The sequence below is a fragment of the Citrobacter sp. TBCS-15 genome (genome assembly GCF_005280815.1).
In the GTDB taxonomy this organism is placed as follows: Bacteria; Pseudomonadota; Gammaproteobacteria; order Enterobacterales; family Enterobacteriaceae; genus Citrobacter; species Citrobacter werkmanii.
The window spans coordinates 459,950-517,620 of sequence record NZ_SZWK01000101.1 but is presented as its reverse complement, the minus strand read 5'-3'; the positions used below and the strand labels follow the sequence as shown (position 1 = coordinate 517,620).

The 57,671-nt window shown below is 53.2% G+C and carries 47 protein-coding genes and 3 tRNA genes (2 of these 50 running past the window's edge); 16 read left to right on the top strand and 34 right to left on the bottom strand.

Annotation, left to right across the window (positions count from 1 at the left end; translation table 11 throughout):
* Positions 1-276: the start of a 23S rRNA (uracil(1939)-C(5))-methyltransferase RlmD gene (gene rlmD / locus FDW96_RS05570; protein ID WP_061382363.1), read on the bottom strand. Its footprint begins 1,023 nt before the window's first position; the window shows 276 of its 1,299 coding nt (coding positions 1-276); its start codon is at positions 274-276; its stop codon lies off the left edge, out of view.
* 57 nt (positions 277-333) lie between these two features.
* Here rlmD and barA point away from each other — a divergent pair, with 57 nt between their 5' ends.
* Positions 334-3,090: a two-component sensor histidine kinase BarA gene (gene barA / locus FDW96_RS05565; RefSeq protein ID WP_137349465.1), complete on the top strand. Its 2,757-nt coding sequence runs from the start codon at positions 334-336 to the stop codon at positions 3,088-3,090.
* Positions 3,091-3,133: 43 nt separating this feature from the next.
* On the opposite strand, the gene FDW96_RS05560 is transcribed toward barA, so the two are convergent.
* From FDW96_RS05560 to syd, 8 genes are all read right to left on the bottom strand, one after another.
* Complete coding sequence (locus tag FDW96_RS05560) at positions 3,134-4,276, bottom strand: glycerate kinase (protein ID WP_137365328.1); 1,143 nt, start codon at positions 4,274-4,276, stop codon at positions 3,134-3,136.
* Positions 4,277-4,358: 82 nt separating this feature from the next.
* Entirely contained in the window at positions 4,359-5,699 is a 1,341-nt protein-coding gene (gene gudD / locus FDW96_RS05555; RefSeq protein ID WP_042310713.1) for a glucarate dehydratase, read from the bottom strand.
* A gap of 20 nt (positions 5,700-5,719) precedes the next feature.
* Positions 5,720-7,060, bottom strand: a complete 1,341-nt coding sequence (locus FDW96_RS05550; RefSeq protein ID WP_137365327.1) for an enolase C-terminal domain-like protein — start codon at positions 7,058-7,060, stop codon at positions 5,720-5,722.
* A gap of 2 nt (positions 7,061-7,062) precedes the next feature.
* Entirely contained in the window at positions 7,063-8,415 is a 1,353-nt protein-coding gene (gene gudP, locus FDW96_RS05545; protein ID WP_061382367.1) for a galactarate/glucarate/glycerate transporter GudP, read from the bottom strand.
* 347 nt (positions 8,416-8,762) lie between these two features.
* Positions 8,763-9,212 carry a flavodoxin gene (locus FDW96_RS05535; protein ID WP_042310719.1) on the bottom strand — a complete coding sequence of 150 codons (450 nt, stop codon included), beginning with the start codon at positions 9,210-9,212 and terminating at the stop codon, positions 8,763-8,765.
* A 19-nt stretch (positions 9,213-9,231) separates the two neighbouring features.
* Positions 9,232-10,014: a tRNA pseudouridine(65) synthase TruC gene (truC, locus tag FDW96_RS05530; protein WP_042310721.1), complete on the bottom strand. Its 783-nt coding sequence runs from the start codon at positions 10,012-10,014 to the stop codon at positions 9,232-9,234.
* Positions 10,014-10,343 (bottom strand): YqcC family protein, encoded by a 330-nt coding sequence (locus FDW96_RS05525; RefSeq protein ID WP_137349461.1) that lies wholly within the window; start codon positions 10,341-10,343, stop codon positions 10,014-10,016. Before FDW96_RS05525 ends, truC begins: the two co-directional genes overlap by 1 nt.
* A 632-nt stretch (positions 10,344-10,975) precedes the next feature.
* Entirely contained in the window at positions 10,976-11,521 is a 546-nt protein-coding gene (gene syd, locus FDW96_RS05520; protein WP_137365326.1) for a SecY-interacting protein, read from the bottom strand.
* 68 nt (positions 11,522-11,589) lie between these two features.
* On the opposite strand from syd, the gene queF reads away from it, so the two are divergent.
* From queF to xni, 5 genes are all read left to right on the top strand, one after another.
* Positions 11,590-12,438, top strand: a complete 849-nt coding sequence (gene queF / locus FDW96_RS05515; protein ID WP_042310726.1) for an NADPH-dependent 7-cyano-7-deazaguanine reductase QueF — start codon at positions 11,590-11,592, stop codon at positions 12,436-12,438.
* Between the two features lie 113 nt (positions 12,439-12,551).
* Positions 12,552-13,916: a nucleotide 5'-monophosphate nucleosidase PpnN gene (gene ppnN, locus FDW96_RS05510; protein WP_042310728.1), complete on the top strand. Its 1,365-nt coding sequence runs from the start codon at positions 12,552-12,554 to the stop codon at positions 13,914-13,916.
* A 562-nt stretch (positions 13,917-14,478) separates the two neighbouring features.
* Positions 14,479-15,768 (top strand): HAAAP family serine/threonine permease, encoded by a 1,290-nt coding sequence (locus tag FDW96_RS05505; RefSeq protein WP_042310730.1) that lies wholly within the window; start codon positions 14,479-14,481, stop codon positions 15,766-15,768.
* Positions 15,769-15,821: 53 nt separating this feature from the next.
* Positions 15,822-17,189, top strand: a complete 1,368-nt coding sequence (locus FDW96_RS05500) for an L-serine ammonia-lyase (RefSeq protein ID WP_042310732.1) — start codon at positions 15,822-15,824, stop codon at positions 17,187-17,189.
* A 146-nt stretch (positions 17,190-17,335) separates the two neighbouring features.
* On the top strand, positions 17,336-18,091 hold the full coding sequence (gene xni, locus FDW96_RS05495; protein ID WP_061382370.1) for a flap endonuclease Xni: 756 nt from the start codon (positions 17,336-17,338) through the stop codon (positions 18,089-18,091).
* Between the two features lie 81 nt (positions 18,092-18,172).
* Here xni and fucO read toward each other — a convergent pair whose 3' ends face one another.
* The 7 genes from fucO to FDW96_RS05460 all read right to left on the bottom strand — a co-directional run bounded on the left by fucO (position 18,173) and on the right by FDW96_RS05460 (position 26,348).
* A complete protein-coding gene (gene fucO / locus FDW96_RS05490) occupies positions 18,173-19,321 on the bottom strand; it encodes a lactaldehyde reductase (protein WP_042310736.1) in 1,149 nt (382 codons plus the stop codon).
* Positions 19,322-19,348: 27 nt separating this feature from the next.
* Positions 19,349-19,996 carry an L-fuculose-phosphate aldolase gene (fucA, locus tag FDW96_RS05485; protein WP_137365325.1) on the bottom strand — a complete coding sequence of 216 codons (648 nt, stop codon included), beginning with the start codon at positions 19,994-19,996 and terminating at the stop codon, positions 19,349-19,351.
* Between the two features lie 142 nt (positions 19,997-20,138).
* Positions 20,139-21,137, bottom strand: a complete 999-nt coding sequence (locus FDW96_RS05480) for a LacI family DNA-binding transcriptional regulator (protein ID WP_042310738.1) — start codon at positions 21,135-21,137, stop codon at positions 20,139-20,141.
* Positions 21,138-21,203: 66 nt separating this feature from the next.
* Positions 21,204-22,784: an FGGY-family carbohydrate kinase gene (locus FDW96_RS05475; RefSeq protein ID WP_137365324.1), complete on the bottom strand. Its 1,581-nt coding sequence runs from the start codon at positions 22,782-22,784 to the stop codon at positions 21,204-21,206.
* A gap of 53 nt (positions 22,785-22,837) precedes the next feature.
* Positions 22,838-23,788 carry an ABC transporter substrate-binding protein gene (locus tag FDW96_RS05470; RefSeq protein ID WP_137365323.1) on the bottom strand — a complete coding sequence of 317 codons (951 nt, stop codon included), beginning with the start codon at positions 23,786-23,788 and terminating at the stop codon, positions 22,838-22,840.
* Positions 23,789-23,861: 73 nt separating this feature from the next.
* A complete protein-coding gene (locus FDW96_RS05465; RefSeq protein ID WP_042310741.1) occupies positions 23,862-24,845 on the bottom strand; it encodes an ABC transporter permease in 984 nt (327 codons plus the stop codon).
* A gap of 3 nt (positions 24,846-24,848) precedes the next feature.
* Positions 24,849-26,348, bottom strand: coding sequence for a sugar ABC transporter ATP-binding protein (locus FDW96_RS05460; protein ID WP_137365322.1), 1,500 nt, complete (start codon positions 26,346-26,348; stop codon positions 24,849-24,851).
* A gap of 465 nt (positions 26,349-26,813) precedes the next feature.
* Between FDW96_RS05460 and fucI the strand changes: the two genes are divergently transcribed.
* The 4 genes from fucI to fucR all read left to right on the top strand — a co-directional run bounded on the left by fucI (position 26,814) and on the right by fucR (position 31,312).
* On the top strand, positions 26,814-28,589 hold the full coding sequence (gene fucI, locus FDW96_RS05455; RefSeq protein ID WP_137365321.1) for an L-fucose isomerase: 1,776 nt from the start codon (positions 26,814-26,816) through the stop codon (positions 28,587-28,589).
* Positions 28,590-28,693: 104 nt separating this feature from the next.
* On the top strand, positions 28,694-30,112 hold the full coding sequence (fucK, locus tag FDW96_RS05450; RefSeq protein ID WP_137365320.1) for an L-fuculokinase: 1,419 nt from the start codon (positions 28,694-28,696) through the stop codon (positions 30,110-30,112).
* A gap of 1 nt (position 30,113) precedes the next feature.
* Positions 30,114-30,527 carry an L-fucose mutarotase gene (fucU, locus tag FDW96_RS05445; protein ID WP_137365319.1) on the top strand — a complete coding sequence of 138 codons (414 nt, stop codon included), beginning with the start codon at positions 30,114-30,116 and terminating at the stop codon, positions 30,525-30,527.
* A gap of 65 nt (positions 30,528-30,592) precedes the next feature.
* Complete coding sequence (gene fucR / locus FDW96_RS05440; RefSeq protein ID WP_042310748.1) at positions 30,593-31,312, top strand: L-fucose operon activator; 720 nt, start codon at positions 30,593-30,595, stop codon at positions 31,310-31,312.
* A gap of 43 nt (positions 31,313-31,355) precedes the next feature.
* On the opposite strand, the gene rlmM is transcribed toward fucR, so the two are convergent.
* The 4 genes from rlmM to FDW96_RS05420 form a co-directional block, all read right to left on the bottom strand.
* Positions 31,356-32,456, bottom strand: coding sequence for a 23S rRNA (cytidine(2498)-2'-O)-methyltransferase RlmM (rlmM, locus tag FDW96_RS05435; RefSeq protein WP_042310750.1), 1,101 nt, complete (start codon positions 32,454-32,456; stop codon positions 31,356-31,358).
* Positions 32,449-32,844, bottom strand: coding sequence for a DUF423 domain-containing protein (locus FDW96_RS05430; protein WP_003034037.1), 396 nt, complete (start codon positions 32,842-32,844; stop codon positions 32,449-32,451). The genes rlmM and FDW96_RS05430 overlap by 8 nt, the downstream gene beginning before the upstream one ends.
* An 18-nt stretch (positions 32,845-32,862) precedes the next feature.
* On the bottom strand, positions 32,863-33,780 hold the full coding sequence (gene gcvA / locus FDW96_RS05425) for a glycine cleavage system transcriptional regulator GcvA (protein ID WP_038633269.1): 918 nt from the start codon (positions 33,778-33,780) through the stop codon (positions 32,863-32,865).
* A gap of 362 nt (positions 33,781-34,142) precedes the next feature.
* Positions 34,143-34,370, bottom strand: coding sequence for a YgdI/YgdR family lipoprotein (locus FDW96_RS05420; RefSeq protein WP_016154261.1), 228 nt, complete (start codon positions 34,368-34,370; stop codon positions 34,143-34,145).
* A gap of 192 nt (positions 34,371-34,562) precedes the next feature.
* Between FDW96_RS05420 and csdA the strand changes: the two genes are divergently transcribed.
* Positions 34,563-35,768, top strand: a complete 1,206-nt coding sequence (gene csdA / locus FDW96_RS05415) for a cysteine desulfurase CsdA (RefSeq protein WP_061382376.1) — start codon at positions 34,563-34,565, stop codon at positions 35,766-35,768.
* Positions 35,768-36,214, top strand: a complete 447-nt coding sequence (gene csdE / locus FDW96_RS05410; RefSeq protein ID WP_137365318.1) for a cysteine desulfurase sulfur acceptor subunit CsdE — start codon at positions 35,768-35,770, stop codon at positions 36,212-36,214. The genes csdA and csdE overlap by 1 nt, the downstream gene beginning before the upstream one ends.
* Before the next feature lie 78 nt (positions 36,215-36,292).
* Here csdE and tcdA read toward each other — a convergent pair whose 3' ends face one another.
* The gene (gene tcdA / locus FDW96_RS05405) at positions 36,293-37,099 is read right to left on the bottom strand and encodes a tRNA cyclic N6-threonylcarbamoyladenosine(37) synthase TcdA (RefSeq protein ID WP_042310757.1); all 807 of its coding nucleotides are present in this window, start codon (positions 37,097-37,099) and stop codon (positions 36,293-36,295) included.
* A 64-nt stretch (positions 37,100-37,163) separates the two neighbouring features.
* A complete protein-coding gene (gene mltA, locus FDW96_RS05400; protein ID WP_042310759.1) occupies positions 37,164-38,261 on the bottom strand; it encodes a murein transglycosylase A in 1,098 nt (365 codons plus the stop codon).
* Between the two features lie 205 nt (positions 38,262-38,466).
* Between mltA and FDW96_RS05395 the strand changes: the two genes are divergently transcribed.
* The 3 genes from FDW96_RS05395 (at position 38,467) to FDW96_RS05385 (ending at position 38,896) form a co-directional block, all read left to right on the top strand.
* Positions 38,467-38,543, top strand: a tRNA-Met gene (locus FDW96_RS05395).
* Between the two features lie 48 nt (positions 38,544-38,591).
* Positions 38,592-38,668 (top strand) — tRNA-Met (locus FDW96_RS05390).
* A gap of 151 nt (positions 38,669-38,819) precedes the next feature.
* Positions 38,820-38,896: transfer RNA gene (locus tag FDW96_RS05385), tRNA-Met, on the top strand.
* Between the two features lie 75 nt (positions 38,897-38,971).
* Here the strand turns inward: FDW96_RS05385 and amiC are convergent.
* Complete coding sequence (gene amiC, locus FDW96_RS05380) at positions 38,972-40,225, bottom strand: N-acetylmuramoyl-L-alanine amidase AmiC (protein WP_042310761.1); 1,254 nt, start codon at positions 40,223-40,225, stop codon at positions 38,972-38,974.
* 234 nt (positions 40,226-40,459) lie between these two features.
* On the opposite strand from amiC, the gene argA reads away from it, so the two are divergent.
* Positions 40,460-41,791, top strand: coding sequence for an amino-acid N-acetyltransferase (argA, locus tag FDW96_RS05375; RefSeq protein ID WP_061382378.1), 1,332 nt, complete (start codon positions 40,460-40,462; stop codon positions 41,789-41,791).
* 44 nt (positions 41,792-41,835) lie between these two features.
* On the opposite strand, the gene recD is transcribed toward argA, so the two are convergent.
* The 11 genes from recD to ptsP form a co-directional block, all read right to left on the bottom strand.
* Positions 41,836-43,665: an exodeoxyribonuclease V subunit alpha gene (recD, locus tag FDW96_RS05370; protein ID WP_137365317.1), complete on the bottom strand. Its 1,830-nt coding sequence runs from the start codon at positions 43,663-43,665 to the stop codon at positions 41,836-41,838.
* Positions 43,662-47,207 (bottom strand): exodeoxyribonuclease V subunit beta, encoded by a 3,546-nt coding sequence (gene recB / locus FDW96_RS05365; protein WP_137365316.1) that lies wholly within the window; start codon positions 47,205-47,207, stop codon positions 43,662-43,664. The genes recD and recB overlap by 4 nt, the downstream gene beginning before the upstream one ends.
* Positions 47,200-50,088 (bottom strand): pitrilysin, encoded by a 2,889-nt coding sequence (gene ptrA / locus FDW96_RS05360; RefSeq protein ID WP_137365315.1) that lies wholly within the window; start codon positions 50,086-50,088, stop codon positions 47,200-47,202. The genes recB and ptrA overlap by 8 nt, the downstream gene beginning before the upstream one ends.
* 179 nt (positions 50,089-50,267) lie before the next feature.
* A complete protein-coding gene (gene recC / locus FDW96_RS05355; RefSeq protein ID WP_137365314.1) occupies positions 50,268-53,636 on the bottom strand; it encodes an exodeoxyribonuclease V subunit gamma in 3,369 nt (1,122 codons plus the stop codon).
* A 12-nt stretch (positions 53,637-53,648) separates the two neighbouring features.
* On the bottom strand, positions 53,649-53,972 hold the full coding sequence (locus FDW96_RS05350; RefSeq protein ID WP_042310774.1) for a prepilin-type N-terminal cleavage/methylation domain-containing protein: 324 nt from the start codon (positions 53,970-53,972) through the stop codon (positions 53,649-53,651).
* On the bottom strand, positions 53,957-54,364 hold the full coding sequence (locus FDW96_RS05345; protein ID WP_137365313.1) for a DUF2509 family protein: 408 nt from the start codon (positions 54,362-54,364) through the stop codon (positions 53,957-53,959). The genes FDW96_RS05350 and FDW96_RS05345 overlap by 16 nt, the downstream gene beginning before the upstream one ends.
* Entirely contained in the window at positions 54,361-54,924 is a 564-nt protein-coding gene (locus FDW96_RS05340) for a prepilin peptidase-dependent protein (RefSeq protein ID WP_061382383.1), read from the bottom strand. The genes FDW96_RS05345 and FDW96_RS05340 overlap by 4 nt, the downstream gene beginning before the upstream one ends.
* On the bottom strand, positions 54,915-55,385 hold the full coding sequence (locus FDW96_RS05335; RefSeq protein ID WP_137365312.1) for a prepilin peptidase-dependent protein: 471 nt from the start codon (positions 55,383-55,385) through the stop codon (positions 54,915-54,917). The genes FDW96_RS05340 and FDW96_RS05335 overlap by 10 nt, the downstream gene beginning before the upstream one ends.
* 183 nt (positions 55,386-55,568) lie before the next feature.
* A complete protein-coding gene (gene thyA, locus FDW96_RS05330; RefSeq protein ID WP_137365311.1) occupies positions 55,569-56,363 on the bottom strand; it encodes a thymidylate synthase in 795 nt (264 codons plus the stop codon).
* A 6-nt stretch (positions 56,364-56,369) separates the two neighbouring features.
* A complete protein-coding gene (lgt, locus tag FDW96_RS05325; protein WP_137365310.1) occupies positions 56,370-57,245 on the bottom strand; it encodes a prolipoprotein diacylglyceryl transferase in 876 nt (291 codons plus the stop codon).
* 189 nt (positions 57,246-57,434) lie between these two features.
* Positions 57,435-57,671, bottom strand: the 3' portion of a protein-coding gene (ptsP, locus tag FDW96_RS05320) for a phosphoenolpyruvate--protein phosphotransferase (protein ID WP_042310784.1). The gene runs 2,010 nt beyond the window's last position; only the last 237 of its 2,247 coding nucleotides appear in the window; its start codon lies off the right edge, out of view; it ends in the stop codon at positions 57,435-57,437.

Genomic DNA, 57,671 nt, shown 5'->3' with positions numbered 1-57,671 from the left:
CTGCTGGCAACCGCCACAGACGCCAAAATGCGGGCAACGTGGCACTTCACGCTGCGGGCTGTCGTTTAAACGTCGTTTTACTTGCGCGCGGGCGAACTGTTTTTTATCTTCGGTAATCACCACCTCTGCGCTTTCCTGGGGTAGCAATTCCGGTATAAACAACGCCTTTCCGTTATGGCGAGCGACGCCCTGACCAAAAGGATCGAGGTCATTGACGGTAACGGTTATGATCTGACGCGTCGTCACGCGTCGTTTTGCAGAGTAGAATTGCGCCATCGACGAGATATTTCTCTATTTAACAGTGTGACCCTAATTGTCCCATAACGGAACTCCATGACCAACTACAGCCTGCGCGCACGCATGATGATTCTGATCCTGGCCCCGACCGTCCTGATTGGTTTGCTGCTCAGTATCTTTTTTGTTGTGCATCGCTATAACGACTTGCAGCGTCAACTGGAAGATGCCGGCGCCAGCATCATAGAGCCACTGGCGGTCTCCAGCGAATATGGCATGAACCTGCAAAACAGGGAATCCATTGGCCAGCTTATCAGCGTACTGCATCGCCGCCATTCCGATATCGTGCGGGCAATTTCTGTCTATGACGAGAATAACCGGCTGTTTGTCACCTCCAATTTTCATCTCGATCCATCTGAAATGCAGCTGGCGACCGGTTCACCGTTTCCCCGTAAGCTGAGCGTCACCCGGCTCGGGGATATCATGATCCTACGAACGCCAATTATATCGGAAAGCTATTCGCCGGATGAATCTGCCATAAGCGACGCCAAAAATACGCAAAACATGCTGGGGTATGTAGCGCTTGAGCTGGACCTCAAGTCGGTTCGACTGCAGCAATATAAAGAGATCTTTATCTCCAGCGTAATGATGCTGTTTTGTATTGGTATTGCGTTAATTTTCGGCTGGCGTCTGATGCGCGACGTAACCGGCCCGATTCGCAACATGGTGAATACCGTTGACCGTATACGTAGAGGGCAGCTCGACAGCCGTGTGGAAGGTTTCATGCTGGGCGAGCTGGATATGCTCAAAAACGGTATCAACTCGATGGCGATGTCTCTTGCAGCCTACCATGAAGAGATGCAGCACAATATCGATCAGGCGACTTCCGACCTGCGTGAAACGCTGGAGCAGATGGAAATCCAGAACGTCGAACTGGATCTGGCGAAAAAACGCGCCCAGGAGGCGGCCCGAATTAAGTCTGAGTTTCTGGCTAACATGTCGCACGAGCTACGCACCCCGCTGAATGGCGTGATTGGCTTTACGCGCCTGACGCTGAAAACCGAGCTTAACACCACGCAGCGCGATCACCTGAATACGATTGAGCGATCGGCCAACAATCTGCTGGCCATCATCAATGATGTGCTCGACTTCTCCAAACTGGAAGCGGGCAAGCTCATTCTGGAAAGCATTCCGTTCCCGCTTCGCAGCACGCTGGATGACGTCGTCACGCTGTTAGCGCACTCATCCCATGATAAAGGGCTTGAGCTGACGCTGAATATTAAGAATGATGTGCCGGACAACGTCATCGGCGACCCGCTGCGCTTACAGCAGGTCATTACCAATCTGGTCGGCAATGCCATCAAATTTACCGAGGGCGGTAATATCGACATTCTGGTCGAGAAACGCGCCCTCAGTAACACGAAAGTGCAAATTGAAGTGCAAATCCGCGATACCGGAATCGGCATCCCTGAGCGCGATCAGTCACGCCTGTTCCAGGCCTTCCGTCAGGCGGACGCCAGTATTTCCCGCCGCCATGGCGGTACCGGACTGGGTCTGGTCATTACGCAAAAACTGGTCAACGAAATGGGCGGGGATATTTCCTTCCACAGCCAGCCGAACCGGGGCTCCACCTTCTGGTTCCATATCAGTCTCGATCTCAACCCTAACGTTCTCATCGATCGCTCGACAACCCGGTGCCTTGCGGGTAAACGACTGGCCTATGTCGAACCTAACGCCACTGCCGCGCAATGCACGTTAGATATATTAAGTGAAACGCCGCTGGAGGTGATTTACAGCCCTTCATTCTCCGGGCTGCCGAAGGATCACTACGATATTCTGCTGATTGGCATTCCGGTCACTTTACGCGAACCGCTCACCATGCAACATGAGCGGTTGGCAAGCGCAGCGGCGATGACCGATTTCCTGTTATTAGCCCTGCCCTGTCACGCACAGATTAACGCCGAGAAATTGAAACAAGGCGGCGCAGCGGCGTGTCTGTTGAAGCCTCTCACCTCAACCCGTCTGCTGCCTGCGCTGACAGAGTATTGCCAGTTGAACTACAGCGCGGATCAGCCGTTGCCAGATGAGAGCAAAATTGCCATGACCGTTATGGCGGTGGACGACAACCCGGCAAACCTCAAGCTGATTGGCGCACTGCTGGAAGATAAGGTACAGCACGTCGTGCTCTGCGACAGTGGACACCAGGCGGTGGATCGTGCCAAACAGATGCAGTTTGATCTGATCCTGATGGATATTCAGATGCCCGACATGGACGGTATTCGCGCCTGCGAGCTGATCCACCAGTTGCCTCATCAACAACAAACGCCGGTTATTGCGGTTACCGCGCATGCCATGGCGGGGCAAAAAGAGAAGCTACTCAGCGCCGGGATGAACGATTACCTGGCGAAGCCTATCGAAGAAGATAAGCTGCACAATCTCCTGTTACGCTACAAACCTGGCGCGACCACATCGCTTCGGGCGCTCGCGGTTGAACCTCTGGAGCCGGTCGTCAATCTGAATACCACGCTCGACTGGCAACTGGCATTAAGACAAGCCGCGGGGAAAAACGATCTGGCGCGGGATATGCTGCAAATGCTGCTCGATTTCCTACCCGAAGTGCGCAACAAAATTGAAGAACAGCTGGTAGGCGAAAACCCTGAAGGTCTGGTGGATATGATTCATAAGCTGCACGGTAGTTGCGGCTATAGCGGCGTCCCCCGCATGAAAAACCTGTGCCAGCTCATTGAGCAACAATTACGTAGCGGGACTAAAGAAGAAGAGCTGGAGCCTGAATTTTTAGAGCTGCTGGATGAAATGGACAACGTTGCGCGCGAAGCGAAGAAGTTGTTGGGCTGATATTCGCCGGATGGCGGCGTGACCGCCCTATCCGGCCTACAACTCAGCGTAACAGTTGGCCCGCTTTCAGCGTCGCAGCCACGTTGCGCGCCGTCATTCGTACGTTCTCACTCGCATTCTTCAGCGCCTCATCCAGCGAACAAATGGTATAGATGACGCTAAAAACCGCATCCAGCCCATGCTCATGTACGACACCGACATCCGCCGTCAGGCTACCGGCAATGCCGATCACCGGTTTGTTGTAACGCTTTGCGATCTTCGCCACGCCAACCGGAACCTTACCGTGAATAGTCTGGCTATCGATACGCCCTTCCCCCGTCACCACTAAGTCCGCATCCGCAACGCAGGCATCCAGGCGTAACGCATCCGTCACGATCTCAATACCGCGGCGTAGCTGTGCGCCGCAAAACGCATACAGCGCCGCCCCCATGCCGCCAGCAGCGCCACCGCCGGCCAGCTCCAGCACATTTACGTCCAGATCGCGCGCGATCAGTTGCGCATAGTGCGTAAGCGCCCGATCAAGACGCGGAATCATCTCCGCCGTCGCCCCCTTTTGTGGACCAAAGACCACTGAGGCTCCTTCTTTACCGGTCAACGGGTTAGTGACGTCGCAGGCCACCTCGATACGGCATCCGGCAAGACGCGGATCTAACTGCGAGATATCAATTCGGGCGAGCGATTCCAGGCCCATCGCGCCATGGGCAATATCTTCATCTTGCGCATCCAGCAACCTTGCGCCCAGCGCCTGCACCATACCAGCACCGCCATCATTGGTGGCGCTACCGCCAATCCCGATGATGATATGTTCCACGCCCGCATCCAGCGCATGACGAATTAGCTCCCCGGTTCCCCAGGAGGTGGTTTTCAGCGGATCGCGTAAATTCGCAGGAACCTGCTCCAGCCCGCTGGCGGCTGCCATTTCAATAAACGCCGAGCGCTCATCGCCGGATAAACCATAAAAAGCCTGAATTGTATTGCCCAAAGGGCCGGTAACATTAACATGCACAAGGTGACCTTGCATTGCGGCAACCATCGCTTCGACCGTTCCCTCGCCGCCATCCGCAACCGGGATCTTCACGTATTCCGCCTCAGGCCAAATCTCACGGAATCCCAGTTCAATAGCCGTTGCCACTTCAAGCGCACTCATACTTTCCTTATAGGAATCCGGTGCGATCACTATTTTCATAAAGCATCCTTACGCATGTTGACTGTGTTAAGCATACACCAGGAGGAAAACCGCTCCATTTATGGGAGCGGTCCCAGTTCGCTTAGCGTACCATGCACGGGCGCTTATTATCAAACGTCCAGTTCGGGATCAGATACTGCATTCCCATCGCATCATCACGTGCACCCAGTCCATGTTGCTGATACAGCTCATGCGCTTTCATCACCTGATCCATATCCAGCTCCACGCCCAGGCCCGGTTTCGCCGGAACCTGCACCATACCGCCCTTGATTGCAAAAGGTTCTTTGGTCAGCCGCTGGTTACCTTCCTGCCAGATCCAGTGGGTATCGATAGCGGTAATTTTCCCAGGCGCTGCCGCCGCGACATGAGTAAACATCGCCAACGAAATATCAAAGTGGTTGTTAGAGTGAGAGCCCCAGGTCAGCCCGAACTCATGACACATCTGCGCCACGCGAACAGAACCCTGCATCGTCCAGAAGTGCGGGTCCGCCAGCGGGATATCCACGGACTGCAACGACAGCGTATGCCCCATTTGTCGCCAGTCGGTGGCGATCATATTGGTGGCGGTCGGCAAGCCAGTAGCTCGACGGAACTCCGCCATCACTTCACGACCGGAGAAGCCCTGCTCGGCGCCGCACGGATCTTCCGCATAGGCCAGCGATCCTTTCAGGTACTTACCAATTTTAATCGCTTCATTCAGCGACCATGCGCCGTTGGGATCGAGCGTGACGCGCGCCTGTGGAAAGCGTTTCGCCAGCGCGACAATAGATTCCGCTTCTTCTTCCCCGGCCAGTACGCCGCCTTTCAGTTTGAAGTCGTTGAAACCATATTTCTCATACGCGGCTTCCGCCAGACGTACTACCGCATCCGGGGTCATCGCCTCTTCATGACGCAGGCGATACCAATCGCATTTCTCATCCGGCTGGCTTTGATACGGCAGCGGCGTCGCTTTACGGTTGCCAACGAAGAACAGATAACCCAGCATTTCGACTTCGCTACGCTGCTGACCATCGCCCAGCAGAGACGCGACGTTGACGCCCAGATGCTGACCTAACAGATCCAACATCGCCGCTTCGATCCCGGTAACCACATGAATAGTGGTACGTAAATCGAAGGTCTGCAAACCACGGCCACCGGCATCACGATCGGCAAACGTATTGCGTACCGCGTTCAGCACGTTTTTGTACTCACCCAGCGTTTTACCCACCACCAGCGGAATGGCATCTTCCAGGGTCTGACGAATTTTTTCGCCGCCAGGAATTTCCCCTACCCCGGTATGACCAGAGTTATCTTTAATAATCACAATATTACGTGTAAAGAACGGGGCATGGGCACCGCTCAGGTTCATCAGCATGCTGTCATGGCCCGCAACCGGGATCACCTGCATAGAGGTCACGACGGGGGTAGTAAATTGTGCGCTCATAATTAAATCCTTATTCAAAATTAGTGGCGGCCGAAAACGGGACGTTTACGGTCAAAAGTCCATCCGGGAATCAGATACTGCATTGGGCCTGCATCATTACGCGCGCCGCCGGGCAGCGCCTTATAGGCCTCATGGGCTATCTGTATCTGATCCCAGTCCAGCTCCACGCCCAAACCGGGCGCATCAGGTACCGCAATTTTTCCGTTTTTAATCTCCAGCGGATTTTTGGTCAGACGGCAATCGCCCTCCTGCCAGATCCAGTGGGTGTCGATAGCCGTCGGGTTGCCCGGTGCCGCTGCGCCAACGTGGGTAAACATCGCCAGCGAAATATCAAAATGGTTGTTGGAATGGCAGCCCCAGGTCAGGCCCCAGTCATCGCATAACTGTGCCACGCGCACCGCGCCGGAAAGGGTCCAGAAGTGCGGATCGGCCAGCGGAATATCCACAGCGTTCAGCATTACCGCATGGCCCATCTCACGCCAGTTGGTGGCGATCATGTTCGTTGCGACCGGCAGCCCGGTAGCACGGCGGAACTCCGCCATCACTTCGCGGCCAGAAAAACCCTGCTCAGCCCCGCACGGATCTTCGGCATAAGTCAGAACATCGTTCAGCCCTTTACACAGAGAGATGGCTTCATCCAGCAGCCAGGCGCCGTTGGGATCAACCGTAATACGCGCATCCGGGAAGCTTTTTTTCAGCGCGCGTACGGTGTCGATTTCCTGCTCGCCTGGCAGTACGCCGCCTTTGAGTTTGAAATCTTTAAAACCGTAGCGATCCTGCGAGGCTTCCGCCAGACGCACCACCGCATCCGGGGTCATCGCTTGCTGGTGACGCAGGCGGTACCATTCATGGTTGCCCGGCGTGCTTTCCAGATACGGCAGATCGGTCTTCGTGCGATCGCCTACGTAGAACAGATAGCCGAGCACAGTGACCGCATCGCGCTGCTTGCCCGGCCCTAACAGTTCACAAATCGGAACATTCAGCGCCTTGCCCAGCAGATCGAGCAATGCGGCCTCCAGCGCGGCCACCGCATTAACCCGCAGTTCAAAGGTCCAGGCGCCTTTACCGAAAGTGTCAAAATCAGCGGCCTGGTTGCCTTTATGCACCTGCTGAACCACTTTATTCAGACGCGCGACTTCCTGTCCCAACACCTGTGGGATTGCATCCACCAGCGTCTGATAAATCACTTCACCGCCCGGCGCTTCACCAACCCCGGTATTGCCAGCGTTATCGGTGAGCACCACGATATTGCGGGTAAAATATGCGTTATGCGCACCGCCAATATTGAGCAGCATGCTGTCATGCCCGGCCACTGGGATGACCTTCATATCGGTAATAACGGGACTCGATTGTGTTGTCATCGTCATTGTCCTGCGACAGGTTTCAGTTCGATACGTTTAATATCCCCCACCAGCACCAGATAACTGACGACAGCAATCAGCGCATGTACCCCTACGTAAATCAACGCGCCGTTAAACGAGCCGGTAGTGCCCACAATGTAGCCAATGGCAATTGGCGTGACGATGCCGGAAATGTTGCCAAACATATTGAACAGGCCGCCGCTCAGACCGCTGATCTCTTTTGGCGCGGTGTCGGCCATCACCGCCCATCCCAACGCGCCGATGCCTTTGCCGAAGAAGGCCAGCGCCATAAAGCCAATGATCATCCACTCGACGTTGACGTAGTTACAGAACACCATCACCATCGATAACAGCATCCCCATGACGATTGGCGTTTTACGCGCGATATTCAGTGAACCGGTACGGCGCATCAACCAGTCGGAAATAATGCCGCCGAGCACGCCGCCCGCAAATCCGCAAATGGCCGGGACCGAGGCAACAAAGCCGGCTTTCAGAATAGACATACCACGCGCCTGCACCAGATAAACCGGGAACCAGGTGATAAAGAAGTAGGTCAGCGCGTTAATGCAGTATTGGCCGATATAAATACCAATCATCATCCGTGAACCCAGCAGCTGTTTGATCTGCCCCCACTTCACGCTGAACGGTACTTTAGCTTTGGCGGCCGCCTGATCCATATTGATCAGCGCCCCACCTTCGGCAATGTACTCCAGCTCTTTTTGGTTTACGCCCGGATGCTGGTTTGGTTCATGAATCACCTTTAACCAGATAAAGCTGATAACAATCCCGAGACCGCCCATAAAGAAGAACACATGTGACCAACCCACTTCATGGGTCAGCCAACCCATGATTGGTGCGAAGATAACGGTGGCAAAGTATTGCGCCGAGTTAAAGATAGCGACCGCCGTGCCCCTTTCCTGCGCCGGGAACCACGCCGCCACAATACGACTGTTGCCGGGGAAGGAGGGGGCTTCGGCTAACCCCACGAGGAAACGCAGGGTAAACAGCGCGACGATAATTCCAAAGCCGCTAAAGATATCGACGAAGCCCTGCAGCAGGGTAAACATGGACCAGATAAAAATGGACCAAAAATAAACACGTTTGGAGCCGAAGCGATCGAGCAACCAGCCGCCGGGAATCTGGCCGATGACATACGCCCATGAGAAAGCGGAGAATACATACCCCATGCCTACCGCATCCAGGCCAATGTCTTTGGCCATCTCCGAACCGGCAATGGATAAGGTGGCGCGATCGCCGTAGTTGAAGGATGTGACGATAAACAGCATCACCACTATCCAGTAGCGAGCGTTAGTGCGTTTTTCCGCGCTGCTCGCCGCCTGACTTAATGAACTCATTGTTGCACTCCTGAATCCTGGCTTGCGCCAGTTCATTCTGTACAGCACCTGTAGGGTGATCAGAATGAGAGGTTAGTGTGTGGCAGTTTTGGTACAGCTCAGGGCCGTTTTATTCTGACTCGCTGCCATTCCGGGAACTGACGGGAAAAGTATATGAAGGAGTGCCACTTTCCCTCACCGTGCATGAACACAACATTAGGGAGGCAGTGAGAAGTTGTTTGGGGCATAAGCCCAAAGCAGTGGAAGTTAGTTCACGTAATTGGGGTTTTATTGCCGGGTGGCGGCTTCGCCTGACCCGGCCTACGGTTTTCTAATGAGTGGGGTTGCATGCCCGTGCGGGCGAGGGATTATTTAAGCAAGGTTCCCCAGTTTTCTACCCAGGGATTAGATTCGCTTTCCGGTTCAGGATGCTCGCTGGCATCAATCAGCAGCATTTCACCTACGCGCTGCGCGCTTTGTTCCTGTAACAGCGCATCGAACTGCTTGCCGCCATTGCAAAAATTAACGTAGCTGCTGTCGCCAAGCGCAATGACGCCATAACGCAGATTAGGCTGGAAACCGAGATTATCTTTGATTCCCTGAAACAGCGGCACAATGCTATCCGGCAGATCGCCCTGCCCGGTCGTTGAGGTCACCACCAATGCATATTTATCCTGATAAGCCTGCCAGTCGGTAAGCTCCGGGTCTTCAAATACCGTGGCTTTATGGCCCTGCGCAGTTAAAATCGCCTCGGCCTCTTCGGCAACCAACAGCGCGTTTCCATACATCGTGCCGACAAAAATTCCAATTTCCGCCATAACCTTTATCTCCAGGGACTTAAGAATCTATCTGTTCATCCTGACCTGACAGCCCGCTGAACTCAACCCTTTCATTCTCAGGGAGAAGTCCGCGCCAGCCAAACTGTGATAACGCCTGCATCCAGACCTCATCCAGCCCGGCGCGAATAACCAGCGGTTCGCCAGTAAAGGGATGAGTCAGCTCAAGCTGACTAGCATGCAGCATCAAGCGCTGACAGCCGAAATGCTCTGCGGCGCTGCGGTTTTGCCGTAAATCACCATGCTTGCTGTCGCCAATTATCGGATGGCGCAAGTGAGCCAAATGGCGTCTGAGCTGGTGCTTACGACCGGTCTGAGGCTCCAGCTCCACCAGCCCGTAACGGGTGGTGGGATAGCGCCCGGTCGCCACCGGCATTTCAACCGTCGCCAGACCGCGATAATGGGTGACCGCAGGCTGCGGCTCTTTATCCTCGCGGGCAAATTTATCGGCTATCTTATCCAGCTCTTCCACCAGCGGGTAATCCAGCACGGCGTCGTCCATCAGCCAGCCACGCACAATCGCATGATAGCGTTTCTGCATTTGATGATGTTCAAACTGCTGAGACAGCAAACGCCCGGCTTCGCTGGACAGCCCCATCAGCAGCACGCCGGAGGTCGGTCTGTCGAGCCGGTGGGCGGTAAACACGTGCTGACCAATCTGGTCGCGCACCGTTTGCATCACCACCACTTTCTCATCGCGGTCGAGCCAACTGCGGTGAACCAGCCAACCAGAAGGTTTATTGACCGCAACCAGCCATTCGTCCTGATAGAGGATCTCCAGCATCAGGCGTTATCACTTGTAAATAGCGCATCCAGTTCCTGCAATGCCGTCAGGAGAATGTCGCGTTGCGGGTGATCGGCCGTCAGCGCCATTTCGTAATACGGTGCGATGGCAAAAGCCTGCGGCAGCGGCTGCGCATTATCAAGCAGGCTATGCATGCGGGGAATCAACACCCACTGCAGCCATTCGACCGGCTCCATGGTATCCATACAAAAAGGCTGCGTGCTGGTAAACAAATGCTCCTCTGGCTCGTCCATCCGCCAGTGATGATGTTCACGCAGTAGCGCTTCAAGCGCGTGTAACTGCTGGCGCACACGGTCATGAGTCGTCATGAAATTAACCTCAATGATGAAAAATCTGGCGCGAAGAATAGCACTAGTGAAGAGGAAATAAAAAAAGGGAGCACTGTAAAAACAGTGCTCCCGGTTCGTTTCGCAGCATTCCAGCTACTTTTGGTGCTCCCTGCTCATCCGTGACAACTTTTCCTGTGGTCTTGCGACCTTGTTCATCCTGAACTTTTGCATCCTGCTCACATCACCCCGATGTGAAAACTTCATCCTGAAGTGTCCTGGCCATCCTGACCCGCCGAACATCCTGACCGGCTCTCATTCTCCATCCTGGAGGTGTCCTTTAACGCATCCCGCGCTTTCCGCTTTGCTTCATCCTGAAGCCTGTCCTTGTAACACCATCCTGGTGTGTCCTGCCGAAGAGCCATCATCCTGATGTTCACTTCGTTGTGCGACTCCTTGTCGACAGATATAGAATCGCCTGTTTCGCTTTGTCTTACAAGATACTTACAGACAAACACTTAAGGTAATTTTCATATGAAAGTTGACAATAAAATACTAACAAGTTGAATTGTAAGTAATTAATAGTTTTTCAATTCATTAAGTCTTCACTTATTACCTGGCAATGTCCTACAGGGTTTGTAAGAGATCTCTCACACGATTAAGGGCAAACAGGATTACAGAACTGGCTTAAGTTGAGTGAGGAATTCCGCAAGCGAGGCTGCCAGCACCGTTCGTTGACGGGTGCCCAGCGTTTCTTTGCAAACTTCACCGGACAGGTTGCACACCGAGATGACATCAAGTTCGTTGTCCTGAGTGGCAATGAAAAGCGTAGGCGAGAGCTTGAGTCGCTTTTGCGTAACCAGGTGACCAATCAGGTTTTCCTGAACGCGCCTGAAGTCATCCTCACTCCAGGTTTGCAGCAACGTCAGCTTTTCATTCGCAAACTGCGCGTGCATATCCCCAGCAAACTGGGTGGTGTAAAAAGCGTGAACGGCAGGTTGTATCACAATGTCAAAGGCACGTTCAACCGCATTGACGTTTTTTTCACCGACAAAAGGCTGCGGTTGCCAGTAAACCGAATCGTTAGTGGAAGAAATGATGCACGGTGACGGTACACCATACAGCTCTTCGCTGAGCGGCCAGCTGTTGTTTTTGTCATGCCACGCGTCGCAATAACGCGTCGTAAAGGCTGTCAACGCCTGCACTGTCAATTCGTCCACTGATTTCTCTCTTCACAAAAGCCAGGATACACTTGTCGCATAGTGTATCTGGTTTATGACGGTGAAACATGTCTTCTTATGAAAATCATCGGGCGCTTGACGGCCTGACTCTCGGTAAATCAACGGATTATCGGGACAATTACGATGCCAGTCTGTTGCAAGGCGTTCCGCGCAGCCTCAACCGCGACCCGCTGGATTTAAAGGCCGATAATTTGCCTTTCCACGGAGCCGACATCTGGACGCTGTATGAACTGTCATGGCTGAATGCTAACGGCTTACCGCAGGTTGCGGTCGGTCATGTGGAGCTGGATTACACCAGCGTAAATCTGATTGAATCGAAAAGCTTTAAGCTGTACCTGAACAGTTTTAACCAGACGCGTTTTGACTCCTGGGAGGCGGTACGCCAGACGCTGGAAAACGATCTGCGCGCCTGCGCTCAGGGCGATGTCAGCGTGGCGCTATACCGCCTTGACGAGCTGGAAGGACAACCGATTGCCCATTTTAACGGCACCTGTATCGATAATCAGGATATCGTCATTGATAACTACCAGTTCAGCACCGACTATCTGGAAAATGCCGTGAGCGGCGAAAAAGCGGTGGAAGAGACGCTGGTCAGCCACCTGCTGAAATCCAACTGTCTGATCACCCACCAGCCCGACTGGGGCTCCATACAAATTCAGTATCGTGGACGCAAAATCGACAGGGAGAAGCTGCTGCGTTATCTGGTCTCCTTCCGCCACCATAATGAATTTCACGAGCAGTGCGTGGAGCGCATTTTCAATGACATTCTGCGCTTCTGCCAGCCGGAGAAACTGAGCGTCTACGCGCGCTACACGCGGCGTGGTGGTCTGGACATTAACCCATGGCGCACCAATACCGATTTCACGCCAGCTACGGGCCGACTGGTACGTCAGTAATCTTTTTTCTCAATTTTGCGTGTCGGATTCCGCGCGCAAGGTTGTGAAAGGCCATCAGCCAGGGCTATTGTAACTACCAGGGAATGACGTTTTGCGTCCCATAAGGAGTCTACTTGATTACACATATTAGCCCACTTGGCTCAATGGACATGTTGTCGCAGCTGGAAGTCGAATTACTTAAACGCACGGCCAGCAGCGACCTGTATCAACTGTTTCGTAACTGTTCACTTGCCGTTCTGAACTCCGGCAGTCTGACCGACAACAGCAAAGAACTGCTGTCCCGCTTTGAAAGTTTCGACATTAACGTGCTGCGCCGCGAACGAGGCGTGAAGCTGGAACTGATTAATCCGCCTGAAGATGCGTTTGTTGATGGGCGCATCATTCGTGCGCTACAAGCCAACCTTTTTGCCGTGCTGCGCGACATTCTGTTCGTCAATGGTCAGATCCATAACGCGGGTCGTTTTCAGCATCTGGATCTCGAAAGTTCGGTGCATATTACCAACCTGGTGTTCTCGATCCTGCGTAACGCCCGGGCGCTACACGTCGGTGAAGCGCCGAACATGGTTGTCTGCTGGGGCGGTCACTCAATCAACGAAAATGAATACCTGTATGCGCGTCGCGTCGGCACCCAGTTGGGCCTGCGTGAGTTGAACATCTGTACCGGCTGCGGTCCGGGAGCGATGGAAGCGCCAATGAAAGGCGCTGCGGTCGGTCACGCCCAGCAGCGTTACAAAGACAGCCGCTTTATTGGTATGACCGAACCGTCAATCATCGCCGCTGAGCCGCCTAACCCGCTGGTTAACGAACTGATCATCATGCCGGACATTGAAAAACGTCTGGAAGCGTTCGTGCGTATCGCCCACGGTATTATCATCTTCCCGGGTGGTGTCGGGACTGCGGAAGAGCTGTTGTATCTGCTGGGGATCCTGATGAACCCGGCAAACAAAGATCAGGTGCTACCGCTGATTTTGACCGGACCAAAAGAGAGTGCCGATTACTTCCGCGTGCTGGACGAATTTATCGTGCACACGCTGGGGGAAGAAGCCCGCCGACACTATCGCATTATCATTGACGATGCGGCGGAAGTTGCGCGTTTAATGAAAAAAGCGATGCCGCTGGTAAAAGAGAACCGTCGCGACACCGGAGATGCCTACAGTTTTAACTGGTCGATTCGTATCGCACCTGATTTGCAGATGCCGTTCGAGCCGTCCCATGAAAACATGGCTAACCTGAAACTGTATCCGGATCAACCCGTTGAAGTTCTGGCGGCCGACCTGCGTCGTGCATTCTCGGGTATTGTGGCCGGTAACGTGAAGGAGGTCGGCATTCGCGCCATCGAAGAGTTTGGCCCGTACAAAATCCACGGTGACCGCGAAATGATGCGCCGCATGGACGATCTCCTGCAGGGCTTCGTTGCGCAGCATCGCATGAAGTTGCCAGGCTCCGCGTACATCCCTTGCTACGAGATCTGCGCCTGACCTTCAACACCCGATAGCAGACGCTACCGCGGTGACAATTTTGTCCATATCAAAGCCGGGTTTGGCGCATGCGCCTCCCGGCTTTTTTTAGTGATACCAGTCACATAGCTCAGACGATTATATAAATACCAATGATATGTCGTTAAATATAACGCGCCACGCAAACGATTACCTTTAAAAACCAACCGTCATTTATCTTAGGAAATTATTATTAGTCGCCAAAATCCTCTAAAAACAACAGTTTTTACAGCGCAACGCTCGTATCTTCGCGCCTTCGCTTTCATGAGATATGTCGTTAATGTTAGCCTCTGCGCCCGTAAATTCGCTTTGACTATTTTTTAACAGATTAATGGTCCAAATTTATCCACATAAAAGGTGGATTATTGCATTTGGGATCGCGATCACTGATACATTCATTACTAAAATGTATCTTTCCGCCCGCAAATTATTACGGCGAAAAATTATATAAAAAATCGCTCAACGAATTTCGATTTACAGTCGGGTTCTTTCTCATCGGATTGACCCCAAACCCGACTTTTTAAGCTTCCTCCAGGAGAAATAGATGGAAAACACTCAAACCAGCACTATCGTTACGGGTCAGACCCGCAGCGCATGGCGCAAGACAGATACCATGTGGATGCTGGGCCTTTACGGCACGGCGATTGGCGCGGGTGTATTGTTCCTGCCGATTAACGCAGGTGTAGGCGGTATGATCCCGCTGATCATCATGGCGATCCTTGCCTTCCCGATGACCTTCTTTGCACACCGTGGCCTGACCCGCTTCGTGTTGTCCGGTAAAAATCCGGGTGAAGACATTACTGAAGTTGTAGAAGAACACTTTGGCGTTGGCGCGGGTAAACTGATTACCCTGCTCTACTTCTTCGCTATCTACCCGATTCTGTTGGTTTACAGCGTAGCAATCACCAACACCGTTGAAAGCTTCCTGGCTCACCAGCTGGCGATTACTCCGCCGCCGCGTGCCATTCTGTCTCTGATCCTGATTGTCGGTATGATGACCATCGTGCGCTTCGGTGAGCAGATGATCGTTAAGGCGATGAGCATCCTGGTATTCCCGTTTGTTGCCGCCCTGATGCTGCTGGCGCTGTATCTGATCCCTCAGTGGAGCGGTGCGATTCTGGAAACCATGTCTTTTGACTCTGCGGCAACCACCGGCAACGGCCTGCTGTTGACCCTGTGGCTGGCGATTCCGGTAATGGTGTTCTCCTTTAACCACTCCCCGATCATCTCCTCCTTCGCCGTGGCGAAGCGTGAAGAGTACGGTGATGAAGCTGAGAAGAAATGCTCCAAGATTCTGGCATTCGCTCACATCATGATGGTACTGACCGTTATGTTCTTCGTCTTCAGCTGTGTATTCAGCCTGACTCCGGCAGATCTGGCCGCAGCGAAAGAGCAGAACATCTCTATCCTGTCTTACCTGGCGAACCACTTTAACGCGCCGATTATTGCCTGGATGGCACCGATCATCGCGATGATCGCTATCACCAAATCCTTCCTCGGCCACTACCTGGGCGCACGTGAAGGCTTCAACGGGATGGTGATTAAGTCTCTGCGCGGCAAAGGCAAAACCATCGAAATCAACAAACTGAACAAAATCACTGCGCTGTTCATGCTGGTAACCACCTGGATTGTGGCAACGCTGAACCCGAGCATCCTCGGTATGATTGAGACCCTGGGTGGCCCAATCATCGCGATGATTCTGTTCCTGATGCCGATGTATGCAATTCAGAAAGTACCGGCAATGCGTAAATACAGCGGCCATATCAGCAACGTCTTCGTTGTGATTATGGGCCTGATCGCTATCTCCGCTATTTTCTACTCTCTGTTCAGTTAATTCCCCTGCGCCGCTCCTCGGGGCGGCGCACCTCGATACACAATGGACGCCTCATGATTAGCGTATTCGATATTTTCAAAATCGGCATTGGCCCTTCCAGCTCCCATACTGTTGGCCCGATGAAAGCAGGCAAACAATTCACGGATGACCTGATTGCACGCGGAATTCTCACTGACGTAACCCGCGTAGTGGTTGATGTTTATGGCTCTTTGTCCCTGACGGGCAAAGGTCACCATACCGACATCGCGATTATTATGGGTCTGGCGGGTAATCTGCCGGATACCGTAGACATTGATGCCATCCCGGCCTTTATCCAGGATGTGAACACTCATGGGCGTTTGCTGCTGGCGGACGGTCAACATGAGGTCGAATTCCCGGTCGACAAGTGCATGAATTTCCATACGGACAATCTGTCCCTGCACGAAAACGGGATGCGTATTACCGCACTGGCGGGCGAAAAAGCCATTTACAGCCAGACTTACTATTCCATTGGCGGTGGGTTCATCGTTGATGAAGAACATTTTGGTTTACCGAACAACTCTCCGGTAAACGTGCCGTATCCGTATAAATCCGCGGCGGACTTGCAACGTCATTGCCAGGAAACCGGCCTGTCGCTTTCCGGTCTGATGATGCAAAACGAACTGGCGCTGCACAGCAAAGAAGAGCTGGAACAGCACTTTGCCAACGTCTGGGAAGTGATGCGTAGCGGGATTGAGCGCGGTATCACCACCGAAGGTGTATTGCCGGGTAAATTGCGCGTTCCGCGTCGTGCGGCGGCGCTACGTCGTATGTTGGTCAGCAGTGACAAAACCACCACTGACCCGATGGCGGTTGTTGACTGGATCAACATGTTCGCGCTGGCCGTCAACGAAGAAAACGCCGCCGGTGGACGCGTGGTGACTGCGCCAACCAACGGCGCATGCGGGATTGTTCCTGCCGTGCTGGCGTACTACGACAAGTTTATCCGTGAAGTGAACGCTAACTCGCTGGCACGCTACATGCTGGTCGCGAGCGCCATCGGCTCGCTGTACAAGATGAACGCCTCTATCTCTGGCGCCGAAGTCGGCTGTCAGGGTGAAGTCGGCGTAGCCTGCTCCATGGCAGCTGCCGGTCTGGCCGAGCTGCTGGGCGGTAGCCCAACGCAGGTATGCATCGCGGCGGAAATCGGTATGGAACACAACCTGGGTCTGACCTGCGATCCGGTTGCCGGCCAGGTTCAGGTACCGTGCATTGAGCGTAATGCCATTGCTTCGGTTAAAGCGGTAAACGCCGCGCGTATGGCGCTGCGCCGTACCAGTGAACCGCGTGTGTGCCTCGATAAAGTCATCGAGACCATGTACGAAACCGGGAAAGACATGAATGCCAAATACCGCGAAACCTCTCGCGGCGGTCTGGCGATGAAGATTGTCACCTGCGATTAAAGCCCAACTTATCCGGCCTACAGTTCCATTGTCATTTGTAGGCCGGATAAGGCGTCAGCCGCCATCTGGCAAAATGTTGATTTCAGATATTCGCCTCCCCCCGCCGTGAATGTTACCCTACGGACTGATCTGTTAGGGAGAACACCGTGGCCGTCCACCTGCTCATTGTCGATGCACTGAATCTTATCCGCCGTATTCACGCCGTACAGGGCTCCCCCTGCGTGGAGACGTGCCAGCACGCGCTCGATCAATTAATTGTGCACAGTCAGCCCACGCACGCCGTGGCGGTCTTTGATGACGAAGCGCGCAACAGCGGCTGGCGTCACCAAAGACTGCCTGACTACAAAGCCGGTCGGCCGCCAATGCCAGAGGACTTGCATCAGGAAATGCCCGCCTTACGCGCCGCTTTTGAACAGCGCGGCGTCTGCTGCTGGGTCTCCAGCGGTAATGAAGCCGACGATTTAGCCGCTACTCTGGCGATTAAGGTCTGCCAGGCAGGACATCAAGCCACCATCGTCTCCACCGATAAAGGCTACTGTCAGTTGCTCTCCCCGACGCTGCGTATTCGCGACTATTTTCAGAAGCGCTGGCTGGACGCGCCGTTCATTGAGAAAGAGTTCGGCGTGCTGCCGCAACAACTGCCCGATTACTGGGGGCTGGCTGGGATCAGCAGTTCTAAAGTACCGGGGGTCGCAGGTATTGGTCCGAAAAGCGCCACGCAATTGCTGACGCAGTTCCCCACGCTGGAAGCGCTGTATGAACATTTGGATAAGGTCCCGGAAAAGTGGCGCAAGAAACTTGAGATGCATAAAGAAATGGCGTTTCTGTGTCGGGATATCGCGCGACTGCAAACGGACTTACATATCGACGGGAATTTACAGCAGCTACGGCTGGCGCGGTAGTCTTATTGCTGGATGGTGGGTAAAACCCCTTATCCGGCCTACTTACCGTACAACCCTGTAGGCCGGATAAACCCCGGGTGGTTACCAGGCGGTATGATACAGCTCAACGATATCGCCCAGGCTCGCTTCACGCGGATTTCCCCCGGTACAGACATCATCAAATGCAGCCTGCGCCAGTGCAGGAATATCCTCTTTGCGTACGCCTACATCGCGCAGGTGCAGCGGGATCCCAACATCACGGTTAAGGGCAAATACCGCATCCACTGCCGCTTTCCGTGCTTCTGCCAGCGTCAGTCCTTCAACCTTCACGCCCATCACCCGGGCGATATCGCGGAATTTCTCCCCGGTATATTCGGCGTTATAGTGCATCACATGCGGCAGCAAAATGGCATTCGCGACGCCGTGCGGGGTGTTATAAAACGCGCCCAGCGGGTGCGCCATGCCATGCACTAATCCCAGGCCAACGTTGGAAAAACCCATTCCGGCAACGTACTGGCCCAGCGCCATCGCTTCGCCCGCCTGGCTGTCGCCCGCGACCGATCCGCGTAAAGCCCCGGCAATAATTTCAATCGCTTTAATGTGCAGCGCATCGGTAAGCGCCCACGCTGCTCGCGTGATGTATCCTTCAATGGCATGGGTCAGGGCGTCAACACCCGTGGCCGCTTTTAAGGCCGCAGGCATGCCGTCCATCATGTCAGCATCGATAAACGCCACCTGCGGAATATCGTGTGGATCGACACAAACAAACTTACGCCGGTTTTCTTCATCCGTGATCACGTAGTTAATGGTCACTTCCGCCGCCGTCCCTGCTGTGGTTGGGATAGCCATAACCGGCACGCTCGGGCAGCGCGTCGGGGATAACCCTTCGAGGCTGCGTACATCCGCAAACTCAGGGTTATTGTTGATAATACCAATCGCTTTACAGGTATCCTGCGGGGAGCCTCCGCCAATAGCTATCAAATAGTCTGCGCCACTTTGCTGAAAGACCTCCAATCCTTCCTGTACCACCGCAATGGTTGGGTTAGGAATAACACCTGAATAGATTTCCCACGCCAGACCTGCAGCGTCCATCCGGGACGTCACCTTCTCGACAACACCGCACCGCACCAGATTCTCATCGGTCACAATCAGCGCCTTGCGATAACCACGACGGATGACTTCATCGGTTAATGCACCAACAGCTCCCCGGCCAAACCATGCCGTTTCGTTCAGAATCATTCTGTTCGCCATCGTATTTCTCCTTTTCGCTATGCGAAATTACTCTTCAATTCGTAATCCGTAAGATTTGAATTTCTCCAGCACAATCGCGATCTCCTCATCGTCTAACACCGGAACCGGATCAACAATGGCCAGGGTGCTCAGATAAAGGCGCGCCAGAACTTCTACTTCATGCGCCAACCACAGTGCTTTTTCCAGATTCGCTTCACAAGCAATCAGCCCATGGTGCTGTAAAAGCGTTGCCTTACGGTTTTTCAGGGCGACGCTCACATACTCTGACAGCTCTCGTGTACCAAACGTCGCATAAGGCGCACACGGAATAGAGTTTCCCCCCGCCGCCGCAATCATGTAATGGATTGCCGGAATTGGACGGTTGAGAATAGAAACGGCCGTACAGTGCACAGCATGGTTATGGACAACCGCATTGGCGTCCGGACGCGTCTGGTAAGCCGCCAGGTGAAAACGCCATTCGCTGGAGGGTAACTGACCTTTATCATATTTTCCGTCGTTATCTACATACACGATCATGTTTTCAGTAAGTCTTTCATAAGGAATACCGCTGGGCGTGATCAACATCCCATTCTCATATCGCGCACTCACATTTCCCGCCGTCCCCTGATTTAATCCAAGGCTGGTCATTTCAAGACAGGTTTCAATGATTTCTCGTGACAAACGCATTCTTTCCATAATGATTCTCCGGGTACAGTTTCTCCTCGTCTTTAATTGCGAAAAATGTAGCCGCAGAATAAGACGGGTCAGGTTTCAGATATGGGCAGCCACTGAATGTGTTTATTCAGATCCAGTTGGCCGATTTATTTATAGCAACGTATTATTGTTGTCTTACGCGCTTAATAAGTTTCATCGGTACTTTTACAGTTTCTTTAATAGGTTGGTCGTCAATGGCACTCATCATCATATCGAATGCTTTTTCCGCCCAAACATTTTCATCCTGCTGCATTGACCAGACATTATTGGCGAGAAATCCCAGCATCGGATGTTCATCGAATGTGCCAATATTAATATCAGGTGAAATTGTGCCGAAACGATGGCGAATAGCGTTAATAGCACCTTCCAGCACGGGTAATGATGAGGCAATAAACGCCTGCGGCTGCCCCTGTTCACCAATCAATCTATCCATCAGTTGAAAACCACCTTCAGGGGTGTTGTCAGGACCTTCACGCACCCAATCACGGTGATGAATACCATTATTCTTCAAAGAATTAAGGTAACCTTGCAAACGATCGCCAATACTGGGTAATCCGGTATCTCCGACTAAAAACCAGATCGGAGCCTTTCCGGCATCAAACAAACTTTGCGTCAACTTTTCGCCGCCTAAAATATTATGACTTTCAACCAGTGCGTTATCGGTATACTTAAAATCACGGTCCAGTAACACCATCGGTTTTCTGACCTGGCGTAAATGGTGTTGCTGATTCTCCAATGTTGAGGGAACAATAAAAAGGCCATCAACATTGCGAGCGATTAACGCTTTGGTCAATTTATTTTCGTAATCAACATCATCATAGGTACAGCTAATCATTAACTGATAACCGGAGCGACGACAGCGTTGCTCAAGTTTCTCGGCGAGAGTGGCAAAAAAAACGTTGGAAATATTTGGAACAATCAGTCCCAATGTATCCGTTTTATTCAATTTCAGGCTGCGGGCCGAATGGTTTATGACGTAACCATAACGCTCAACATATTCATTAATACGCGTTTGGGTTTTGACACTGATTCGATATTGCTCTGCTTTCCCGTTCAGCACCAGTCGTACGGTCGTAACCGATAAATTCAGATCGCTGGCTATCTGTTCTACTGTTTTAGCCATTTATATGCCCCAGTCCACATCCAAAAACGTCAATCTCCAATCATAAAAGTATTTTAAACTTTTGTCTTACTGCATAAGCTGTTTAATCGCCTGCTGCTGATCCCACATCATCAGATAGACCTGGTATTTGCGCTCATAGAAGTCCCGCCGTGCCGGATTAGCCTTAATAACCTCGCCGAAGCGAACCATCGCCTGGCATGCAGATGGAATATTTGCCCACGCGCCGCTTGCTACCGCGCCGGTGATAGCTGCCCCTAGCGTCACTGCATCTTCCTCCTGCATAAGATGAATATCGCATCCGGTAGCATCGGCATACTCCCGCATCCACAGCGGGTTATGCGTTGCGCCGCCGCACAGCGCCATTCGGGAAATGGTATGGCCGTTTTCACGCATCACTTCCATAATATGCCGCGTACCGCAGGCAATCGCCTGTAATGTCGCCAGGTACAGGCGAGCCACCTGCATCTCGCCTCGCTCAAGAGTCAAGCCGCAAACGCTGCCCCGGGCATCGGGTCGCGCGCGGGGGGAGCGATTGCCATGGTGATCGGCCAGCACATGCAAATAACGACCAGGTTCAGACTCCTTCCTCTCAAGTTCCGCAACCCATTCGTTGACTAAAACGATCGGATGGCAACCCCGCGCCTCGGCCTTATGAAACAGCTCGGCACTCGCACCTGATTCCTGGAGCGTCCAGTCGACCAATGCCCCAGCGGCGCTTTGCCCTCCCTCCGTCAACCAGTAGCCTGGCAGCATGGCAGACCAATACGGTCCCCATACGCCCGGCGTATAAATTTCCTGTTCGCTGCACAGCATATGGCAGTTTGACGTTCCACTAATCAACGCTAACGTTCCCGCAGGCTCAACGCCAGCAAGCGCCAAACCGCCTGCATGGGCATCAATCATCCCACTGGCGACGACAACTGCAGTCGTCAGCCCCAACGCCTCGGCCGCATCGGCGCTAAGCGTTCCAACGCCAGCGCCTGGTGGCAGAATATGCGACGGAATTTTGCCCGTTAAATCCGTTAACTCTACGGCGTCGAGCAGAGAGTGGCTAAAGCGTTGTTCATGAGCCAGATAGTTCCATTTACAGGTCAGCGTACACAGACCGGCCACGTCACTCCCGGTGGCTTTACAGACAAGGTAGTCAGCCAAATCGTAAAAACGATGCGCACTGTTCCAGGTTGCAGGAAAGTGTTTTTTTAGCCACAGCACCTTGGGAAGCTCCATTTCGACGCTGACTTCACCGCCAACGTAACGCAGAGCCGGATCCTGCGTAGCATTAATATGCTGAGCTTCCTGCACCGCGCGATGGTCCATCCACATGATGATGTTATGGTCTGATGGTTCGCCTGGTGAAACCGCCAGGCCCTGCCCTTGCTCGTCGAGAGCCACCAATGAACAAGTGGCATCGAATCCCAGTGAACGGATATCCTCAATGCAGATCCCGGATGACGATACCGCCCCCTTAACCGCATCGCAAACCTGCTGCCAGATTTCTGCAGATGACTGCTCAACCCGAGCGGGGCCGGGTCGAAACTGCGAGATAGGGCGTGTCGCAAAGGCCAAGCGTTTGCCGCTGGCATCGAACACACCCGCCCTGACACTGGCAGAGCCGACATCCACACCGAGGAAATATCCACTGCTCATAGTAACTCCCTGACGTTAGCTAATAGTGGGGCGAGTACCTCGCCCCAACGCTCTTATTTTTTACCGAATGGGTGTAACAGCTTGTCAATTTCTGGGGTATCAATGTTCTTCGCACTAACGAATTTCACCGGAATATCAATCTCTTTTGGTACAGACTGACCGGATACCGCCGCATTCAGCGTCTTGATACCCTGATAGCCAATCTGGTAGGCGTCCTGCACAACAAAGCCCTGAATCACCCCGGACTTCAGGAAGGCAATAATGGCCTCGGTGCTATCAAAACCAATCACCTTCACTTTGCCTTTCAGGTTTTGACTATCAATTGCGTTTGCTACGCCGAGTGTTGAGCCTTCATTCGTGCCATAAATCCCTGCAATATCCGGGTTGGCCTGGATCATATCGATGGTTTTATCCATCGCTTTTTGCGGATCGCCATCGCTGTACTGGACTGGTAGCACCTGGATATCCGGATATTTTTCCTTCATGCGGGCAATAAACCCTTCCGAACGCTCAATCGCTGAGGAGGTCCCTGCTACGTGCGCAATAATGCCCACTTTTCCTTTGTTGCCCACTTCTGCTGCCAGCGCGTCTGCCGCTTCAGCCCCGGCTTTACGGTTATTCGTGGCGACAAAACTGACCGGAATATCAGAATTCACACCGGAGTCAAAGGTCACAACTTTAATGCCGCGTGAATTTGCGGTCTCAACTAATGGCGCCAGTGCATTGGCATCTAACGCGGCCAGCAATAGTCCATTGGGTTTTTGCGCCATCGCGTTTTCAACTAACTGAATCTGCTCGGCAATCTGAGTTTCATCCGCCGGGCCCACATAGCTGGTTTTGTCACCCAACTCTTTTGCTGCCGCTTCCGTCCCCATTTTTACGGTTTGCCAGAATTCATGCTGGAAACCTTTACTGACCACGGGAAGATTCATATCTTTAGCCAAAACGCTGGATGTGATACAGGCCAGCAGGGATAACGCATAGACAAAATTCCTGGTTCTCATTGTTTTACTCCGTTCTGAGTGAGTCACCCTAAACGTCAGGGTTATGATGTCCCGTGACTTCCGGGAGCGTAAATCAACGAATTTTTTTGCGTAATGTGTCGAGATAAACCGCTGCAATGACCACTACACCCATGGCCACCATTTGCCAGAACTGGGAAACTCCCATCAGGTTCAGACCATTTTTCAACACGCTCATAATGAATGCGCCAATGATGGTGCCGCCGATGGTGCCAATCCCGCCCATCAGACTGGTACCGCCAATAACGACCGCCGCGATAGCTTCCAACTCATATCCCACGCCGACCGTCGGCTGACCAGAGTTCAAACGAGAAGCCAGAATCACGCCGGCAATCCCGGTCAGCAGACCACAAAAGGCGTAGACAAAAATTTTGACGCGTTGCACTTTAATCCCGGAAAGATGTGCCGCCACCTCATTACTGCCCACTGCGTAAACATAGCGGCCTATCACCGTTTTCTTCAGGATGTAGGCGGCGATGAGCGCCACCACCACCAGGTAAAAGACAGGATATGGCAGCACATCAAACAACCGTCCCTGGGCCAGCATTTTGAAGGTGGGGTAATCAGCGAAGTAAATCGCGCGGCCATCGGTCATCACCATATTGATACCTCTGACGGACATCATCAGACCCAGCGTGGCGATAAAAGGCGGGATAGTCATTTTGGTGACCAGTAGACCATTGATATAGCCGCATAATCCTCCAGCCAGTACACCCGCAAAAATACAGACGGGCAGAGGCAGACCTAGCGTGGCGCAGATACCTACCGCGACACCAGAAAATGCCACGACTGAACCGAGAGAAAGGTCGATCCCTGAAGTGATAATGACGAAGGTAACGCCAATCGCCATAATGCCAATCACCGAGGTTTGCAGGGCAATTGTCATAATGTTTTCAGTGTTAAAGAAAAATGGCGAACCAAAACTAAAAAATATCACCAAAATAATCAGACTTAAAAGTGGCGCAAGGCGCATTAAAAGTTCTTTGTTAATTTTTATTTTCTTATTATTGCTGTCTGAAGAGGTTACAGAGATAGTCATAAGTTAGTCCTCTAACGTCGCATATTGCATGATTTTTTCTTGTGTGGCGTCATCAGAAGCTAGCTCTCCGGTAATATGCCCATTACGCATCACTAAAATGCGATCGCACATACCCAGCACTTCCGGTAATTCAGAGGAGATCATGATAATTGATTTCCCTTTTGCCACCAGCCGATTCATTAATTCATAAATTTCAAGTTTGGCCCCCACATCAATCCCGCGAGTGGGTTCATCAAAGATGAGAATATCGGTGTCTTTACACACCCATCGGGCAATAATAATTTTCTGCTGATTACCACCACTTAAATTCAAGGCAGCTTGCTCTAAATGTGGTGTTTTAATGCGTAGGGCTTTAACCTGTTCCTCACTGGTTTTCTGGCAACGTGTGCTGTCCACATTGCCAAAACGATCGGAATACTCAGGGTAATTGCCCAACATAATATTGCGCTCAACGGACAGTCCTAATGCCAGCCCCTCTTTTTTCCTGTCCTCGGTTAAATAGCTGATACCCTGTTGGATAGCATCAGGAATATCTTTAATCACCGTAACTTTACCGTTCAGCTTGAGGGTCCCACCATCAATGGGATCCGCGCCAAAAATCGCCCGTGCCAGCTCAGTACGCCCTGCGCCCATCAGGCCGGCGAAGCCCAGGATTTCTCCTTGGTAAAGCGTGAAATCGATATTGTTCAATACACCATTGCGCGTTAGCCCACTCACTTCCAACACGGGCTTACGTTGAGCCAAAGGTTTACGGCGAGGATAAATATTACCGAGGTCGCGCCCGACCATCATGGCAATCAGGTCGCTAATTTTGACCGCATCATAATCCACGGTGGCAATAAACTGCCCATCGCGCATTACCGTAGCGCGATCGGCTATCAGCGCCAGCTCCTCCAGTCGGTGCGAGATGTAAACAATGCCAGTCCCCTGTTCTTTCAATAAACGGGTTACCTGAAATAAGCTGTCGATTTCCGTTTCCGTAAGTGCTGCCGTAGGTTCGTCCATAATAAGAATCTTGGCATTGACCGATATCGCTTTAGCTATCTCAACCATTTGTTGTTGAGCAACGGTCAAATCGGCAACCAGCGTATCTGGCGCGATATTCAGGTTTAACTTTTGCAAAATATCGATAGCAGCCTGTCGCTGTTGTTTTTCATCCAGACGCCAGCGATTATTTTTGCAAAACTCCCTGCCAATAAATATATTTTCTTCAACGGTGAGTTCAGGGAAGAGGTTAAATTCCTGATGAATAATCGTGATACCTGCACTTTGTGCACTTAACGGGTTAGCGAAAGTAACCGACTGCCCCTCAAAAATAATATCCCCTTCATCAGGCTGATAAACACCGGATAAGATCTTCATCAACGTAGACTTTCCTGCGCCATTCTCACCCAGCAGCGCATGAACCTCACCTTTGCGTAAAGCAAAATCCACATTACTCAACGCTAATACGCCGGGAAAACGTTTCGTAATATGACTCATCTGTAAAAATGTTTCAGACATTGCTGCTTTCCTCAATATACAGAAACTGCAGTCAGTGAATCAGGCGAAAACAAGATTGCCAGAGAGCCATCGTCACCGTTAATGCGAATACTACTTACAAGTTCATATGCGTTTTATCAATCATGCTAACTCGAGTTAGCGAAGTGCCTTTTAAAGCTATTTTAGCTACTCAAATTAGCCAAATCATTTGGTTTAAAACTGTGATGCTGAACAGACAATTTATTATATATTCATGATTTAAAAGGTTTTTATTAAAAATCTGCATATTTGTTTATTTGACGCAGATCGAATTTTAACCACTTCTCGTGAAGCCTCTCACAGTTCCATAACAAAAAAGTTGTGTAAAAAACTCTCCAATACCTAAGCTAACTCGAGTTAGCAAAAATGGGTAATTCAGCCAACTGCGACAGTGGTGTCCAACATCCGCTTTTGCAGCACGGCACAAAGTGAGATGAGGAACCTCGAATGAGAAAAAATAGCTTACCGAAGATTGGTATCCGCCCGGTTATTGATGGTCGTCGTATGGGGGTACGTGAGTCGCTTGAAGAGCAAACCATGAATATGGCGAAAGCCACCGCCGCGCTTATTACGGAAAAACTTCGCCATGCCTGTGGCGCACAAATTGAATGTGTAATTGCCGACACCTGTATTGCCGGTCTGGCGGAATCCGCAGCCTGTGAAGAAAAGTTCAGCAGCCAAAATGTTGACGTAACGATTACCGTTACCCCTTGCTGGTGCTACGGCAGCGAAACCATCGACATGGATCCGATGCGTCCGAAAGCAATCTGGGGCTTTAACGGCACAGAACGCCCTGGCGCCGTTTATCTTGCTGCCGCGCTGGCTGCGCATAATCAAAAAGGTCTGCCCGCGTTCTCCATTTACGGTCACGACGTACAGGATGCCGGCGACACCACCATCCCCGCCGACGTCGAAGAAAAACTGCTGCGTTTCACCCGGGCGGGCTTAGCCGTTGCCAGTATGAAAGGTAAAAGCTATTTATCCGTAGGCGGCGTTTCTATGGGCATCGCCGGTTCTATTGTCGATCATAACTTCTTTGAATCCTGGCTGGGAATGAAGGTTCAACCTGTTGATATGACTGAACTTCGCCGTCGAATTGACCAGAAAATTTATGACGAAGCTGAACTGGATATCGCACTGGCGTGGGCAGACAAACATTTCCGCTACGGCGAAGATCAGAACGCCCAACAGTATAAGCGTAACGAAGAACAGAGCCGCGCGGTACTGAAAGAAAGCCTGCTGATGGCGATGTGCATCCGCGACATGATGCAAGGCAATCAGAAACTAGCAGACAAAGGTCGTGTTGAAGAATCGCTGGGTTACAACGCGATTGCCGCGGGATTCCAGGGCCAGCGTCACTGGACGGATCAATATCCAAACGGCGACACTGCCGAAGCACTGCTGAATAGCTCCTTCGACTGGAATGGCGTGCGTGAGCCGTTCGTTGTCGCGACTGAAAACGACAGTCTCAACGGCGTAGCGATGCTGTTTGGTCACCAGCTCACCGGTACAGCACAGGTTTTTGCTGATGTGCGCACCTTCTGGTCGCCAGAGGCGGTGGAGCGTGTCACGGGTAAACCGCTGACCGGGCTGGCTGAGCACGGCATTATTCACCTGATTAACTCCGGCTCGGCTGCACTGGATGGTTCCTGCAAGCAGCGCGATGGCGAAGGGAAACCAACCATGAAGCCGCACTGGGAAATCTCACAGAAAGAGGCTGATGATTGTCTGGCGGCGACCGAATGGTGTCCGGCTATTCACGAATACTTCCGCGGCGGCGGTTATTCCTCTCGCTTCCTGACCGAGGGCGGTGTGCCATTCACCATGACTCGAATCAATATTATCAAAGGGTTAGGACCGGTACTGCAAATCGCCGAAGGCTGGAGCGTGGAGTTACCAAAAGAGGTGCATGCTCAGCTTGATGCGCGTACCAACTCGACCTGGCCGACCACCTGGTTTGCCCCGCGCTTAACCGGTAAAGGTCCATTCAGCGATGTCTATTCCGTCATGGCTAACTGGGGTGCAAACCACGGTGTGCTGACGATTGGTCACGTCGGCGCAGACTTTATTACGCTTGCCGCCATGCTGCGTATTCCGGTTTGCATGCACAACGTGGAAGACGAAAAAATCTATCGTCCTTCAGCCTGGGCGGCCCACGGTATGGATAGCGAAGGCCAGGATTATCGTGCCTGCCAAAACTACGGCCCGCTGTATAAGCGTTAATGCGACTCCGCCCGGTGGCGCAAGCTTACCGGGCCTACAGGAGCACAACGTGTAGGCCGGATAAGGCGTTTACGCCGCCATCCGGCAACGTCTCGGGAGCGATTATGAAACAAGACGTTATTCTGGTCCTCGATTGTGGCGCAACCAACGTGCGGGCCATTGCCGTTGACCAACAGGGAAAAATTATCGCCCGCGCCTCAACGCCCAACGCCAGTGATATTGCCGTGGAGAACGGCGCCTGGCATCAGTGGTCGCTGGAAGCCATTTTGCAACGCTTCGCCGACTGCTGTCAGCGGCTCTCCACGCAACTGGTCAATTGCCGTATCTGCGGGATCGCCGTCACCACCTTCGGCGTAGACGGTGCGCTGGTCGATCAACACGGCAGGCAGTTATATCCGGTAATCAGTTGGAAGTGCCCGCGCACCGCAGCAGTGATGGAAAACATCCATCGCTACATGTCGCCCCAGCAACTGCAGGAAATCTCCGGCGTCGGCGCGTTCAGCTTCAACACGCTGTATAAACTGGTGTGGCTGAAAGAAAACCATCCACAACTGCTCGAACAGGCACACGCCTGGCTGTTTATTTCGTCGCTTATCAACCACCGTTTAACCGGCGAGTTCACCACAGATATCACTATGGCGGGCACCAGCCAGATGCTGAACATCCAGCAACGCGATTTCAGTGATGACATTTTGCAGGCAACCGGCATACCGCGCCGACTGTTTCCACGTCTGGTGGAAGCGGGCGAACAGATTGGGGTACTGCAACACGAGGCCGCCAGCCTGCTCGGGCTGCCAGTGGGTATTCCGGTGATATCTGCCGGGCACGACACGCAGTTTGCGCTGTTTGGTGCGGGAGCTCAGCCAGACGAACCGGTGCTTTCTTCCGGTACATGGGAAATTCTGATGGTGCGCAGTGCGCAGGTGGACACCTCTCTGCTCAGCCGTTATGCGGGTTCCACTTGTGAATTAGATAGCCAGGCCGGACTGTACAATCCCGGCATGCAGTGGCTGGCCTCCGGTGTACTCGAATGGGTGCGTAAGCTGTTTTGGACTGCCGAAACGCCCTGGCAGACGCTGATTGACGAAGCCCGGTCCATTCCTGCTGGCGCAGAAGGCGTCAAGATGCACTGCAACCTGCTGGCCTCTCAGAATGCGGGCTGGCAAGGGGTTACGCTCAATACCACCCGCGGGCATTTTTATCGCGCCGCGCTGGAAGGACTGACAGAACAGTTGCAGCGGAATTTGCACACGCTGGAAAAAATCGGTCATTTCCAGGCCTCTGAATTGTTATTGGTTGGCGGGGGCAGCCGTAACGCATTGTGGAACCAGATTAAAGCGAACGTTCTCGGGATCCCTGTCAAAGTGCTGGATGACGCCGAAACCACTGTGGCAGGCGCCGCGATGTTTGCCTGGTCAGGTATGGGCGAATTTACCTCCCCGGAACAGGCTCGTGCCCAGGTGCGCTACCAGTACCGTTACTTCTATCCGCAAACCGAATCTGAACTGACAGGAGTCGAGTAACATGCTCAAAACGATATCACCCTTAATTTCTCCCGACCTGCTGAAGGTGCTGGCTGAGATGGGTCACGGCGATGAGATTATCTTTTCCGATGCCCATTTTCCGGCTCACAGCATGGGACCGCAGGTGATTCGCGCCGACGGTCTGCTGGTCAGCGACCTGCTGCAGGCGATTATTCCGCTTTTTGAACTGGACAGCTACGCCCCGCCGCTGGTGATGATGGCCGCAGTAGAAGGCGACGCTCTCGATCCTGACGTCGAGACTCGCTATCGTCAGGCGCTTTCCTTGCAGGCCCCCTGCCCAGACATCACGCGTATTGACCGCTATGCCTTTTACGAACGCGCGCAAAAGGCGTTTGCGATCGTTATCACAGGAGAGCGGGCAAAGTACGGGAATATTCTTTTAAAAAAAGGGTAACGCCATAATCTCTGGTCAGAATGCCCGTCTGATACGGGCATTCTGCATAAGATGAGGATCAGAACATGAAAGCGGCGCGCCAGCAGGCAATTGTAGATCTGCTTACCCACCACAAAAGCCTGACAACCGAAGCCCTGTCTTTGCAGCTAAACGTCAGCAAAGAGACCATCCGCCGCGATCTCAGTGAATTACAAACCCGGGGCAAAGTGCTACGCAATCACGGGCGGGCCAAGGCCATTCACCGGAAAAATCAGGACAGTGGCGACCCGTTTCATATTCGACTCAAAAGTCACTATGCGCACAAAGCGGATATTGCGCGGGAAGCGCTGGCATGGATTGAAGAAGGAATGGTGATCGCCTTAGACGCCAGCTCAACCTGCTGGTATCTGGCGCGTCAGCTACCGGACATCGACATTCTCGTTTTCACCAACAGCCACCCCATTTGTCAGGAATTGGCTAAACGCGAACACATTCAGCTCATCAGCTCTGGCGGCCGCCTTGAACGTAAATACGGCTGTTATGTTAATTCCGCGCTCATCTCGCAGCTAAAATCCCTCGATATCGATCTGTTTATTTTTTCCTGCGAAGGGATCGACAGCGATGGCGCGCTCTGGGACTCCAATGCCACCAACGCAGAATTCAAATCCATTATGCTTAAGCGCGCATCGCAATCTTTATTGCTGATCGATAAAAGTAAGTTAAATCGTTCCGGGGAGGCCCGGATTGGGCATCTGGATGATGTGACGCATATCGTGTCAGATACACAGCTGATTGAAACAACATAGACCGGATAAGACGTTTACGCCGCCATCCGGTCTATGTTTAGCGTTATCGCTCGTCCCGACGACCGCCGACGGCCGCCCACAGACGACGCACGTGTACGGTCACTTCTTCCCGATCATGATACAGCTGACGCGCCTGAATCTGGGCATTGACGCCATGCTCATCAAGCTGTGCCTGGATATAGGCCAGATTCTGCGATACCTCTTCGTAACGTTTTTTCATCGGCAGTTTGAGGTTGAAGATCGTCTCGCGACACCAGCCGTTGACCAGCCACTGCGCCATCAGCGCGGCAACCTTCGCCGGCTTCTCCACCATGTCGCACACCATCCATGAGATGTTGTTACGATTCGGGCGATACTTAAATCCGTCTTCGCGCAGCCAGGTGACCTGCCCTGTATCCATCAGGCTTTGCGCCATCGGACCGTTATCCACGGAATAAACCCACATGTTGCGTTTAACCAGTTGATAGGTCCAACCACCCGGACATGCGCCTAAATCCACGGCATACATGCCGTTGGCCAGACGCTCGTCCCACTCATCTTCTGGAATGAACACATGCAGCGCCTCTTCCAGCTTCAGCGTTGAGCGGCTCGGGGCATCGGCCGGGAACTTCAGGCGCGGAATCCCCATGTAGAACGGGGAGTTATTGTCAGGCCAGGAATAACCCGTATAACAACAGCCAGGGGCGATAAAGAAAACATGAACCACCGGACGTTTCGGCGTTTCATATTTTGCCAGTACGCCCGCTTCGCGCAGCGCCGCGCGCAGCGGTACGGTAAATTTACGGCAGAACTTAACCAGCTCTTTGCTTTCATTGGTGTCGGCGACTTCGACCCGCAGATCGCCGCCTTTTTCCACCACGCCCTGCAACATGCCGACAATTGGCGTAATACGATCTTCCGGCGGTAAATATTGCAGCAGTTCGCCCACAACAAACATCTGACGGGCAAAAATCAGCGAGCTAAACGGCAGTTCTTTCACTAACTTTTCGGCATCGTCCTGCTGATAGCATTCGAAGATCACATAGCCCGCATTGTCTTTAACGCGGGCGAAACCGAAGATTTCCCGACGTCCTGCTTTATCCGTAATTTCTGCGGCGCACTCTTTTTCAAAACCCGGGCGACACAACAATACAACCTTATTCATGGCTAACGCCCTTACGTTTCAATCGAATAGCGCCCACTAACATCAGCGCCCAGCCTACAAGGAAGCTGAAACCGCCGACGGGGGTAACAAACGCCCACAGGCGTAAATGAGAGAGCGCGAGGCAATACAGGCTGCCGCTAAACAGCACCGTCCCTAATGCCAGGAACACGCTACTCCAGTAAAACCAAATGCTAATGCGTCGCTGCATGGCGACGGCCAGCCCGAAGATAGCCAGCGTATGAAACGCCTGATACTCAAGGCCAGTCTGGATCCAACCCATTTCTACGACACCAAGGGTTTTACTCAGAACATGTGCCCCAAAGGCGCCCAACGCCACAAAGATAAAACCACTTACGGCGGCAAAAATCAGCATAAAACGGCTGGTCATGTTAATACCCTACGTAATTTATTGTTCATAACGAAAGCGGAATTTTTCTTGTTCCGAGGCCGCTTTCGCCAGTATCCACTGACGGAAGGCGGCTATTTTACCCAGTTCTGCCTGACTGTCATGACAAACCAGATAAAACGCGTTTTTGCTGACCAGAACATCGTTAAACGGACAGACCAGACGTCCGGCTTCAATTTCGGACTGCGCCATGACGTTATTCGCCAGCGCAATCCCCTGTCCATGGATAGCAGCCTGTAGCACCATGGCGCTATGGCTGAAGATAGGTCCCTGCTGTACGTTGATATGATTCAGGCCAAGCTGGCGCGTATAGGCTTGCCAGTCACGCCGCGATGCATCGTGCAATAATGTGTGTTTTGCCAGGTCATCCGGCGTCTTCAGTGGTTTATCACCGGTGAGTAACAGCGGCGAGCAGACCGGCAATAAATATTCTGCGTACAATTTTTCAACGCGCAGACCCGGCCAGTTGCCGCGTCCGTAGAAAATCGCCACATCAACATCATCAGCCAGTTTGTCTTCCTGACGGTCCACCGCCTGGATCCTGACATCGATTCCCGGATAAGCTGAGTTAAAGCTAGAGAGTCTGGGCACCAGCCATTGGATCGCGAAACTGGGCAATAAACTAACGGTAAGCGCACCTTTTGCACTGCGTGCCTGAAGTTTACGCGTCGCGTCAGTTAATTGCGAAAAAATCTCTTTGATGTCGAGGAAATAGCTTTGACCTTCTTCTGTTAACAACAGAGATCGATTGCGTCGACGAAACAGCTTCAGCCCCAGGAAATCCTCGAGTGACTTGATTTGGTGACTTACTGCGGCCTGCGTCACAAAAAGCTCTTCCGCTGCGCGGGTAAAGCTCAAATGACGCGCTGCAGCATCAAAAACACGCAATGCATTTAGGGGTGGTAATCGTTTTGACATGACTTTTAGGCTTTGATGTTAAATGAATTTAACAATTATCTAACAGGCTGTAACCTATTAGTTTTTTTTATCTGAGCCATTATAAATTGTCCGTTGAGGTTCTACCAGCAAATACCTATAGTGGCGGCACTTCCTGAAGCCGGAACGAAAAGTTTTATCGGAATGCGTGTTCTGGTGGGCTTTTGGCTTACGGTTGTGATGTTGTGTTGTTGTGTTTGCAATTGGTCTGCGATTCAGACCATGGTAGCAAAGCTACCCTTTTTCACTTCCTGTACATTTACCCTGTCTGTCCATAGTGATTAATGTAGCACCGCCAAATTGCGGTGCTTTTTTTTGTCCGACTTTATGTCGATGGCGACCGGTTAGTTATCCAGTTCTACCATCTCTTTCACATCGGTACGGTTGATCTGCTGTTTGTTGCCGTTAGCGTCTTTATACGAAATCATTCCCGTTTCATTGTCAGTCTGTGGCTTGCCATCAGATACGATTGATCGACCATCGTTGGTGTGCATCACGTAATTCGATCCAGAACAGGCGCTCAGGGCAAAAGTCAGCATACAGGCAGAGATAATTGCGGCAGTCTTTTTCATCTTCTTCTCCTTAAAGCGATTTATGCTATTAAAAACACACTCCGTAACAGGCAAAATTGCTCGCCTAACGCTATTTAGCATAAGACACTGTGAGGACTTTGCCAGGATATCCAGAGTATTCCGATGGTTAGCACAACTCTTGTGTCAGCGCCTGTTTTGCGCGACGATCGGTTTATTGAACTGAGGATGATCATGAACGCATTTAATCCCGCGCAGTTTCGTGCGCAATTTCCCGCACTCAACGATGCCGGCGTCTATCTCGACAGCGCTGCTACTGCACTGAAGCCGCAAGCCGTGATTGAGGCAACCCAGCAATTCTATAGCCTGAGCGCCGGAAACGTGCATCGCAGTCAGTTTGCCGAAGCGCAACGCCTGACCGCGCGCTATGAGGCCGCACGGGGAAAGGCCGCACGCCTGATCAACACCCCGGATGACAAAACGATAGTCTGGACCCGTGGCACGACGGAAGCTATCAATATGGTTGCCCAAAGCTATGCGCGTCCGCGCTTACGGCCGGGCGATGAGATTATCGTCAGCGTGGCGGAACATCATGCCAATCTCGTTCCGTGGCTGATGGTGGCTGAGCAAACGGGAGCCAGAGTAGTCAAACTCCCGCTCAACGCCCATTTGCTACCGGACGTCGAGCGTCTGGTTGAACTCATCACTCCGCGCAGTCGCATTCTGGCGCTGGGGCAGATGTCGAACGTTACCGGTGGTTGTCCGGATTTAGCCCGCGCCATTACGCTCGCCCATGCGGCTGGCATGGTGGTAATGGTAGATGGCGCGCAGGGAATTGTGCATTTCCCCGCCGACGTGCAGCAGTTAGATATTGATTTCTATGCCTTCTCGGGCCACAAGTTGTATGGCCCTACCGGTATTGGCGTACTGTATGGTAAGCCAGAATTACTGGAAGCCATGTCACCGTGGCTCGGCGGCGGCAAGATGATTAGCGAAGTCAGCTTTGACGGTTTCACTACCCAGGCGGCCCCCTGGAAGCTGGAGGCCGGTACGCCTAACGTAGCTGGCGTCATCGGGTTAAGCGCGGCGCTCGAATGGCTGGCGGATGTCGATGTTGCGCAGGCCGAAAACTGGAGCCGGGGTCTGGCGACGCTGGCAGAAGACGCCCTGGCGAAGCGTCCCGGTTTTCGTTCCTTCCGTTGTCAGGACTCTAGCCTGTTAGCCTTTGATTTCGCTGGCGTTCATCACAGTGATATGGTGACGCTGCTGGCCGAATATGGCATTGCGCTGCGCGCAGGGCAACACTGCGCACAACCACTGCTGGCGGAGCTGGGCGTATCCGGGACCCTACGCGCCTCTTTTGCGCCCTATAATACGCAAAGTGATGTGGATGCGTTGGTCGCAGCCGTTGACCGCGCGCTGGAAATATTGGTGGATTAATGACAAGCCTTTTATTCGCCGGACACCCGTTTGGCACAACCGTAACGGAAGATACGTTGCGTAATACGTTTGCCCCGCTCACCCAGTGGGAGGATAAATATCGTCAGCTAATTCTGCTGGGCAAGCAGCTTCCGGCGCTGCCGGATGCGCTAAGGGCGCAGGCAAAAGAGATTGCGGGATGCGAAAACCGCGTCTGGCTGGGATATAGCCTGCACCAGAATGGCACTCTGCATTTCTTCGGCGACAGCGAAGGCCGCATTGTGCGCGGGCTGTTGGCGGTATTGCTCACCGCCGTTGAAGGTAAAACCGAAGCCGAGTTACGGACGCATTCACCCATGGCGTTATTTGACGAGTTAGGGTTAAGCGGGCAGCTCAGCGCCTCACGAAGCCAGGGCCTGCATGCGTTGAACGAGGCGATTCTTGATGCTGCCCGGCAAGCCGGATAACGACGGCTGATGCGTCTTATCCGGCCTACAACACCGTACGAACCGTAGGTCGGATAAGCATAGCGCCATCCGACACAATCAACTCTGGCGCGCCGCTTTCGCCATCATCTTCTTCAGCGCATGGGAAACAGCAACAAAGCCAAAGGTAGCCGTCACCATGGTGGCGGCGCCAAACCCTGAGGCGCAATCCATACGTTTCGGCCCTTCCGCCGTCGCCTTCATGGCACACACCGAGCCATCTGCCTGCGGGTAAACCAGCGCCTCGGTCGAGAACACGCAGTCCACGCCCAGCTTGCCTTTACTGTTTTTCACCACGCCAAAATCACTTTTCAGCCGCTCACGCAACTTGGCCGCCAGCGGATCCTGAATGGTTTTTGCCAGATCAACCACCTGAATCTGCGTCGGATCGATCTGCCCGCCCGCACCGCCGGTGGTTACCAGCGGAATCTTATTGCGCCGACAGTACGCAATGAGCGCCGCTTTCGGGCGCACGCTATCAATGGCATCGATGACATACGAAAATCCCGCATTCATATATTCAGCAACGTTATCTGGCGTAACAAAATCATCGACCACGTTCACCCGGCACTCCGGGTTAATCTGGCGGATACGTTCCGCCATCACCTCAGCTTTCGCTAAACCAACGTTATCGCGCAGCGCATGGATCTGACGGTTAGTATTGGTAACGCAAACATCATCCATATCGATGAGCGTAATCGCGCCAATGCCGGTACGCGCCAGCGCTTCCGCCGCCCACGATCCCACACCGCCAATCCCGACCACGCAAACATGCGCTCCGGCAAATAACTGCAGCGCGTTTTCGCCATACAGCCGCGCCGTGCCGCCAAAACGCTGACGCCAGGCGTCACTGATAACCACAGACATAGAACCTCAAATTCATTAATACCGAGCAGTATGACTGCCGGATGGCGCTGCCGCCATCAGGCAATTAACCGCTGAACACGTTACCCGCGTTGGCCGCTGTTTTCAGCACCCACACGCGGCCGTAGTGATTATACCACCCGGCACGATGTCCGGCGTCAGCGCCAATGCCCTGATAGATATCAAAGTGCTGGCCTTTAATCGCACCGCCCACGTCCAGCGCCACCATCAGGCGCAGTTCGTACTGACCGGTGAACTTACCGTTATTATCCAGCAAGGGAACTTCCGCCAGTAACGTGGTACCCGCAGGAATGATACTGCGATCAGAAGCCACGGATGCACGGCCAATCAGCGGTACCGCGCTGGCCCCTTTCACCGGCGCAAAAGATTGCGGCTTAAAGAAGACAAACGATGGGTTCTGCTCCAGCAGCTCACGCACTTCGGCCTCGCTGTGCGTTTCTCCCCAGTGGCGAATGGCCTGCATCGACATATCTTCTTTTTTCACTTCGCCACGGTCGATCAACACCTTCCCGATACTGCGATAGGCATGGCCGTTCTTCCCGGCATAGCTAAAGAAGTTAAGCGGGCTGCCGTCGCCAAAATCGATATAGCCACTGCCCTGAACATCCATAATAAAGTTGTCCATCAGGGAGTTGCTGTACGCCAGAATGTAATTATCGCTTAGCGCGCCTGCGTAGATCTCGGCACGAGAGGGTAAACGCCCGCGTTTTGGCGGCATGCGGTAGATAGGATACTGGAACTCACCCTGACGCGTGTGGCGCGCCTGAATAACCGGCGTGTAATAACCCGTAAACTGGACGTTACCGTAGTTGTCCGCCCCTTCCATTTGCCACGCGTCAATACCAAACTGACGCATGCTGCGCGTATCACCGCCCGCACGTAACCATTGCTGGATAGCGTTGTAGACGTTGCTCTGGTTACCGTACAAACGCGGCGAAGCGCTGCGAATTTGATTAACCTGCTCGGCGAAATCACCGGCATTGATTGGCGCGCCAACCGCATCAGGTTGGTTCACCAAAGAGAAAGGCTGGGTAAATTTCCCGTCTTTATACTGCTGCCCACGATCGGTGGGTTTTGAGGAACACGCGGCGAGCATCGCAACGACAGCTCCCGCCAGAAGATATTTTGCCCAACGTCCTTTCATTATTCTCGTCTTATGTTGCCTGAATGCGAGACGAAGATAACAAACCCCCGTACCTAATGAAATGCGTATGCATACCCGAACGCAAATTTTGCGCAAAAAATAATCCAGAATACGTTGTTTTTGTTCATTTTCACCCTTAAAACGTGATCAAGGTGAAAAAAGGGTTGCATGAAAATGCGAGCAGAGTATAGTGCGCATCCACGGACGCGGGGTGGAGCAGCCTGGTAGCTCGTCGGGCTCATAACCCGAAGGTCGTCAGTTCAAATCTGGCCCCCGCAACCAATTAAAATCAGAAGCAGTAACGTTACTCGATGGAAGAGTAATGACGGACGCGGGGTGGAGCAGCCTGGTAGCTCGTCGGGCTCATAACCCGAAGGTCGTCGGTTCAAATCCGGCCCCCGCAACCAATCATATTTGCTGCAATATTTTTGCAAAGTAGTTCGAATCACAGCAAGGCGGCGACGCAGTGAATCCTTAGGAGCTTACTCCAGTAAGTGACTGAGGTGAACGAGGAAAGCCAACGCAGATGTGGTTTGAAATACGAAGCAAAAAGACGGACGCGGGGTGGAGCAGCCTGGTAGCTCGTCGGGCTCATAACCCGAAGGTCGTCGGTTCAAATCCGGCCCCCGCAACCAACATATTAAACACCTTAACGGGTGTTTTTTTGTATCTGTCGTTCGTAAAAAAAAGCGCTTTTCAGCGCTTTTTTGTTATCCCCTTCTCGCCAGCGTCGCGCCATCGGCAAAGTAGGCTTTAATCCCTGCCAGAATCGACTCCGCCACTTCCTGCTGGAAGGTTGCCGTCTTCAGCTTTCGCTCTTCTTCGACGTTACTGATAAATGCCGTTTCCACGAGGATAGAGGGAATATCCGGCGCTTTCAGCACCGCGAACCCGGCTTGCTCAACCTGATTCTTATGCAGGTTGTTAATTTTACCGAGCTTATTCAGCACCGCTTTGCCAAACTTCAGGCTGTCGGCGATGGTCAGCGATTGCACCATATCGAACATGGTGTGGTCGACATAACGGTCACCGCTTTTGCTAACGCCACCGATGAGATCCGAGGCGTTCTGGGTTTGGGCCAGATATTTTGCTGCGGTACTGGTCGCCCCTTTCGTGGAGAGCGCAAACACCGATGAGCCGCTGGGTTGCCGGCTGGTAAAGGCATCGGCGTGAATAGAGACAAACAGGTCTGCACGCTGCTTCTGCGCTTTCGCCACGCGGACTTTAAGCGGAATGAAGATATCTTCATTACGCGTCATAAAGACCTTCATGTTGCCCTCTTTCTCAATAAGGGCTCGCAGGCGACGGGCAATTTGCAGTACCACATCTTTTTCACGCGTCTTGTATTTCCCCACCGCACCGGAGTCTTCTCCACCGTGCCCGGGATCCAGCATAATGACAATCGGACGATCGCGCCCCGCTTTACCCGGCTGCGGACCACTTTGCGCAGGCGGCACCTGTTTATCCAGATCGCCCTTGTTGTAATCTTCCAGCAACGCCAGCAGCGGGTCCTGAACATCCTGCGCATTGGCAGGATAAAGATCCATGACCAGACGCTCTTTAAAACCGGCTACGGGAGCCAGGGCAAAGAGTTGCGGCTTCACATTCTGTTTCAGCTCGAACACCATCCGCACGGTCTGCGGGTCAAATTGCCCGACTCTCGCCGACTTAATATAGGGATCGTCAGGACGAATTTGCGCGCCGATGCCCTTAAGCACCGAGTTCAAATTAACGCCTTCAATATCGACAACCACACGCTCAGGATTACTCAGGGCAAACTGTTTGTATTTCAGCAAACGGTTGGATTCCACCGTGACGCGGGTATAACTGGACGCGGGCCAGATACGTACGGCAACGACCTGACTCACGGCAGCCAGACCGACCTGACTGACGCTTAAAAGCCACATAGCACCCGCACCTTGCAGTAAACGACGGCGACTAATTGCTGAATTGGATCCCGACATGCTTCTCCCGAGCAAAAGAAATCTTTATTGAAGTAATACGTAAAACATCCGAATTGACCGGAAACTTTAGCGAATGACGCATAATCTGTCATCTATAAAAGGGTAAACATTCTTTTTATATTCACGGCATTACTGAAAAAAATCTGCTGCATGAGTAAAAATTACGCTTGCGCACGGCGCCAAAACAGAATAAAAATACACAAATTACGAATAATCATGCAATGAGGGTGTGCCGTGGTGAAGGAGCGTAGAACCGAACTGGTACAGGGATTCCGCCATTCTGTTCCCTATATCAATACCCATCGGGGAAAAACGTTTGTCATTATGCTGGGCGGCGAAGCCATCGAGCATGAAAACTTTTCCAGTATCGTCAATGACATTGGGCTTCTTCATAGCCTCGGCATCCGCCTTGTCGTGGTCTATGGCGCACGACCGCAGATTGATGCCAATCTTGCGGCGCATCATCATGAACCGGTGTACCACAAAAATACGCGCGTCACCGACGCTAAAACGCTGGAGCTGGTCAAACAGGCTGCGGGATTACTTCAGCTTGATATTACAGCCCGCCTGTCGATGAGCCTGAATAATACGCCATTGCAGGGTGCGCATATCAATGTGGTCAGCGGGAATTTTATTATCTCCCAGCCGCTGGGCGTTGATGACGGCGTGGACTACTGCCATAGCGGGCGTATTCGTCGTATTGATGAAGAGGCCATTCACCGTCAACTGGACAGTGGCGCGATAGTCCTGATGGGACCAGTCGCCGTTTCCGTTACCGGTGAGAGCTTCAATCTGACGTCAGAAGAGGTCGCCACGCAGTTGGCTATCAAACTGAAAGCGGAGAAAATGATTGGTTTTTGCTCCTCCCAGGGGGTCACCAACGATGATGGCGATATTATTTCCGAATTGTTCCCTAACGAAGCCCAGGCGCGCGTCGAGTCACAGGAAGAGAAAGGTGACTACAGCTCAGGCACGGTGCGCTTCCTGCGCGGTGCGGTGAAAGCTTGTCGCAGTGGCGTACGCCGCTGCCACCTGATCAGCTATCAGGAAGATGGCGCGTTGCTGCAGGAACTGTTCTCCCGCGATGGCATCGGTACGCAAATCGTGATGGAAAGCGCCGAGCAAATTCGCCGCGCCACCATTAACGATATCGGCGGCATTCTGGAGCTCATCCGTCCGTTGGAACAACAAGGCATTCTGGTCCGCCGCTCCCGCGAACAACTGGAAATGGAGATCGACAAATTCACCATTATTCAGCGCGATAACCTGACTATCGCCTGCGCCGCTCTGTACCCTTTCCCGGAAGAGAGGATTGGCGAAATGGCGTGTGTGGCGGTACATCCGGACTACCGTAGTTCGTCACGCGGGGAAGTATTGCTGGAGCGGATCGCCGCGCAGGCCCGGCAAATGGGGCTGAGTAAGCTGTTCGTACTGACCACCCGCAGCATCCACTGGTTCCAGGAGCGTGGCTTCACGCCAGTGGATATCGACCTGCTGCCGGAAAGCAAGAAAGAGATGTACAACTATCAGCGGCGCTCAAAAGTGCTGATGGCGGATTTGGGGTAAGAGTAGTTGCCGGATGCGGCATAACAGCCTCATCCGGCCTACAGCTACATCAGGCCATCATTAAATAATGCTGATAGCCCGCTGCGGCGTTCGGTACGCATGACAATTGCCCCGCCCAATATTCGTTCATCGGCATACAGCGACAGACGGCGGCGCGCGCGGGTTACGGCGGTATAGACCAGCTCGCGGGTAACCACAGGGGAATGCTGGCTGGGTAAAATCAACGCCGCATGGTCAAACTCAGATCCCTGCGATTTATGTACCGTCATCGCCCAAGTGGTTTCATGCTCAGGCAAGCGGCTGGGTTGCACCGACTTAATCGAACCGTCCGGCAGCGCAAACCACACCCTCAACCCTTGTCCACGCTCGAGGGCAATGCCAATATCACCGTTAAATAACCCCAGCGAACTGTCATTGCGCGAAATCATCACCGGCCTTCCCTCATACCAACGACTGTGCGTCGAACGGCGAATTTTACGTTTTTGCGCCATCACCTGCTCAATGCGTTCATTCAAACCGCCAACGCCAAACGGGCCTTCCCGCAAAGCGCATAACAGCTGATACTCATTGAAGGCCTGAATAATGGCATCCGGCGCGGCGCCCTCGTGCAGTAAATCCAGGTAGTGCCCATAACCGGCCAGCGCCTCATCCAGCATCGCGGCGTAATCTTCACTGCTGTGTAACGTGCGTTTTTCGATATCGCTGAATCCCTGCTGGAAAACCGTTTTTACCGCAGCTTTGTCACCGCGATTAATCGCAGCGGCCAATTGACCGATCCCAGAGTTACTGCCAAAACGGTAGCTTTTTTGCAGCAGACACAAGCTGTCACGCAACGCCGCCGCCTGGGTACCCGTTCCCGCCGGAATAGCGCTACCGGTCAGGCGACTAAGCTGCCGGGCACGTTCCGGGGTGAATCCTTCGCTGACAAAAGCACAAATATCCCCGAGCACCGCCCCCGCCTCGACGGAGGCAAGCTGGTCACGATCGCCAAGAAAAATCACCCGCCCGTGCGATGGCAGGGCATCGATAAGGCGCGACATCATCGGCAAATCAATCATCGAGGCTTCATCCACCACCAGCACATCCACATGCAGCGGATTCCCCGCGTGATGACGCAGGCGCTGGCTGCCAGGCTGAGCGCCTAATAACCGATGCAGCGTACTGGCATCATCGGGAATGCGTTTCTTTTGCTCATCGGTAAGCGGCAGTTCTCGCAGCGCCGCTCCCAGCGAGGCGGTCAGACGCGCAGCCGCTTTTCCCGTAGGCGCCGCCAGACGAATACGGCAGCGTTCACCGTCCGCCATCTGGATCAACGCCGCCAGAAGCCTCGCGACCGTTGTCGTTTTTCCAGTACCCGGTCCGCCGGAGATCACTGATATACGGCGGGTCAGCGCCACAGCAGCGGCCACCTTTTGCCAGTTAACGCCTTCCGATGATGGAAACAGTGCCTCCAGCGTGTCGGTCAGCCGTTGTTCATCCACCTCAATAGCGTGGTTAACTTCACTGAAAAAACGCGCCACCGCGCGTTCGTTATGCCACATGCGGTTCAGATACAGGCGATCGCCGTACAGCACCAGCGGGGTCGGTTGCTCGCCACGGCTTACTGCCCCGGAGGCCAGCAAACATTCCGCCCAGTCTTCAGGCTCGCCCATCTCAGCAAGCCAGGCGCTTAACAAAGGATGAGCATCTTCGCGTAAGGATAATCGCGAAAGCGGTAAGCAGACGTGCCCTTCTCCCGCTTCGCGGCTGAGCAATGCCGCAGCCAGCGCAACCGCAGGATTACCATTTCCGGCCACTGCCAGCGCAAACTGGGCATCCAGAGGCCGGAGCTGTTTTTGTTCAACGGCTTCCAGTAATCGTTTCTGGATTGTCATGACATCTCCTCCAGCTCCGCACCAGCAAACATCTCATCCATCAAAGCGATCAATTCTCCGTCTGGTCGGGTGGCGTAAATTCCCTGCTGCGGATCCTCGCCATCAACGCCGCGCAGGAAAAGATAGATAACGCCGCCAAAATGGCGTTCATAGTCATAATCAGCAATGCGATGGCGTAAGTAGCGATGCAGCGCCAGGGTATAAAGTTGATATTGCAGGTCGTAGCGATGCGCCTGCATGGCTGAGGCCATCGCCTGCTGCGTGTAGGCTGCGCTGTCTTCACCCAGCCAGTTAGATTTGTAATCAAGCAGGTAATAACGCCCCTGATGACGAAACACCAGGTCAATAAACCCTTTTAGCATGCCGCGTACCTGCATAAAATCCAACGCAGAGCAGCCCGCTGAGAGCGGATCGTATTTACGGATCAACGCATCAAGTCGGCTGGCCATCAGCGGCTGCGAAATCGGCAGATAAAACTCCATCTCCACCTGTTTTTCACGGGCGGAAAGTTGGCTCAAACTGACGCCCGTCTCGTTAAGAGGCGCCTGCAAAATAGCGTCCAGCCATGCGGTCAAAACCGGCGTCCAATGCGCGTCATAACCGCCCAAGGCCAGTTTTTCCTCGACCCAACGCGGATCTACCGGTTGGGTAAAATCAAGGTCCTCAAACAGGCTATGCAAAAACGTGCCCGGCGAGGCGCCGCGCGGAAATTGATGCGGGGTGAGTCCTGACTCCGCAATGACCTCGCCAACGCCTGCGGCATCAACATCCAGGCGCGGGATCAGATCCTGCGCGATTCCATGTCCGCGCTGTTGCAGGCCGGAATAACTGGTCACGCGCCAGCCATCGCCGGGGGTGCGTTGCAGTGTTCTCGCACTCAATGTGGCGCTGACCGGCTGCGCAACCTGCCAGCGCTCACCGTCAGGTTGACCTGGCGTCAGGCAGGCAATATCGTCGCAACCCAGCGCTTCAATCGCGCCACGCAGACCCACGGCATCCATTGGCTCACCTTTTTGCAACAGACGGCCAAGGGCGCTCTGATGCACATCGGTATCCCCTTTTTTATCGCCCCGACGACGTACCAACGGCGCAACGCCAAGGCTGCAGTGCCATACCGAACGGGTTAGCGCAACGTAGAGCAAGCGCAGGTCTTCCGCCAGGCGTTCAGCCTCTGCCAGCTCAACGCTCTCCCTGGCGTCACTGAGATCCAGTACCGCTTCAAAGGAGCTGCGATCGTGGTAGAACGCTTGATCCTGGACGCGGAAATTCGTGATAAACGGCAGCCAGACCAGCGGATATTCCAGCCCTTTCGATTTATGAATAGTCACGATTTGTACCAGATGCTTGTCGCTTTCCAGTCTGAGCTGCTGGCTGGACGCATTGCTGTCCGGTTCAAGAATATGCTGGGACAACCAGCGCACCAGCGCATGCTCGCTTTCCAGTTTCGATCCCGCTTCCTGGAGCAGTTCGCTGATATGTAAAATATCAGTCAGGCGGCGTTCGCCCCCTGCCGTCGCCAGCAGATTTTCCGCAATCTGGCGGTTTGTCATCAGCGCACGCAGCATCGGCATGACGCCGCGTTTATGCCAGATTTGACGATAGCCATCGAATTCTTCAACTACCGCATCCCAGGCATTCTCGTCGTTATTTAATGCTTCAATATCCTGCGCATTCAGCCCCATCATTGAGGTCGCCAGCGCGCTACGCAGCGTGTTTTCCCGTTCCGGCGTCATCACTCCTTGCAGCATCCACAGCAATTCCTGCGCTTCCAGCGTTTCAAATACGCTGTCACGGTTGGAAAGGTAGACGGAGGGAATCGCCAGTTGCGTCAGGGCATCGCGGACCAGCGCCGCCTCCTGGCGGCTACGAACCAGTACGCTGATGTCTGAGGCGCGTACCGGCCTGGATGCTTTACCGCTCACCAGTTGCGCATCACCAGAGTGTCCGGCCTTAAGCCAATCGCGAATTTGCGTTGCGCACACTTGCGCCATGTAGTTCTGGTAGTCACCAACGCCACAACTTTCCCCTTCCATCAGCCACATACTCATTGCGGGCTGTGTTTCACCGTGTAAAACAAACCGTAGCGACTGGTTTTTCTCTGCAAATTTTACCGGGCTAAAGGGGATTTCGCGGAACATAAAGGCGTCGTCCATCTGGCTGAAAAGCGTATTCACGCTATTGACCATGCCGGGGGCAGAACGCCAGTTGGTGTCGAGCGTATAGTGTGCGCTGACTTCGCTGCGCGCCTTCATATAGGTGAAGATATCCGCGCCGCGAAACGCATAAATAGCCTGTTTGGGATCGCCAATCAGCAGCAGCGCGGTCTCTGGCTGATGCTGCCAGATCCGGCGGAATATGCGGTACTGCTGCGGATCGGTATCCTGAAATTCATCGATCATCGCGACCGGAAAACGGGTACGGATAGCCGTCGCCAGCGCATCGCCGCTTTCACTGCGCAACGCCGCATCCAGACGGCTGAGCATATCGTCAAAGCCAAGCTCGCCGCGTCGGCGCTTCTCTTCGGCAACCGCGGTGCGGATTTCCGCCAGCGCCCGGGTAATCACCAGATCGCGGAGAGTTAACGGTTCGCTAAGCAGTTCATCAATGGCGACGAAAAGCGGGTGCTGAGGCGTTACGCCACCCGCTTTGGTGCGCTCTTGCAGAAAACGCTGTGAAAATTTCTCCAGCGCGTCAGGAAGCTGGTAACTCTGGGTTTCTTCCTGCGCCCATGCGCTGATCTTTTCGATCCACTTACCCTGGTTACCGCGATTAAATTTACGCCGGTCGATCCCGGAGGCTTCCAGCAGACCGTCAAGCTCATCAACGGAATCACGCCATTGCTGCTTAATCAGGTTAATGCGGGCGAGAATTTGTTCGTGCCGGGAGGCCAGCGTTTCGTCATCTGGCGGCGGAGCCTTGATTACCGGCGCTTCACCCTGCAGATAGCGATTGATATCACTCAATAGCGCCTGAGGACCTTTCCACGTTTCAAAAATAACCTGCGCAATGTCGCGGGACAACGGATAGCAATGCCGCCGCCAGAAGTCCGCGCACGCCTGATAACGCAGCAGTGATTCGTCTTCAATCAGTTGCTGTTCAAACAGCATGCCTGACTCAAAGGCGTTGAGGCTGAGCATGCGCTGACAAAAACCATGAATGGTAAACACCGCCGCTTCATCCATCTGTCTCTCAGCCAATAGCAGCCACTGGGCGGCCTGTTTTTTATCGGCTATTTCATCTAACAAACGAGCATATAGCGGGTTGTCGGTGGTTTCGCGCAGACAGGCAATGCGCAGCTCATGAATGTTGCTACGAATTCGGCCACGCAGCTCTTCGGTGGCCGCCTCGGTGAAGGTGACCACGAGCAGTTCTTCGACGGTCAGAGGACGTGGAAAGGCGGCAGAGCCGCCCAGTCCAAGCAGTAAACGTAAATACAGGGCGGCGATGGTAAAGGTTTTACCGGTGCCCGCAGAGGCTTCAATCAGGCGCTCGCCCGTCAGGGGCAAGCGCAGTGGATCAAGGGACTCAGCGGCATCATTCATTCTTGTCACTCATCAGGGGTAAGGTTTGCTGCAACGCGCTGACGGTCTGCCACACTTTCCAGCCTTCCGGGCGCACGTATTCTGCTTTCCCGTTCTGACTGCCGGAAACCTGTGACAGTATCGCCATGCCTTGCGGCTCAACCACCGCCTGATGGAAGAAGTCGGCAAGTTTTTGCGGCGTCAGCAGTTTAATCTGAGCCACTATTTTATCACGTGAATCGAAGCGCATATTGCCGCGATCAAAATCTTTGCTTAACTGTGAGGCTTCTTCCCCCAGCGTTTGCGGCGCCTGTAGCATTTGCGCAATGATCGCCTGCTGAATTTGTGCAAACTCTTCAGGTTTCATTGCCCGCAGCTTCGCTTCTGCCGTCGGGAAAAATGCTTTATAACGCTCCCAGAGGTAAGACGGTTGCTTATCACTGCTTTGTAACAGGAACCCCATCCCCCACTGACGACCAACGCTCATCGGGAAAGCAAATACGGCGTAGCCTAACTGCTCTTCAGTACGCAATTGATTGTAAAACCACGGCTGAACAATTTGCCCTAACATGGCGCTGTAGGCTGAACTGCTGTATTCGTCATAGCCAGTTGGCACAAATACCGCCGCCAGCGCAGAATCCGTGCTGCTGCCCGCTTTCTCAAAGATGACGGACTGCTTCCTGTCCACGACCACTTCTTTGTTCCGGCACCACTGCGAACCATTCGCGCCAAGCTGTTTCTGAATATCCTGCGCCATGGTTGTAGCCTGAGCTTTGCTCATATTACCCACCACCAGGAACTCAGGCCGCGCCCCCGCTTTTAACGCATCGCGGTAGGACATCACCTCTTGCAACGTAATGGATGGCAATAGCGCGCGACGTTCATCGCGTGAGAAATAGGGCACCTGAGACAGCATTTGCACCGGCATAATCGCCTGATCGTAGGCTTTACCTTTTTCCGCAGAGTCCATCATCTGGGCGTACCAGGATTTCGCCTGCGCCAGTTGTTCATCCGTTGAGGTGTAGCTGAAATAACCGCTCAATAAGGCCTGAAAAAGCTGCGGCAGACGTTGAGTGTAGCCATTAGCGTTAAGCATCAGACCATTGTTAGCGTTGGTCGAAAAACCTATTCCACCCACCGATGCCTGGTTGCTTAACTGATCGAGCGCGATTCCCGCCAGGTAGTCGTTCAGGGCGAATAATACCTGGTTACGCGCGCTGTCCATCGCTTTCGGGTTACGCAGGATCACGCTGACATCAGCCTTCGGCTCGCTGGCAAAATACTGGCTCGGCGCATACACCACCCGTAAATCCGGCTCATCGACAATCAGTTCCGGGTGAGCGTATTTTTTATCCGCTTTGTTCAGTGTGAAATCATCCGGAATGTAGGGGTTCAGCTCTGGCAAAGACAGCGCAATTCCCTGCGCTTTTTGCTGCCAGTCAGCAAAGGTTTTGTCGCTGATTTTGTCCACCTGATAAGGCGCATCGACAAAATAAGCGGTTTTATTATGCGGTTCTTTCGCGCTGATATACCAGATACGCGCATTCTGCGGCGTCATCATTGCCAGACGTTGCGCAATGGCTTGCGCATCATATTGGTCGGCAATATTCACCGCATCCAACGTATGCTCGACGGGAACGCGGATCATGGTATCAGCCAGCCATTCCACGTAGTCCATATCACGAGTGATTGAAGGGTAACGGAAATCGAGATCCAGCACGTGCGCCAGTTCGTTAAAGTAGCGTTTATCGACGCCTTTCTCACGCAACAGATTGAGATAGCTAAAGATGGCCGCGACAACTTCATCGCGGTTCGCCAACCCTTTGTCGGTTAACGTTGCGGAAATGGCTAACACGCCGCTGTTACCATTAACCACCGGGTCGGAATCGGCACGAATGCCCTCCACCAGCCCCTGTTTTTGCAGCCAGTCGGACAGCGTACCAGGACTACGATTGCCAATCAGGTAGGTTATCAGTTCATCCGTTTTACTGCGGAACTTTGCGCTGTTGTTATCGATACGAAACTCAACGCGCAGGACTTTGCGCGGCATCGCCGGCACATAGTGGATGATGATGCCTTTCTGCGCGTCGGTGACAACCGGTATGGTGATTTCCGGTTTTTCGATATTTCTGTTCGGTACGCGGCCGAAAGTATCAGCGGCTATCCGCGCCAGCTCTGGCAGTGGTTTATTACTATAAATCACCGCCTTCATCAGGTTCGCGGAGTAGTACTTTTCATGAAATTTTTGTAAGGCCAGCACCACCGGGTTACCCGGTTTATCGCTTAATGTCTCCAGATTTCCGCCGGAGAAACGCGAGCCAGGGTGCGCCGGGTTGATCGTCTCAGCGCTGACCTGCGCCATACGCATCCCATCCCGGGTACGCGCCAACGTCAGTTCGGAGTTCACCGCGTTACGCTCGCGATCGGCATATTTTTTATCCAGCAACGGATCGGCGATCGCGTCCGCCAGTCGATCCACCGCCCCCACCAGCGCGTCATTTTCGACTTCAAGATAAAAAGCCGTACGGTAAGGCGCTGTGCTGGCGTTGTGGCTGCCGCCATGCATTTTCAGGAATTCAGCCAGGCTGTCGGGCTGCGGGTATTTTTTCGAGCCCATCAGACACATGTGTTCGAGATAATGCGCCAGCCCCTGATGATCGTCCGGATCTTCCAGCGAGCCAACAGGTACCACCAGTGCAGAAAGGGATTTCACGGCCTGCGGATCGGATACCAGTAACACGACCATGCCGTTATCAAGGCGCACGGCCTGATACTGGCGGGTATCTTTATCGCTTTTACGGATGGTTTCAGCTAAAGGCTGCCAACCGGTATCTGCCTGACTTACGGGAACCCAAAGGGCGACGAACAACAATAATGCGCTGAACCAGGTGCTGCGGGGCATTCACAAACCTCATCATTAACGTATTCACCTGTTCACTGCAAACCACGTATCAATACGTGGCCTGAACAGGGCAAGACTTTGTGCTGAACAAGTCAGCATCTTCTCTTTGTAAGAATCAGTCCGTGACAGAATGCGCATCATAGTGGAAGCTATCGAATTGCGCAATTTTTATACAACCATCAGGACTGGTTAAAGCGAAAAATCGGTAACAGATAGCGCTGTGACTGTAAAACAATGCGTTCCAGCGTCTCGGCATCCAGTTGACGCCACAGGCGCTGATACCAGATATCATCGCCTTCGCCACGAACCATCATGTTGCCTTCATAAGCCTGCAAAAACTTACTGCGCGCTTTTTGCAGCGTATCGTCGTCATCTAACATGGCATCATTTGCAGCGTCATAACAGGTTTTTATCCATGCGCCGCCGCTTTCCGGTAATACCAACAATGGCGATGACATGCCTTCCCGATATCCCTCAATGAGTTGCGACAAATACAGCTGCGCCTGTTCTTCCGGCAGTGGCGGAAAACGCCATTCTCCGTCTTTACGCAGGAACAGCCGACTCTCTCCCGTACCGCCACTGGCACAATAGACAAGATGTTCCAGCCAAAGTTGCACTCCCTGCGCAATGCTTATCAAAGATGGACGCCAGCGCAACAAACCGTCCTCTTGCACCTGCGGTAGCCAACCGGTGATTTGCACGCCGTTACAGTTAAGATCGATCTCCATACTCTGACAGGGCTGACGACAGGCGATAATGCGTTCAGCCAGCGACTGCATCTCCTGACGCTGCGTATCCCACAGAATTTCACCAAATGACCCATAGGGCAGCACGCCTGCCGCACGAAAACGGCGAAATAGTTGTTCAGCATCGTTCTCTTCAACCAGCGTGTTAAGCAATTGCTGATTAAGCTGATAGCGAGTTAATCCTTCCAGAACAAAAGGTTCTGTTTCTGGGATCTCACTTTCTTCAGCGCGAAAGTTGACCTGCAAACGCATCTGGAAAAAGGCCCGTACCGGATGAGCCCAAAAACGCTGTAGCGTTTCCAGCGTTAACGTGGCTGGCATTTCAAAGGGGAGAGGCTGCACAAAATCCGTGTGCGCTTTTCCTGACAAGCTCGCCGCAGGCAGCCACTCCCGGGCGTAGCTTTGCTGTTCGCCGGGCTGATAGTTTTGTGCGTCAAAAGGCATGCGGGTATGCAGACGGGTAATGTGCGCTTTTACCCTGGCCTCGCTTTGATCGCAGGTCAACGATTCATCGCCCGGCAGATAATGGCTTTGCCCGATGTAATCCATCAGTTCCTGCACTAATACCGACGGGAAGCGTTCGCTGTTGTCCTGAATTGAGCGGCCAATGTAGCTGATGTAGAGCGTTTGCTGCGCCGAAATTAACGCTTCGAGGAACAGATAACGGTCATCATCGCGACGGCTGCGATCGCCCCGCATCGGTTTTTGGCTCATCAGATCAAAGCCCAGCGGCGCAAGCTGACGCGGATAAACGCCATCGTTCATACCCAGCAGACACACAACCTTAAAAGGAATGGAGCGCATCGGCATCAGCGTACAAATGTTAACAGGCCCCGCCAGGAAGCGCTGGCTAATGCGTTCCTGGTCGAGACGCTGCGCCAGCTCATCACGTAGCAAGGAAAGCGGTACGGCATCACCATACTCAGCCCCCAGTCCTTCACTAATAATTGCCTGCCACTGCTGTTCAATCAGCGTCATCGCCGCTTCGGTATCCGCATCCGGCAGGAAGAAATCATTAAGCATGTCCCGACAAACGGGTAGCCACTCTTCCAGCGGGCGCTCCTGCGCCAGTCCACGACGCCAGAGATTAAGCTGCATCAGCAACGAGGCCAGATGCCCTACCAGCTCGGCAATCAAACCGCTCGACTCATCGTAGGGCAATACCGATTGCCACTCGCCCTGGGCGCTTTCCATCGCATAGCCGAGCAGCATGCGCGTTAAACCAAATTGCCAGGTATGCTGACCCGTTGGCGGCAGTTCCAGCTCGCGCACGTTATCGTCGTCAATTCCCCAGCGAATACCTGATTCATTGACCCACAAACGAAGATAGCGCAGACCTTCTTCATCAATGTTGAAACGCGCCGCCAGTACGGGAACGTCCAGCAATGCCAACACATCCTCAGAAACAAAACGGCTATCCGGCAGCGAAAGCAGACTGATAAAGGCCTGTAAGACGGGATGGGACTGGCGTGCCCGACGGTCGGAAATCGCATAGGGTAAGTAACGGTCGGCTGGCGCGCTGCCAAAAACCGCCTGAATGAACGGGCTATAGCTGTCGATATCCGCCACCATCACGATAATGTCGCGCGGCGTCAGCGTGGGATCTGCTTCCAGCATTGCCAGCAGTCGGTCATGAAGAATTTCCACTTCACGCTGAGGGCTATGGCAGACATGGAAAGTCACGCTGGTGTCGTTCGCATCAAGCAGCCGTTTGTTGTCGCTCCGGGAATACTCGTCCAGCGTAACGCCCGCCACGGCCCGGCTTTGTAACTCGAGAATATCCGACTGAATGTTATGCAAAAGATTGTCTGGGGTTATATCGACAAACGCATCCAGCTCCTGGCTGTTTTCCAGTTCTGAAAGCAGATAAATATAATCACGTCCCAACTTGCCCCACGAGGCTAACATCGGGTTGCCTACGTCCTGCTCACCATCACTGTTAAACAATCCTGCCGCATTCTGAGTATCACGAAACAGCGGCAGGTGACGTTCTTCAAAACTGTGCCGACGCTGACGCGCCAGCAGCTTTGCCAGCCAGGCGGGATCTTTAATGTCACCCCAATAGTAGCGACAAGGGTTGGTAAATAGCAGATGAATATCAATATGCTTACCCAACGCCTGCAATGCCTGCAGGTAAACCGGCGGTAGCGCCGAAATTCCGCAAATAAAGACGCGAGAAGGCAGCCCCTGCGGACATTCAGACGCATTTTCCAGGGTGTGAATAAATCGCTGATATAAATTGGCACGATGCCAGCGCGGTTGGCCCAGTTCAGCGGTGTATTCCACCAGTGCTTTCCACAACGGTGCCTGCCATGCCTGAGCCTCGCCGAGTCCTTCAATCTGGCGCTCCGCTTCCCACTGAGTTAACCAGTCAGGGCGATAAACTAAATACTGATCGAAAAGGTCCGCCGCGCGTGCGGAGAGTTGAAACAGCTTACGTTTATCGGTGTCGTCCGTCAGATAGTGTCGCAGCAGTGCGAAGTCATCGTTATCCAGCAACTGCGGCAGCAGAGTCATTAACTTCCAGCTCATGCTCTGTTTGCTGAACGCGCTCTCTTTCGGGATATCCGGCAACACGCGCACAAACATATCCCAGATAAAACTCGCGGGCAGCGGGAAATCGATGTTGGCGGCGATACCAAATTTCTGTGCAAGGGTCATTTGTAGCCACTGCGCCATACCGGTACTTTGCACCAGGATCATTTCCGGTTCAAAGGGGTCGTCCAACCGCTCGCGCTCAACGATAAACTCCATTAACGCTTCCAGCACATCCAGACGATTGGAGTGATAGACCCTTAACATAGCGGCTCCTGACTACTGACGGTTCGGGCAATGCAGACGTGTCATTTGACCTTGCCTGCCCAGGGGTGAAGAAATTTTAACGCTGATGCTGACACATCCTGCTCCCGTTGTCTGCATTCGGTTAACCTGCCAGTTCACAGGTGGTGAAAACGGATACAGCTGGGTTTGTTGCCAGGCGTGACGCCAGAGTTGCTGATACTGGTTTCTGACGATAAAACTGTTCATCAACGCCCGCTGGTATCCCGATAGTGCGGTCACAACCATGATCATCAGCACCATTGCCAACATCACTTCCGGCAGGCTAAAACCACGTTGTCTGTTCAGGGGATCTGGCATAACGCTACCGCCTTTAACGGACAAAAATCGCTCCAGCCATGCGGCGAAAATTTGATATTGCCATCGATAACCTCTCCCTGACGCCATAGCGATACCTCTTCATAATGAGCGATAAGCAGCACGGAGTTTTCAGTAAGTCGTCGCAGGCAAACCGCGACATCCTGCCCGGTATAACGCCGACACTGTACCGTCGGTTGTAAGCCCCAGGACTGCATGCGTCCCCATTCGATAGCCGATTGCACTACCGCCTGCCGCTGCAAAGACCGACTTTCCGATGTAACACGCGATGCAAAACTCGCTTCTTGTCGGCTAACCCCCTGCAGTAACAGGCTGCCAAGCACCAGCAATAGCAGAACCATCGCCAGGGATGAAACACCTCGCTCACTATTCACAGGTTGAAACCTGTCACACTGTAAAAGGCTTCAATGACTTTTTGTGGTTCGACGTTGCTCACTCCACGCAAACGCAACGTAAGGAGTGGTTGAAATCCGCGAATATTCACGCGCTCAACCTGAAATGCCTCAATCTGAATGGTGGCCGGATCGGTCATTTTCTCCCACCCTTTTCCATTACAACCAGTTGCTCCCCGCAGGGTCTCCAGTACTTTGTCCTGTAAACGAAATCCGATGACATCAGCCTCTTTCGCGGGACTATTCTCCCAAACGCCGTTACCGTTGGCATCCCAACGGGCAATGACACAGTCGCCCTTAGCCGACATCACCAGTCCCTCTCCGACACAGGTTCCCCGGCAATACCCTGCCCGCTGAAGATGTTTTGCCACGGTATAGAGCCGCTGCCATATTTCATCTTCCAGCGCTAACTGGCGCGTGTTGCGCAGGATCTCTCGCTGCAGAGCAGGTAAAAATCGCGCAGCGCTAAGCAGTAAAATGCTGGTGATCGCCATAGCAATGAGCACCTCCAGCAGTGAAAAACCCCGCTCGTTTACTGACATGACCTGGCCTCATCGCGTTCGCAAAGTCTGATTCGCCCCCAGCCTGACACCATCACGCGCCATTCCCCTGTCGCATTTTTCAGGCGAATATGTCCAGCCCATGCCGTATTGCGCAGCCCAAAAAAGGCCAGTGAAGGTGTTATCTCTGCCATTTCGACATCGTCCCATAGCGGTGCAAACACCAGGGGTGAAGTCGGTTTACACCCACCTTGTGAAGCCGCAGAACTGACCAGACACCAGGATGTGCCATCCCGCATCACGCTGATGACGTGATCGCGGTTACGCCAGTTAGCATCTTCACGTAGTTGCAGCAGGTAATCCCGCACCTGACAGGCTGTCTGCCACAGGCGCTGTTGTTGTTGCCAGTACTGCCAACCATACAACCCGGACGCGCCAAGCGCCGCGACAATCAGCATCGCAATCAGGGTTTCGAGAAGCGTGTAGCCTTGTTGTTTTTTCATGCCGCCAGTATGGCGCGAGGAAAATGAATAACGAGCGGGAAATTCGGTTTCTACGGCGAGCTACGAGGAATATTTGACGCGTTGCAGAGCGTTGCAATATTTCAGGAACCGGCGCCGAAGAATGGAATGACAGACAAAAAAACCGACGCGCGAAGGCGTCGGTTATGACAACATCAAGCCCGGTTAGATAGCTACTGGCGCTTTAATACCTGGATGCGGATCGTAGCCTTCAATTTCGAAATCTTCGAAACGATAATCAAAGATAGATTCAGGCTTACGTTTGATGACCAGCTTCGGCAACGCGCGCGGTTCACGGCTAAGCTGCAGATGCGTTTGATCCATATGATTGCTGTACAGGTGCGTGTCGCCGCCGGTCCAGACAAAATCGCCCACTTCAAGGTCGCACTGCTGCGCCATCATGTGTACCAGTAAGGCGTAGCTGGCAATGTTGAACGGCAGACCGAGGAACACATCGCATGAACGTTGATACAGCTGGCAGGAGAGCTTGCCATCCGCCACGTAGAACTGGAAGAAAGCATGGCACGGCGCCAGCGCCATCTTATCCAGTTCACCGACGTTCCACGCCGAAACGATGATGCGGCGAGAATCCGGGTCATTTTTCAGCTGGTTTAGCACCGTGGTGATCTGGTCAATATGGCGGCCGTCCGGCGTTGGCCACGCGCGCCACTGTTTGCCATAAACCGGGCCTAAATTACCGTTTTCATCCGCCCATTCGTCCCAGATTGTGACATTGTTTTCATGCAGGTAGGCAACGTTAGTGTCACCCTGCAAAAACCACAGCAGCTCATGAATGATCGAGCGTAAATGGCAGCGTTTAGTCGTAACCAGCGGGAACCCTTCCTGCAGATTAAAGCGCATCTGATGACCAAAAATGGAAAGCGTTCCGGTTCCGGTGCGGTCGTTTTTCTGTGTGCCTTCATCCAGCACTTTTTGCATCAGTTCTAAATACTGTTTCATGGTTCCTCAGGAAACGTGTTGCTGTGGGCTACGGCGATACGCCCAAACCATCATAATAATGCCTGCGACAATCATCGGGATAGAGAGGATCTGTCCCATACTGATGTACTGCACCCAGGTGCCGGTAAACTGTGCGTCCGGCTGGCGAAAGAATTCGACGATAATACGAAACGCGCCATAACCAATCAGGAACAGACCGGACACCGAGCCCATCGGGCGCGGTTTACGGATGTACAGATTAAGAATGATAAACAGCACAACCCCTTCCAGCGCCATCTCATAAAGCTGAGATGCGTGACGCGGCAGCGAGCCGTAGGTATCAAAAATAGACTGCCACTGCGGGTTACTTTGCAGCAGTAAAATATCTTCGGTACGGGAGCCCGGGAATAGCATGGCATACTTGAAATTCGGGTCGACGCGTCCCCACAGTTCACCGTTGATAAAGTTGCCCAGACGCCCTGCTCCCAGACCAAACGGGATCAGCGGAGCGATGAAATCAGAAACCTGGAAGAACGAACGTTTGGTGCGTTTGGCGAAGATAATCATCACCAGAATCACACCGATAAGCCCGCCGTGGAAGGACATGCCGCCATCCCAGACGCGGAACAGATACAGCGGATTATCGAGGAACAATGGGAAGTTATAGAACAGTACGTAACCAATACGCCCACCGAGGAAAACCCCGAGGAAGCCTGCATACAGTAAGTTTTCTACTTCATTTTTAGTCCAGCCACTACCCGGCCGATTAGCACGGCGCGTCGCCAGCCACATCGCGAAAATAAAACCCACCAAATACATCAAGCCGTACCAGTGAAGCGCGACGGGTCCGATTGAGAAAATGACCGGATCGAAATCCGGAAAATGCAGATAGCTACTGGTCATCTGTCACCACAAGTTCTTGTTATTTCGCTGAAGTCAGACAGCAATTGATAAGCGCGCCTGCATAATGCAGGCGCTCCAAAGGTGCGAATGATAGCACAAGGGGATCGCAGCGGATGCCGGGAAGATGTAAAAGATCTGTATAGGTAATCTTTACCCCCATAATGCCTGATAGCGTTACGCTTATCAGGCCTACAATCCCCCGCGAATCAATCCCCCCATGCCACGGCGCTCCATAAAGGCCGCCACCTGATGGCGTACTTCTGCCGCCATCTGCGCTTCCAGGCTGCGCTGGGCCAGCGTTTGCGCCTCGCCAAAATCAATATGGCGCAGCAGATATTTCACGCGGGCCACGGATCGACCATTCATTGACAAATGACGGAAACCCAGGCCGACCAGAATGGCCACGCACATCGGGTCACCCGCCAT

What these genes read in the sequence shown, in the direction of transcription:
- thyA (WP_137365311.1), bottom strand. Translation starts at nt 56,363, where the DNA reads ATGAAACAGTATTTAGAACTGATGCAAAAAGTGCTGGATGAAGGCACA.
- fucA (WP_137365325.1), bottom strand. Translation starts at nt 19,996, where the DNA reads ATGGAAAGAATGCGTTTGTCACGAGAAATCATTGAAACCTGTCTTGAA.
- fucR (WP_042310748.1), top strand. Translation starts at nt 30,593, where the DNA reads ATGAAAGCGGCGCGCCAGCAGGCAATTGTAGATCTGCTTACCCACCAC.
- truC (WP_042310721.1), bottom strand. Translation starts at nt 10,014, where the DNA reads ATGCTGGAGATCCTCTATCAGGACGAATGGCTGGTTGCGGTCAATAAA.
- recD (WP_137365317.1), bottom strand. Translation starts at nt 43,665, where the DNA reads ATGACAATCCAGAAACGATTACTGGAAGCCGTTGAACAAAAACAGCTC.
- barA (WP_137349465.1), top strand. Translation starts at nt 334, where the DNA reads ATGACCAACTACAGCCTGCGCGCACGCATGATGATTCTGATCCTGGCC.
- FDW96_RS05340 (WP_061382383.1), bottom strand. Translation starts at nt 54,924, where the DNA reads ATGTCAGTAAACGAGCGGGGTTTTTCACTGCTGGAGGTGCTCATTGCT.
- fucO (WP_042310736.1), bottom strand. Translation starts at nt 19,321, where the DNA reads ATGGCGAACAGAATGATTCTGAACGAAACGGCATGGTTTGGCCGGGGA.
- fucI (WP_137365321.1), top strand. Translation starts at nt 26,814, where the DNA reads ATGAGAAAAAATAGCTTACCGAAGATTGGTATCCGCCCGGTTATTGAT.
- amiC (WP_042310761.1), bottom strand. Translation starts at nt 40,225, where the DNA reads ATGTCGGGATCCAATTCAGCAATTAGTCGCCGTCGTTTACTGCAAGGT.
- mltA (WP_042310759.1), bottom strand. Translation starts at nt 38,261, where the DNA reads ATGAAAGGACGTTGGGCAAAATATCTTCTGGCGGGAGCTGTCGTTGCG.
- FDW96_RS05350 (WP_042310774.1), bottom strand. Translation starts at nt 53,972, where the DNA reads ATGCCAGATCCCCTGAACAGACAACGTGGTTTTAGCCTGCCGGAAGTG.
- csdA (WP_061382376.1), top strand. Translation starts at nt 34,563, where the DNA reads ATGAACGCATTTAATCCCGCGCAGTTTCGTGCGCAATTTCCCGCACTC.
- FDW96_RS05535 (WP_042310719.1), bottom strand. Translation starts at nt 9,212, where the DNA reads ATGGCGGAAATTGGAATTTTTGTCGGCACGATGTATGGAAACGCGCTG.
- ptrA (WP_137365315.1), bottom strand. Translation starts at nt 50,088, where the DNA reads ATGCCCCGCAGCACCTGGTTCAGCGCATTATTGTTGTTCGTCGCCCTT.
- FDW96_RS05420 (WP_016154261.1), bottom strand. Translation starts at nt 34,370, where the DNA reads ATGAAAAAGACTGCCGCAATTATCTCTGCCTGTATGCTGACTTTTGCC.
- FDW96_RS05465 (WP_042310741.1), bottom strand. Translation starts at nt 24,845, where the DNA reads ATGACTATCTCTGTAACCTCTTCAGACAGCAATAATAAGAAAATAAAA.
- gudD (WP_042310713.1), bottom strand. Translation starts at nt 5,699, where the DNA reads ATGAGCGCACAATTTACTACCCCCGTCGTGACCTCTATGCAGGTGATC.
- recB (WP_137365316.1), bottom strand. Translation starts at nt 47,207, where the DNA reads ATGAATGATGCCGCTGAGTCCCTTGATCCACTGCGCTTGCCCCTGACG.
- FDW96_RS05525 (WP_137349461.1), bottom strand. Translation starts at nt 10,343, where the DNA reads ATGACGACTCATGACCGTGTGCGCCAGCAGTTACACGCGCTTGAAGCG.
- FDW96_RS05430 (WP_003034037.1), bottom strand. Translation starts at nt 32,844, where the DNA reads ATGACCAGCCGTTTTATGCTGATTTTTGCCGCCGTAAGTGGTTTTATC.
- fucU (WP_137365319.1), top strand. Translation starts at nt 30,114, where the DNA reads ATGCTCAAAACGATATCACCCTTAATTTCTCCCGACCTGCTGAAGGTG.
- FDW96_RS05505 (WP_042310730.1), top strand. Translation starts at nt 14,479, where the DNA reads ATGGAAAACACTCAAACCAGCACTATCGTTACGGGTCAGACCCGCAGC.
- recC (WP_137365314.1), bottom strand. Translation starts at nt 53,636, where the DNA reads ATGTTAAGGGTCTATCACTCCAATCGTCTGGATGTGCTGGAAGCGTTA.
- gudP (WP_061382367.1), bottom strand. Translation starts at nt 8,415, where the DNA reads ATGAGTTCATTAAGTCAGGCGGCGAGCAGCGCGGAAAAACGCACTAAC.
- FDW96_RS05475 (WP_137365324.1), bottom strand. Translation starts at nt 22,784, where the DNA reads ATGAGCAGTGGATATTTCCTCGGTGTGGATGTCGGCTCTGCCAGTGTC.
- lgt (WP_137365310.1), bottom strand. Translation starts at nt 57,245, where the DNA reads ATGACCAGTAGCTATCTGCATTTTCCGGATTTCGATCCGGTCATTTTC.
- csdE (WP_137365318.1), top strand. Translation starts at nt 35,768, where the DNA reads ATGACAAGCCTTTTATTCGCCGGACACCCGTTTGGCACAACCGTAACG.
- FDW96_RS05560 (WP_137365328.1), bottom strand. Translation starts at nt 4,276, where the DNA reads ATGAAAATAGTGATCGCACCGGATTCCTATAAGGAAAGTATGAGTGCG.
- fucK (WP_137365320.1), top strand. Translation starts at nt 28,694, where the DNA reads ATGAAACAAGACGTTATTCTGGTCCTCGATTGTGGCGCAACCAACGTG.
- FDW96_RS05500 (WP_042310732.1), top strand. Translation starts at nt 15,822, where the DNA reads ATGATTAGCGTATTCGATATTTTCAAAATCGGCATTGGCCCTTCCAGC.
- FDW96_RS05550 (WP_137365327.1), bottom strand. Translation starts at nt 7,060, where the DNA reads ATGACAACACAATCGAGTCCCGTTATTACCGATATGAAGGTCATCCCA.
- FDW96_RS05480 (WP_042310738.1), bottom strand. Translation starts at nt 21,137, where the DNA reads ATGGCTAAAACAGTAGAACAGATAGCCAGCGATCTGAATTTATCGGTT.
- tcdA (WP_042310757.1), bottom strand. Translation starts at nt 37,099, where the DNA reads ATGTCTGTGGTTATCAGTGACGCCTGGCGTCAGCGTTTTGGCGGCACG.
- queF (WP_042310726.1), top strand. Translation starts at nt 11,590, where the DNA reads ATGTCTTCTTATGAAAATCATCGGGCGCTTGACGGCCTGACTCTCGGT.
- FDW96_RS05335 (WP_137365312.1), bottom strand. Translation starts at nt 55,385, where the DNA reads ATGAAAAAACAACAAGGCTACACGCTTCTCGAAACCCTGATTGCGATG.
- rlmM (WP_042310750.1), bottom strand. Translation starts at nt 32,456, where the DNA reads ATGAATAAGGTTGTATTGTTGTGTCGCCCGGGTTTTGAAAAAGAGTGC.
- gcvA (WP_038633269.1), bottom strand. Translation starts at nt 33,780, where the DNA reads ATGTCAAAACGATTACCACCCCTAAATGCATTGCGTGTTTTTGATGCT.
- FDW96_RS05470 (WP_137365323.1), bottom strand. Translation starts at nt 23,788, where the DNA reads ATGAGAACCAGGAATTTTGTCTATGCGTTATCCCTGCTGGCCTGTATC.
- FDW96_RS05460 (WP_137365322.1), bottom strand. Translation starts at nt 26,348, where the DNA reads ATGTCTGAAACATTTTTACAGATGAGTCATATTACGAAACGTTTTCCC.